We start from the raw sequence: 57,671 nt of genomic DNA, 5'->3' as shown, positions 1-57,671 counted from the left end.
ATTACCCTGGAGAAGCCTGCTAGCTTACCAGGATATAGCCGGAGTACGTGGCAAATATTATGTACCTCACATTCCGCATACCCTATTAGTATATCCCGACGGCAATTTCGAACCATTCAATTTATGGGAAGAAAATGAGATAAACAAGCTATATGCATTAACAGGAAACTAAGCAAAACTTACGTCAGAATGAAAGTTGTACCAATATTACGGATATTGTTACCCTAATTACATGTCCCTGTTTTTAGATATAAATCTCTTTGTATCTTTGTTACTGTTCAAATACTTACGACTTTGGAAAGTAAAACGATAAAAATAGGAACGGTTCACCAATGTAACTGCTACATGGGCAGCAAGACATTGCATCCTCTGGTCAGCGTCATCGACTTATCCGACAGTAACCTGACGCAGCAAAACATCAAGTTAGGCTTTTATGCCGTCCTGTTAAGGGAATGCCGGTGCGGGGATTTCCTGTACGGACGTCAATATTATGACTATTCTGACGGTACGCTCCTGTTCCTCACACCGGGAGAGACCATTGCAATGGATAACTGCTTATTACCGCAGAAAGGCAGGATGCTGGCATTTCATCCGGACCTTATCGGTTGCACTTCGTTGGGGCAGAATATACAGGATTACTCGTTCTTTTCTTATCACAAAAATGAAGCCCTCCATATCTCGGCACGTGAGAAACAGAAAGTATCGGAATGTTTCGATAATATCCGTGAAGAGTTACAGCATGCCATAGATTGCCACAGCAAAACGCTGATAACAAAATATATCGAGTTGCTGCTGAATTATTGTACACGTTTCAACGAACGCCAGTTTATCACCCGTTGCGAAGCCAACAAGAAACTTCTCACCAAATTTGAGAAGATACTGAATGAATATTTCGAAGCAGACCGGGTGAAACGCAATGGTTTGCCTTCGGCTGAATATTGTGCGGATTTACTTCAGTTGTCACCCTCCTATTTCACGGATTTGCTGAAATATGAAACGGGGAAAAACATAAAGGAACACATACAGTTCAAACGTATCGAAATCGCCCGGCAACGGCTTCAGACAACCGACAAAACCGTCAACCAGATTGCTGACGAACTGGGCTATTCTTCAGTCCAGTATTTTACCCGGTTGTTTACCCAAATAGCCGGATGTTCACCCAACGAATACAGGCATCCCAACTGATACATTATATATACCTCCCTGACACGCCAATTATCAGTATGATTTAACTTGTTATCCGGATTCAGAGAAATTCAATCTTAGAAATAATTGAGCTATCCCGTTCCCGTGCTTGACACGGGATCGCAGAGGCACCGGTTTTCTTTTGTCCCGAAGGGACTAACTGTGAATAGCCGCCGGTGAAGCCGGGGGATCCCGATATATGCCGAATGGTGCGTCCCTGAAGGGGGGCGAATAATACGTTGTGATTGAACCCTTTCAGGGCTCACTGGCTGGATGCCATTCCACCCCCCCGGCTTCACCGGCGGCTATTCACAGTTAGTCCTTTCAGGACATAGACAAGGATGATGAAGTCAGTTCTCTTGCGGCCCCGTGTCAAGCACGGGGACAGGATAGTTCACTTCTGATAAATAGTGACTCATATCATAAAATAAAAACAGTTTCTTAGAGGAAAATTTAAATAGTTAATAGTATCTACAACATCTACAATCACATCTTAATACTTTATAAATAAACATCTTATATAATAGTTGTAGATGATTTTACATCTACAACTACCATCCTTTATCTACCACTTTATGCACTATCTTGCTTTTCGATGGAGAAAGGAGGAGGGATGAATAAAAGTTTCTTGTGGAGGAAATAAAAGTTTTGTGCGGTGGAAACTTTTGTTTTCTCAGCACAAAACAAAAGTTTAGACAGCAGAAAAACAAATAAACTATACCTGACAGCAATTATGGACATAGAGATAAATGTAATACCCCACAAGTGTAAGATGGTTACATGTTGTATTTGAAAAGTAACAATAATGGTAGATATATCCCTACTATTGTAGATACATTTATATCTACATTCATATTATAATCCGCTAATAAACAATAAATTACAACAGGAGTTGTAGATATTGTAGATAAGAACCTTTGAACTAAATCAATTCCGTCAATAGTTTATCGTTTATTGTTCCAACAAACCTTCCAGATAACGTTCGGGCGGTAATCCGATGCGCTGCATGAATCCGGCAAGAGCACTAAAATTCAATCCTTCTTTCTCACTGTTAAGCAAAGCAACCCGGCGAATCACACTTAACGGCAAAGAAATGGGAACGGAAGGCAGCAATTGTCCGTTATCATACCGGTAACCGGCTTCGGACGGACTGCGGAGGACTGCCAGCCGCCATTCTTTTTCCGGAGCAGATAATGGTTCCTCTACTTCCAGGCAGGCATTGCATAAAAGAGAAAAGAAACGCGAATCGGCAGTAAAGCCGCTGTGTTCTTCATCGAAAAAGAATTTATCGTACTCGCGGTCCATCTGAGTAATGAAATTATCGAGTATCTGTTTTTCGTCGTATTTACAACGTACCAGGAATATGTTTTCAAAAAGACAATGTTCGGCTAATTGCTCATAGTCAAAGGATAACCGCAGATAAGGCTGTCCGGCTGACCACACCTTCTCAGGCAGGACGGTTTCATTCTCATAGAAGGAAAACTTATAAAGTTCCATCTCCGGCCCGATCAGCATCCGGCGCCTTTCACGAAAAAAAGGAATAGCCTGTTTACTGCTTTCCAAAGGGATACCTTTTTGTACCTCATATTCTCCGATAGCCTTCCGGAGCAGCGATAATCCATATTGATATTCTTCTTCAGGAACCGTATATAATAAATTCTCAGCCTGTAAAATAAGTGCCGGTTCGCCGACCGGTCCGGTGCATCCTTCAACGAACGATTGCAATGATATATAGCCTGATAATTCCATTAATTTAATATTTTTTGTGGGCAAAGATACACTATAATTCAGAGAATTACTACCTTTGTTTCAACTATAAACAATTCTAATAACCAATTACAAGAAGATGAAACGTCGTGATTTCTTAAAGACCAGTGTAGTAGCTGGTGCCGCTCTCTCAATAGACTTTACCGGGTTGCAAGCTGCGTTATCCAGCAATACGATGGCAGTGGAACAGGCTCCCGAAATGGTCGCTGTAATGGGTGGCGAGCCCGAAGTCATGCTTGACAAAGCATTGGAGACCCTGGGGGGAATCGGTAAATACATCAAGAAAGGGCAAAAAGTCGTTATCAAACCGAACATCGGCTGGGACCGTACACCGGAACTGGCTGGAAACACTAATCCGGGACTAATCAAGGCATTGGTTAAGAAGTGCCTGGAAGCCGGGGCTGAAAAAGTGACTGTTTTCGACCATACCTGCGACAACTGGCAGAAATGTTACGAAAGCAGTGGCATCGCCGCCGCTGTCAAAGAAGCCGGGGGTATCATCATGCCTGCCAACGATGAGAAGTATTTCAAAGAAGTATCCATCCCCAACGGAGTAAAAGTAAAGTCCGCAAAGATACATGAAGCGTTGATTGAAGCGGATGCGTGGATTAACGTACCTATCCTGAAGAACCATGGCGGAGCGAAACTGTCGTGTGCCATGAAGAACTATATGGGTATCGTGTGGGACCGCCGTTTCTTCCATCAGAACGACCTGCAACAATGTATCGCCGACATCTGTACCTGGCAGAAGAAACCGGTATTGAACATTGTGGATGCTTACCGTATGATGCATCAGAACGGACCGCAGGGTAAAAGCGCTGCCGACGTAGCTACATTGAAATCCATGATTGTTTCCCCGAATATCATTGCCATCGACACAGCTGCCCTGGCTTTATTCAACCAGGTAAAGAAACTGGATATAGAGGCCGTAAGCCATATCAGCAAAGGCGAAGAATTGAAACTGGGAACAACGGATTTAAAGAAAGTCAATATCAAACGTATTAAGATTTAATGAAGCGATTAAATTATCAGAAAGGAGTGAGAGTACTTCTCGCACTCCTGTTTTTTGTACCCATACTCTTGTTTTTTCTTGATTTCACCAACAAGATGCCGGTGGATGTACATAAGTTTCTGCATATCCAATTATTACCCGCAGTATTAGGCGGTATGTTTGGTATTGTTGCAGTATTGCTTATTATGACATACCTTTTTGGACGTATATACTGTTCAGCCATTTGTCCGGCCGGGATTCTGCAAGATATCATCAACCGTTTGTTTTGTATTGGTAAAAAGAAGAAAAAAGGTGTTCGCCGTTTCAGTTATCATAAGCCAATGAACTGGCTACGGTATTCAATACTGGCCCTAACAGTGGTGACTACCGCATTGGGATTTTCCGGGTTATGCTTATTGCTCGACCCTTATAGCAATTTCGGTCGTATAGCGGCAAATCTGTTTCGTCCTGCTGTGATGTGGGGAAATAATGTATTAGCCGACTGGCTGATGAAGATGGATAACTATTCTTTATTCCATGTTACAATCAGTACGGTTAGTATTGCCGGATTAATATCTGCCATTGTTGCACTGGTCGTATTTATTGTAATGGTTATTTTCCGGGGGCGTTTGTTTTGCAATACATTATGTCCGGTTGGTGCTTTACTCAGCCTGGTATCACGTTATTCACAAATGCGTATCTCGTTTGACAAGGAAGCCTGCAACCATTGCGGCAACTGCGAACGAACCTGCAAGGCGGAAGCTATTAATGCAAAAGAGATGACGGTCGACTCTTCGCGTTGCGTGGATTGCTTCAATTGCGTTTCTTCCTGTTCCAAAGGCGGATTGCAATACCGTTTCAAACCGGCTTTCCGTAAAGAGAATGCCGATACGGACGGTTCCAATGCGATCCCGTGTCAAGCACGGGAACGGGTAAGTGCTTCTAACAGCCGCCGTACTTTTCTGGCAACCGGAGTAACGATTGCTGCAACATTGCCTGTTGTTTCGGCTATAGCAGACGGCGTCGGACAAGCCAAAGGACATGGTCAAGGTAACGGTCACGGAAAGAAAAAAGGCCGGAAGAAATGGCCGCCCATCACCCCTCCCGGTTCCCTGAACCTGGAACGGTTTAAAGACAAATGTACGGGATGCCATATCTGTGTCGTGAAATGTCCCAGTCAGGTATTACGTCCGGCAGGGCTTGAATATGGTTTCGACTATCTATTGAAACCACGCATGGCTTATATCAGCAGTTATTGTAACTATGAATGTACCATTTGCTCGGAAGTCTGTCCGGCCGAAGCTCTCAAACCGATTTCCGTAGAAGAAAAGAAATCGTTGCAAGTCGGCATTGCCACCTTCTTTATCAACCGTTGTATCGTGAAGACGAAAGGGACCGATTGCGGTGCTTGTTCCGAACACTGTCCGACACAAGCGGTACATATGGTTCCTTATGAAGGGACGCTGACTATTCCCGAAGTAAATCCGGACCTGTGTGTCGGTTGCGGCGGCTGCGAATCCATCTGTCCGGTACGTCCGATGCGTGCCATTATTGTAAAAGCAAATACGGTGCATCAGACCATTGTTTTACCGGAAGAGGAAGAAGTTAAAAACGTAGAAGTCGATGACTTCGGATTCTAACGGAAAAATGCTACCTTTGCAAGCAAATTTTGCAGAATGAAATTCGAATTACAACACAACGATACTAAAACAAATGCAAGGGCGGGCTTGATTACAACCGACCACGGGGTAATCGAGACGCCCATTTTTATGCCTGTCGGAACACAAGGCACAGTGAAAGGAGTCCACATGACCGAGTTGAAAGAAGATATCGACGCCCAGATTATCTTGGGTAACACCTATCATCTTTATCTTCGGCCGGGTCTTGAAATACTGGAAAAGGCAGGCGGACTTCACAAGTTCAATACATGGGACCGTCCTATCCTGACCGACAGCGGCGGCTTCCAGGTGTTCTCGCTTTCCGACAACCGTAAACTGCATGAGGAAGGTGCCGAATTCCGCTCGCATATCGACGGTTCGAAGCATCTCTTCACACCGGAGAAAGTTATGGATATCCAACGTATCATCGGAGCCGATATCATTATGGCTTTCGACGAATGCTGTCCGGGTGATGCCGATTACGACTATGCCAAGAAATCACTGGGACTGACCGAACGCTGGCTGGACCGTTGTTTCGACCGTTTCAACGCCACGGAACCGAAATACGGATATCAGCAATGTCTCTTCCCGATTGTACAGGGTTGCGTATATCCGGACCTGCGCCGTCACGCCGCTGAAAACGTTGCCAGGAAGGGAGCTGACGGGAATGCCATCGGCGGACTGGCTGTCGGCGAACCGACCGAGAAGATGTATGAAATGATCGAGGTTGTAAATGAAATATTGCCGAAAGACAAGCCCCGTTACCTGATGGGGGTCGGTACGCCGATAAACCTGCTGGAAGCTATCGAACGCGGCGTGGATATGTTCGACTGCATCATGCCGACCCGTAACGGACGCAACGGACAGCTTTTCACCCGTTTCGGCACCATCAATATCCGTAACAAGAAATGGGAAGACGACTTCTCTCCCATCGACTCCGACGGAAACTCTTATGTGGATACGCTTTACAGCAAAGCCTACCTGCATCATCTGGTCAAAGTAAACGAACTGTTGGGCTTACAAATCGCCTCCATCCATAACCTCGCCTTTTACCTATGGCTGGTGAAGGAAGCACGCAGGCACATCATTGCCGGCGATTTCTCTACCTGGAAAAACGGCATGGTGCAACAACTAAATAATCGGTTATAATGGGATTGTTGACAAAAGACTGTAGATGGCACGCAGTCTTTTACAACAGCCGTAATTAATTAACGATCTATATGAAATTCAAATTAAGACGGATAGACTGGTATATCATCAAGCAATTTCTCGGGACGTATGTTTTCGCGATTATACTGATTATCTCTATCTCGGTAGTTTTCGATATAAACGAGAAGATTGACAAGTTTCTGAAGCCGGACGTGCCCTTGCAGGCCATTATCCTGGATTATTACATGAACTTTATCCCGTACTTTGCCAACCTGTTCAGTCCGCTGTTCACGTTTATTGCGGTTATCTTCTTCACCTCCAAGCTGGCAGACAATTCGGAGATTATTGCGATGCTTGCCAGCGGCATGAGTTTCCGTCGGCTTATGTTGCCGTATGCTATTTCGGCGGGGATTATTGCGATAGCCAGTTTTATATTGAGCGCGTTCATTATTCCTCCGGCAAATATTACACGTATTGATTTCCAGAATAAGTATATCCGAAATAAAAAGGTAGAATATGCCCGCAATATCCAGATTGAAGTGGAACCGGGCGTGATTGCCTATTTTGACCGCTACGATGCGCGTCCGAATATGGGTTACCGTTTCTCTCTGGAGCATTTCGAAAACAAGAAGCTGGTATCCAAACTGACTGCCAACTCCATCAAATACGACTCTCTGTACAAATGGACTGTCATCGATTATATGATACGTGATTTCGACGGAATGCGCGAACATATCACCGAAGGTTCCCGCAAGGACACTACGCTGACGATTATTCCTTCCGACTTCCTGATATCCGTCACCGACTGCGAAACGATGACTTCACCGGAGCTGGCAACCTATATCGAACGTCAGAAAACGCGTGGTATCGGTAATATCCAGACATTCCAGATAGAATATCATAAGCGCTTCGCCTCCATCATGGCGGCATTTATCCTGACCTCCATCGGGGCGTCTCTTTCTTCGCGCAAAATCAAGGGGGGAATGGGATTGAATATCGGTATCGGAATCGGACTTAGTTTCTCCTATATCCTGTTTATGACGGTGACATCGACTTTTGCAATCAACGGATATGTGAGTCCGATGGTGGCAGCCTGGATTCCGAATATCCTTTATACGTTTATCGCCATTTATCTGTATCAGAAGGCGCCGAGGTGATTTCTTATTTGCTAATTTCAAAAATAAAGCATATATTTGCGCACAACTTAATAAATGACCCAAAATTGACCTATAGAATCATTTAAGGTTTTAGAAGTGGTTGGCTCGTGAGAGTCGACCATTTTTATTTTACCCCTGCCCTTTTATAAAACACTTTGCCGACCCGATCTATATGGTCGCCAATGGGAGTTCCTTTTTTTTCTTCATACGATAAAACATCCACCTCGTACAGAAGGTCCAAATCTTCAATCCGCAAATGTATATCAGTAAGTTGGCCGAAAGAAATTCCTTTCCCTTTTGCCGCTAAATCAATATCCGATCCTGTCCGGTAATTACCTTTGGCACGCGACCCGAATATCAGTACTTCAGTGATATTCGGATAATCCTTGAATACATTGCAAATGTCGTTTACGACAGTTTCACTCAATCCAAACATAATCAATCGTCCAATTGCGCATTCAAGACTTCCTGTGCCAACTTTTTATCCGTCACCTCCAAAACGCGCCCCACCGCCTTATGGAAACTATTATACCGTTGTATCCACCTGATATCCTTATTTTCTACCATAAAAACATTTATTTTTCAACAGACTGCCAAAGGTAAGCAAATTAGGTTGTTTTTTTATCTTTTCTTCATGTATTACTGATTTATTTGATTACTTTTAGCGCATTGTACGTGTACGAAAGATGGCAAACGCCCCACGGAGCCTTTGCGCACGAACAAAACAACAAAAAAGTTCTTTTTTAGTTTTTGCACACGGACAAAACGGCTAAAAGCTGTTTTTTGCTGTTTTGCACACGTGCAAAAAACTTCTGAGGCGTTTTTAGAACATTTGTACACGAATGAAGCTTCTGTGGCGTGTTTTTGATGCTTTCGTTCACGTGTAAAAATGTTAATATAATTTTTTCAAATCATTGTTCAACTAAATAATATTCGTATTATGAAATCTATTCCTGAAATTCTGTATCTCACCCGTGCCCGCAACGCCGAGCACTACCGCCTGCAGGAAGCGTTACTGAAAGCCGTTCCTGCCGATTTTGCAACAAAGTATAAAATCACCGCACTGCGTGACAAATATGTTTCGCTGTTTGAAAAAGAAGATTCGATCTACCTGCAAACCCGCGGATTTGCAGACACGAAAGAACTGGCAGACCAGGATGCCGTGCGCGACCGACTGTTCCGCCTGATTAGACTGACCATCCAGAGCAAGGAGTTAAGCCTGGTGGAAGCGGAAGCTAAGGCAGCCGCCAAACTGGCTTTTGCCATAAAACCATATAGTGCGGCGGCTTCAAAACCGGATGCCGAAAATACGGCAATGGTAAGCGACTGCGTGAAGAAACTGCAATCGGACGAATATAGTTCATCCGTGCAGGCCCTGGGACTGACCGAAGCACTGACAGCTCTAAAAACAGCCAACGAAGAATTTGACGCGATTTATTCGCGCCGTGCCGACGAGAAAAGGGTTAAAACCGTGAGCGAAAAATTGTCTGAAATCCGTCCTCAAGTAGATGCAGCTTTCCTTGAAATAGCAAATGCCATCAACGCCCTCTATACAGTGAACGCGCTGATCGACAAAGACCAGACGAAAGAGACGGAACTGGGTGGCGTAATCGATGCCGTGAATGCCGAAATCCTGCAATTTTCCGAAACGCTTTCTCGCCGCGGCGCAGGCAAGAAAACGAAAGTTGAACCAGACGACCGCCCCATCATCGATGGCGACGACGACAAACCCTCTGGCGGCGGAAACGATCGTCCGGAGATTGAATGACACCGGTCATTCTTCTCCCCCTAGATGATCCATAAAAAAATAAAGGCTGCGCTCCTTCCCGGATGGCAGCCTTCTAAGTTTTTTAGTATAAAGACTAAATACCTATTGTTTAAAAACTTTGTATATATAGTAATGGTATGAATGATTTATTCCTTTATAAAGTTAATGCCAGCCTCAAGTTTTGTAGTACCAGCAACAATACCTGGCAATTGCTTCAACATACTTTCCAACATCGGAGCGAAACTTTCCATATCCGGAGTAGATTTAACTGCATCAACGATCTCTTTGATAAATTCCTCGTTTTCCAACATAGGAGTTAAAAGATTCAATAGTTTCAACATCAATTCCGTGTCAGCATAAGTGTACAATTTTCCTTCATTCAAAGTATAAGCCACTGGAATCCCTTCAGAAAGCATCGGCAAGAGTTCTGTCAGCATTTCTGCAATGGGCAGATTTTCCATACCGGCTTTAGTAGCCTTGGATGTGATATTTTTAATAATCATGTCCGGATTGAGGTACAAGAATATTTTTCCATCTTTCACGCAATAGTGTGCAATGTTAAGCGGAGAAGTTTGCCACTGCGGAGCTGCTATGTTATCTCCATCTGAATAAGAAGCCACCACATTACCGTCTGCACGGAAATCCACACTTTCAAAAACTCTCTGCAATAATTTGTGGGCATTCAGTTCACCTTTGACAGGCATTACCAACGCGAGGTTAACAATCGTATTCATTGGCATAGACCAACCTGGAAACACTTCTAACTCGGGTTCAGCTTCCCACGTAACATTGATAGGTTGCGATTTGTAAGCTCCCCCCCAATCATCACTTTCAATAATCGGAGCCACATTCCAACTGCCAACCAAATCGTTTGTCGGCATCGTCACATCCAGCGCGAGGGTCATTTTGTCTTTCTTCACTTCACCGGTATATTTAACCGTGCGCCCATTGGCTTCGTCTGTTCCTTCGAACGTGTAGGTTTCGCCTACCTGTGTCAAAACCACGTTACTTAACGTAGTAGTCACTTCTCCCGGAATCACGCCCGGCGCGTAAGATATTGCAGGTAAATTTGCTTTCGAACCGCCACCGAACAAACCACTGATCGCACTCAAATCCAAAGTACCCTGCATGGTGATAGTAGCCGTCTGTCCGTCTTTCGTGTCGAAAGCGACTTCCTTGCCCAAAAGCGGACTGCCACTATATTTCAAATCCAAAGTTTCACCGTTGAAAGAAGCATTTACGCCTTCCAACACTTTTACATCATCATCATCGCTACAAGCGGTGAAAAAGCTTAACGTACAAAGCACGGTAAATAAATACAATAAATTTTTCTTCATAAATTTCTTTTTAATATTAATATTTTCAAAAACGCGACAAATATACGTTTTTATTTCCAAATAAAAAACCACCCGAGTGTAACTAAATACACTCCAGGTGGTTGAAAAAATGAAAAACGTAAACAACATGAAAAAAAATTACTCTTGACTATGATCTAGGTTTATTTTATCTTAACAAGACTTGCCAGTCATAATATCTAATACCAATTTATCTGTTTCTTCCATTCCGCGGGAACCTATTGCCGTCAGGTTCGAGATCGACTTGTCCACATCTTCGTCGATAATACCTTCTACCGGAGTCACCACCTTATTCTCCATGGCCATCAAGGCAGAGATCATGGCAGTAGAGACACCGCTCGACACCTTCAATGCGCAACTCGGTTTTGCCCCGTCGCAGATCATCCCGGTAATATTTCCGATCATATTCTTGATTGCATACGATATTTGCATCTTGCTTCCTCCCATCAGATAAGTGATGCCGCAACTGGAACCCGTGGCAGCCACAACGCAGCCACATAATGCAGAGAGACGTCCCAGGCTCTGCTTGATGTAAATAACCATCAGATGACTGAGCATCAGGGCACGTATCAACTGCTCTTCCGTACATTTAATATCTTCCGCAAACGAAAGGACCGGCAACGTCGCCGCAATTCCCTGGTTGCCGCTGCCGGAGTTACTCATAACCGGGATCATCGCCCCGTCCATACGAGCATCGCAGGCGGCAGCTGTCATCACCAACATGTGGGTATAAGCAGAATCGCCCATATATTTCTTGCCGTATTCGCCGGAAACAGTTTTGCTGACGGTATGCCCATAGTGTCCCTGTATGGAAGCCTGGGCGGCTTTCTTATTCAGATCTGCCGTTTCAAGGATAAAACGGATATCATCCAGCGGCATTTCCATCGCAAACTCATATACGATAGAGAAAGAGAGTTTCAATTCATCTCCGCCGCATGGCTTATCATCCGTTGCATCCGACTGACGCAGATCGGTCAATACTTCCCCGTTTTTCTCTACATATATAATATGTGTATGTTCATGGCAGATAATAACCCGGGAAGTCTGGTCGCCTGCCGTGCAGATCACTTCGATATATAACTTGTCGACATTTTCCTTCAGAGCAATATGGATGATCTTTTCGTCTATCATGGCTTTTCCGGCCTGTAATGCTTCCGGCGTGATGTCACGCAACACTTCCAGTTCGTACGAAGATTTACCGATCAGTGTTCCGAGAGCGATCGCGATAGGCAATCCCACCATTCCTGTTCCGGGTATCCCCACTCCCATTGCATTCTTCAGGATATTGGCACTAAGTAATACGTCTATCTTTTCCGGACGTTCGCCCAATACCTCGGCAGCTTTCGCGGCAGCCAAAGCCACAGCAACCGGTTCCGTACAGCCAATAGCGGGGATTACCTCCTGATGGATCAGTGATATGATTTGTGATTTTATTATATTATCCATGACAGCGATGTTTTATACGTAAGATTATTCATGTTTCCGGCAAAGGTAATGATTTCTAATATATGTTATATGTTTTGCTAAATTAAAAATGAAAATAATATCTTCGCACCGCCTAACTCACAGGGTGATAAAGGCTACTAAAGGCTTCTTCAGCATAGAATATCCGGAATTATGGATTCCATTGGTTCTTTGCTTCACCTGCCTGCTTTGTCTGTTCACCGGACGAGTCTTGTACGTGGTCACCGGCAAGCTCCGGCAGAAATGGACAGGCCGGGATACCGACAAGCCGCAACCGCTCCCGGTCCGGTGGGGAAACGGCAAATGGAAGCAGGCGACGGATACGGCAGTCGGCCTATGTATGAGTTCGTTTATCATAACCGGATTGCTCTCCATGTCGCCTATCCCGAAATGGCTGGGCGATACCCATACGGCAGCAGAACAGGATCGGCTGCATCCGCCTCTCCTACTGGATAATTTCAGTATGGAACCTTACCTGCTTTTGCAACCGGATGCTTACGGGACATCCGCTAGTGACGGGGAGAAAATCTGTATGCTAAAGCTGCGTTCCTATCTGAATAAGCCACTGGTAGAGATTATACGTCAAAAGGGGAATAATGCCGTGCAGTCTGAATATATTTATGCCGCAAATAACGTTCCGCTACGTTTTATTGTCACACGCCCCGACATCGTGCATTCGCTGCAAAAATTATACGGGCCGAAAATACCGTTGTTACGCATATCGAAGCTGAAAGAGTATGATGAATATTACCGACCGGAGTCCGAATCGAAAACATTACCCTTGCCGGTATACAAAGTGGAGGTCGACAACAAAACGCAGGATCTTTATTATTTCCCGTCCTCTGCCCCAACTTATTACCACTATAATTCGAACACGAAACTGAGGAAAAAGATATCAGATTTTGCCACGTATTGAATTATAAGTAATTTTGGCTTCGTTTTCTAATCATAACACAAAGAATGAATCAGATATACGAAGAACGGCTGGGAACAGACCGTATGCTACCTCTTATCTTCCGGATGGCACTGCCTGCGATAGTTGCCCAAATGGTAAACCTGCTCTACAATATTGTAGACCGTATTTATATCGGGCATATTCCGGGAATAGGCACACCGGCACTTGCCGGCATCGGGGTAGCCGATTCGATTATTATTCTGATTTCCGCATTTTCATCCATTGTTGCAGGCGGAGGTGCTCCGCTTGCAGCAATTGCCCTCGGACAGGGAAACCGGCAGCAGGCCGGAAAGATACTTGGGAACGGCTTTATACTATTGCTGATCTTTACCGTGCTGACTTCTACCCTCGCCTATATTTTCATGAAGCCGATCCTGCTGTTCACCGGTGCCTCGGAACAAACACTCGGATATGCCACTGATTATCTTTCTATCTATCTGATCGGTACGTTATTTGTCGAAATATCGGTAGGCTTGAATACCTTCATCAATACGCAAGGACGTCCGGGTATTGCCATGTGGTCGGTAATGATCGGCGCCTTCCTCAATATCATGCTCGACCCGCTTTTCATTTTTGGTTTCAACATGGGAGTAAAAGGAGCGGCATTAGCCACGATTATTTCACAGGCCGGCAGCGCCATCTGGGTGTTGTCTTTTCTGACTTCTTCCCGCGCCTCCCTTCGGCTCGAAAAGCAGTATATGAAACCGGACAGGAAAGTGATCGGGGCAACTCTGGCTTTAGGCATATCACCTTTTATCATGGCCAGTACGGAAAGCCTGGTAGGTTTTGTGCTGAACGGTATGCTAAAGACATTCGGCGATATTTACGTGAGCGCGTTGACCGTTATGCAAAGTTCGATGCTTTTTGTCAGTGTTCCGCTGACCGGTTTCGCCCTGGGGTTCGTGCCTATTGTCAGCTATAATTACGGGCATGGGAACAAAGAAAGGGTAAAAGAATGTTTCAGGATCGTAGTGACTTTCATGTTCCTGTTTAATTTTGTCCTGATGCTGCTGATGATTCTGTTTCCTTCCGTTATTGCTTCGGCTTTCACTTCAGATGAAGAACTAATACAGACTGTGAAGCAGGTTATGCCTGTATTCCTGGCTGGTATGACTATTTTCGGCTTGCAGCGTGCCTGCCAGAATATGTTCGTTGCCCTGGGTCAGGCTAAGATATCCATCTTTATCGCGTTACTCCGCAAGGTAATCCTGCTTGTTCCGCTAGCCTTGATCTTACCACATTTTATGGGAATGATAGGCGTCTATGCGGCAGAAGGTATTTCCGATGCAACGGCGGCTATCTGCTGTACGATCATTTTCTTTATACAATTTCCGAAGATACTGAACAGGATGACCGGTGTATGATAAATTTCAATCTTTACCCAACGTTTCAACCGTAAATGTTTCCGCCTCCGTGCCATTGCCGCGTCCCTCTTCCAGGCGTACACTGAAAACGACTGTGTCTGTTTGTAATTCGGGAGAAGCGTGTATTGTGACTTCGTAAGTGATGGGAGTATCATGGGTAACCCGGGCAATCCGGACAGGTTCGGATAGTTCCAGGTTTTCTCCTTCTTCCAGTTTGACTACCGGAAGTACATTCAATGCATCCTGAAAACTGTTATTCACGATTACAAAAGAGATACGACAGGTTTCTCCCGCATCGATTTTTTGATTATAGGTGATGCTATCTTCATCCAGAAGAATATCCTCTATCTGCAAGTCCGGAAGAAGGACGTGAGACGACGGTGTATATTTCGGACTTCTCCTTACAATATGCGTTTCCTCTTCCGTACTGGCTGCAATCGAAGCACCGGCAACACCACCCACAGCCGTTCCTATAAACGCACCTATTTCACCACCATTCTCATCATTGATCGCCTCTCCTATCAATCCTCCAAAAAGCCACCCGATAAAAGAGCCGACCTGTGCTCCAAAACCGACCCGGTCTTCACGACTCATATTCCTCATGGAGCCACAACCCGGCAGAAGCAATAAAGAGAGCATTATGGATAGAATCACATTTCTCATATAAAAATCCTTCAGTTTGACTTTATGACATCGGAAAGAGCAAAAACCCCCATTCAATTCCATTTTTTTATGTAAGTTTGCGGCCAGTTAAACAAAGAATAATGATCAATCAATTCCAGACACCATCCGCAGATCTGCAACGCCAATATGATCTTCTCCAAATGGAGTATGAATACGAGAAAGAGACGTACAGGCAACAAGCCGAACGGGTGGGTATTCACAAGAAAATACAACAGGGACTTTGCTGGTATCCTGTGATTCCGGGAAAAAGTTATTATAATTCGCTCAATCAGCTCGTCATTGAAATAGAACGCAGAGACGATAAGGAGATCGAACATAATTTTGAATACGGACGTCCGGTTTGTTTCTTTACGACAAACGGAACCGGCAGTCCGCGTTATCTGAATTTCTCCGGCATCATCAGCTATGTACAGGACGACCGGATGGTCGTCATCCTTCCGACACCTTCCGCTTTATTCGACCTGCAAAACGTTAACAGTGAACTGGGCGTTCAACTCTACTTCGACGAGACTAGCTATAAAACGATGTTCAATGCACTGTCAGGTGTAATGAAAGCAAAAAATAACCAGCTTGCCCATCTGCGTGATGTGTTGCTGGGGAAGACACCGGCCAGCCGGAGAAACCTGTTCCCGGTACGTTTCCCGTGGTTAAACACAACCCAGGAGGAGGCGGTCAACCATGTGCTGTCGGCTAAAGAAGTATCCATCGTGCATGGTCCTCCCGGAACCGGGAAAACAACGACACTGGTCGAAGCGATCTACGAAACGCTGCACAGGGAAAACCAGGTAATGGTCTGCGCCCAAAGCAATACGGCAGTCGACTGGATATCGGAGAAGCTGGTAGACCGGGGTATCAACGTGCTCCGTATCGGCAACCCGACGCGGGTGAACGACAAAATGCTTTCATTTACGTATGAACGGCGCTTCGAGTCGCATCCCGACTATTCCGAACTTTGGGGAATCCGCAAAGCAATCCGGGAGATACAATCCTCTTTCCGTAAGAAAAGTCACAGCGAAAAGGACACGGCCCGTAACCGTCTTTCCCGCCTGCGCTTCCGTGCCACCGAACTGGAGGTGCAGATAGACGCCGACCTGTTCAGCGAAGCCCGCGTCATAGCATGTACACTGGTGGGATCTGCCAACCGGGTGCTGACTAACCATAATTTTACCACCCTCTTTATCGATGAGGCGGCACAGGCACTGGAAGCTGCCTGTTGGATTGCCATCAGCAAAGCGGACAGGGTGATTCTGGCTGGTGACCATCACCAGCTTCCTCCCACTATTAAATGTATAGAAGCTGCCCGCGGCGGACTGGACCGTACTTTGATGCAGAAAGTGGCAGCCGGCAAACCTGAGACTGTCTCCCTGCTTAAAGTACAATACCGGATGCATGAAGATATCATGCGTTTCTCGTCCCGCTGGTTTTACCAGGACGAGTTGCAGGCTGCGCCGGAAGTAAAGTACCGCGGCATCCTCGCCTACGACACACCTGTCGTGTGGTTCGATACGGCAGATTGTGATTTTGAGGAAGATCAATTATCCGAAAGCCAGAGCCGGATCAATAAAAAAGAGGCGGAACTGCTGGTGGAGCAACTGCAAGCCTATATCGAGAAGATCAGTAAAGAACGCGTACTGGACGAAAGCATCGACTTCGGACTGATCTCTCCCTACAAATCACAGGTGCAATATATCCGTGGCTTGATTAAACGGAACTCTTTTTTCAAACCCTTCCGCAAACTGATTACCGTTCATACCGTAGACGGTTTCCAGGGCCAGGAGCGCGATGTGATCATGATCAGCCTGGTACGAGCCAATGACCAGGGAAATATAGGTTTCCTGAACGACCTGCGCCGCATGAACGTTGCCATCACCCGTGCCCGAATGAAACTGATCATACTGGGCGATGCCTCCACATTGACAAAACATACTTTTTATCGGGAATTATACAAATACATCACAGCCAACGGCCATGTGATCCCATTAAAACCCGCAACAGAAACAGACAATTCTATTCACCGGAAATAAAATAAAGATGAACTATAAACTACTGGTCCTCGACCTGGACGGAACACTGACAAACAGCAAAAAAGATTTCCTTCACAACCTACGGCTCCCGGCCGACAAATGCCTGATAGTCGGTGAACCGGAAGATCTGGTTCCGCTGGAAGAAAAACTGCGTCAGGAACTGGGCCTCCGCCTCAATGTCTATCGTTCGGAACCGTTTTACCTAGAAGTCGTACCCAAAGGGATCGACAAAGCCGCTTCGCTGGAACGCCTATTGGAACGTCCTCTCCATGATTAAATTTGCCGGCCTCGGCGTTGCTATGGCAAATGCACAGCCTCCCGTAAAATCAAATGCGGATCAGATCACTGCATTTACAAACGATGAGGACGGCGTTGCACATTTCATTCATGATTTACTCAATAGTAATACCCACCAAAATATACATGAAATAGGTTAAAAAGATACTAACGAGATGGTCTTTATTTTTATTGGATGCGTTTATAAACCAGGATTTTTATGTAGATTTGTAGAAGTTAAACAATAAAACAGCAAGCCATGAAGTTCAAATTATTGGTTTTAGACGTAGACGGGACATTGCTCAATAGTGAAAAAGAGATTACTGCCCGCACCCAGGCTGCTTTACTGAAAGTTCAGCAAATGGGAATACACATTGTATTGGCATCCGGTAGACCCACCAACGGGGTTATGCCGCTCGCAAAGGCTCTGGAACTGGATCATTACGGTGGTTTCATTCTCTCATATAACGGTGGCCAAATCATCAATGTACAAACGGGTGAACTGCTCTTCGAGAAACGTATCAACCCGGAGATGCTGCCTTACTTGGATAAGAAAGCGAAGAAGAACGATTTTGCCATTTTTACGTATCATAAAGACTATATCCTGACAGATAAACCCGACAACAAACATGTGCAGGAAGAAGCTGCGCTAAACAATATGCGTGTGATTGGTGTTGACAATTTTCCGGAGGCTGTCGACTTCAGTCCTTGCAAGTGTGTGCTGGCAAGCGACAATGAAGAAGAACTGGTCGGACTGGAAAATCACTGGAAGAAACGGCTGGACGGTGTATTGGACGTATTCCGTTCGGAAGATTTTTACCTGGAAGTGGTTCCCCAATTCATCAACAAAGGAAACACATTAGGCGTATTGATGGAAAAGCTGAAAATTACGACCGAAGAAGTCGTAGCGATTGGCGATGGAATTGCTGATGTCCCCATGTTACAGCTTGCCGGGACCAGCGTAGCGATGGGCAACGCCCGTGATTCGGTTAAGGTCTGTACGGATTTCACCACACTGACCAACGATCAGGATGGTGTGGCAATAGCCGTAGAAACCGCTATCCTTGCTGCCATCAAACCAACGGAGGTACCTTTGGACCAGCTAAATATACGAGCTAAACATGCACTGATGGGTAACCTGGGTATTCAATATACTTATGCATCCGAAGACCGTGTGGAAGCGACAATGCCAGTCGACGAACGTACACGCCAGCCTTTCGGCATACTGCATGGCGGAGCGACTTTGGCGTTAGCTGAGACAGTAGCGGGATTAGGCTCCATGATACTGGCTAAGCCGGACGAGATTGTAGTCGGAATGCAGGTGAGCGGCAGTCACATGTCGTCGGCTCACGAAGGCGATACGGTACGCGCCGTCGGGACGATTATTCATAAGGGACGTTCTTCACATGTATGGAATGTAGATGTGTTTACCTCCACCGATAAGTTGGTTTCATCCATACGTGTCGTGAATAGTATATTAAAAAAGAAATGATTTCAGAAGAAACAAGTAAATACAAGACAATTGACTTATTGATCAGGCAGGGCCGGAGTTTTGCTATCTATCGTATACCGGGGGAAGAGACTCCCCGGTTCGTGATGCAAGCCTCCGGTTCTGCCCGTCTTTTATATAATATCGAGGACCTGAATGAACAACAGGGCTTCGTCATCGTTCCGTTCCGGGTCAGCCGGGAATGTCCGATCGTGCTGATTCGGCGCGATTATAGCGAATTACCGGATAGCAGTCAACTGGATTACATCCGAATGGATTTGGAGTTTCATCCGAATGAAACAGAATCTCCATCCGAACGGAAGACAAAAGACAACTATACACATTGTTTCGATTCCTTTATCAAGCCTTTGCAGGAGAGACAGCTGGACAAACTGGTCCTTTCGCGCAGTCTGACACTCGACAGGGAATCCGGCTTTTCGCCTGCAAAGGCTTTTTATAAGGCCTGCAAACAGTATATCCGTTCTTATGTTTACCTCTGCCATACACCGGAAACGGGCATCTGGCTGGGAGGAACCCCTGAAATTATCCTTTCGGGAGAAAAGGGCGAATGGCATACGGTTGCGCTGGCAGGAACACAGCCTTTACAGAACGGGGAACTGCCGACTTATTGGGATGAGAAAAACAAAAGGGAACAGCAACTAGTCTCCAATTATATCCACGACCAGCTAAGTTCACTGGGTATCGAATTGACGATGGAAGGTCCCTATTCGGCACGTGCCGGGGCTTTATGTCATCTGAAAAGTGATTTCAGGTTCCGGCTGGACAGTAACGATAAGCTAGGCAGCCTGTTGAACCTGCTGCACCCTACTCCTGCCGTTTGCGGACTGCCCAAAGATGACGCCTACCGTTTTATTCTGGAAAATGAAGGTTACGACCGCCGTTACTATTCCGGTTTTATAGGCTGGCTAAACCCAAAAGGCAGAACCGACCTGTATGTAAATCTGCGCTGCATGAATATCAATAAGAAGACACAGATACTCTATGCCGGAGGAGGATTGCTCTCCTCTTCGGAGTTAAGCGACGAATGGCAGGAAACGGAAGACAAACTACAAACGATGCGGGCCTTATTATGATAGACAGGCGTTTTGCGTTAGATATTATATGTACTTTTGTAAGCAGAATAAGATAAATATAATATATGTATACCGATAAGAAAAACATTCTTCAGTTAGTGGCCTTGCTCAAGGAGCATAGTATAAGTAAAATCGTATTATGTCCGGGAAGCCGTAATTCGCCTATCGTACATACGTTGGCGAATCATCCGTTCTTCACCTGCTATTCCGTCACCGACGAACGAAGTGCCGGATTCTTTGCCATGGGCCTGGCATTGCACGGAGGAAAACCGGCCGCCGTTTGCTGTACTTCGGGTACGGCTTTGCTGAATATCCATCCGGCTGTGGCGGAAGCTTACTACCAGCATGTTCCTCTTATCGTCATATCGGCAGACCGTCCGGGAGCCTGGATAGGCCAAATGGACGGACAGACTTTACCACAACCGGGCGTATTCGGTTCCCTGGTTAAGAAATCGGTCAATCTGCCGGAAATTCATACGGATGAAGATGAATGGTATTGCAACCGTCTTGTCAACGAAGCATTGTTGGAATTGAATCATCATGGAAAAGGGCCGGTTCATATCAATGTGCCGATCTCCGAGCCTTTGTTCCAGTTCACTACTCCCGAATTGCCGGAAGTGCGTGTTATCACTCGTTATCAGGGATTGAATGTGTACGACAGGGAATACAATACCCTGATCGAACGGTTGAACAGCTATAATAAACGAATGATCATCGTCGGCCAGATGAGCCTGATTTATCTTTTTGAAAAGAAAATATCCAAGCTACTTTATAAACATTTCGCCTGGCTGACCGAACATACAAGCAACAAGACCATTCCGGGCATCCCGGTCAAAAACTTCGATGCAGCCATCTACGCCCTGCCTGAAGAAACGCAGGAAAAGATGGTTCCCGAACTGGTTATTACCTACGGCGGACACATCGTATCCAAACGTTTAAAGAAATTCCTACGTAATAACCCGCCGAAAGAACATTGGCACGTATCGGCCGATGGTGAAGTGGCTGACTTATACGGTACAATGACTACCGTAATAGAAATGGACCCGTTCGAGTTTCTTGAAAAGATCGCTTACCTATTGGAAAATAAGCCGACAGAATTTCCACGTGTCTGGGAAAACAATACAAAGAGTCTGCCGGAACCGGAATTTGCTTATTCGGAAATGGCAGCAATCGGTTGTTTAATCAAATCGTTACCAACCCCGTCAGCCTTGCATTTAGGCAATAGTTCGACGGTGCGATACGCTCAATTGTTTACGTTACCCGAAGAAGTTGAAGTTTGCTGCAACCGGGGAACAAGCGGTATAGAAGGTTCATTGTCCACCGCTATCGGCTATGCGGTAGCATCCGACAAATTGAATTTTGTGGTGATCGGCGATCTGAGTTTCTTCTATGATATGAACGCGCTTTGGAACAGCAACTTCGGCTGTAACCTGCGCATCCTGTTACTGAATAACGGTGGTGGCGAAATCTTCCAGGCACTGCCCGGTTTGTCGATGTCAGGAAAGACACACCGCTTTGTAACGGCTACACATAAAACTTCGGCACAGGGCTGGGCTACCGAACGGGGATTCCTATACCAGGGTGTACACGACACGGCTGAATTGGAAGAAGCCATGAAAGTGTTCACCGATCCGAATCCGATCAATCAACCCGTATTGATGGAGGTATTCACCGACAAAGATGAAGACGTCCGCCTGCTGAAAGAATACTACCATAGTTTAAAGACGTTATAATAAACAATACTCTAAATAAAGATTTTATGTCAACACAAAGAGAATGGAAACAGATAAAAGAATATGAAGAAATCTTGTTTGATTTCTACAATGGGATTGCCCGTATCACTATTAACCGCGAACGTTACCGTAATGCCTTCACTCCCACCACGACAACCGAAATGAGCGATGCGCTTTACATTTGCCGGGAGCGTCCGGATATTTGTGTCATCGTCTTGACCGGAGCCGGCGACACCGCTTTCTGTGCCGGTGGAGATATGAATGTGAAAGGTCATGGCGGGTATATCGGTAAGGACGGCGTTGCCCGTTTGAATGTACTCGACGTACAGAAACAGATTCGCTCTATGCCAAAGCCTGTCATTGCAGCCGTCAACGGTTTTGCTATCGGCGGAGGTCACGTTTTGCATGTCGTTTGTGACCTTACCATCGCTTCTGAAAATGCCATCTTCGGACAGACGGGTCCTCGTGTGGGTAGTTTCGATGCTGGTTTCGGTTCGTCGTATCTCGCCCGAATTGTCGGTCAAAAGAAAGCACGTGAAATATGGTTCCTTTGCAGGAAATATAATGCACAGGAAGCACTCGACATGGGGTTGGTAAACAAAGTCGTTCCCCTGGATAAGCTGGAAGATGAATATGTGGAATGGTCTGAAACCATGATGATGCACAGTCCGCTTGCCCTGCGTATGATCAAAGCGGGACTGAATGCTGAACTGGACGGCCAGGCCGGTATCCAGGAGCTGGCAGGCGACGCCACCATGCTTTACTACATGACCGACGAAGCCCAGGAAGGCGGCAAAGCATTCCTCGAAAAACGCCGCCCGCGTTTTGAAGATTATCCCAAATTTCCGTAATCAGAATAATGAGAACAACACATTATAGAATCCGGATAATTCCTAAAGTTTTACACTTCAAGCAACCGGCAGGGACTTCACGGGGGACTTATACGATTCGTAAGAGCTGGTATTTGGTTCTTACCGCCGATGAAATGCCCGGACGATTCGGGATAGGTGAATGTGCTCCACTCCCTAAACTGAGTTGTGACGATCTGCCGGACTACGAAAAAAAACTGGCAACCATTTGTCACCAAACGGAACAGAACGGAATGCCCGATACCGAAGCTCTTCGTGCCTATCCCTCCATCTTATTCGGACTGGAAACGGCTTTCCGCCATTTCCAAACAGGTAATTTTGCACTTTGGGATACAGACTTTTCACGAGGTAAAGCAGGCATCCCAATCAATGGCCTGATCTGGATGGGCGACTATAAAAAGATGCTGGAACAAATCGAGGTCAAAATGCAATCAGGCTTTCGCTGTATTAAGTTGAAGATTGGGGCAATTAATTTTGAAGAGGAACTGGCCCTATTAAAACATATACGTGCTCATTTCTCTGCTAAAGAAATAGAATTACGGGTAGATGCAAACGGAGCCTTCTCCCCTGACGATGCCCTGAACAAGTTACAACGGCTTGCCGTACTGGACCTGCATTCCATCGAACAGCCTATCCGCGCCGGGCAATGGGAGGAAATGGCACGACTCACTTCCGAAACACCTTTGCCTATTGCTTTGGATGAAGAACTAATCGGCATCAATACAATAGAAAGGAAAAAGGAACTCTTATCAGTTATCCGTCCGCAGTATATCATACTGAAACCGTCTTTACACGGCGGAATAAGTGGCGGACAGGAATGGATCGACGAAGCTGAACAACAAAAGATAGGCTGGTGGATTACTTCTACATTGGAATCGAATATCGGATTGAATGCCATTGCACAATGGTGTGCAACATTCAATAATCCTTTACCGCAAGGGCTGGGAACAGGGGCTTTATTTACGGACAATGTGGAGATGCCGCTCTCCATTCGCCAAGATTGTCTCTGGTATGATCCGAAGAGTAACTCATTCCCCTCTCGAGAGGGGGCAGGGGGTGTGTTAATGCCTGTTCCAGAACGAAATGATAACACACCCCTTATCCCCTCTCGAGAGGGGAAACAGTTACTTACAGATTGTAATAAACAACAGTTACAGTTAGAGGACAGAACGGTTTGTACAGCAGAAAATATACAGCAATTAATAACGGAATTATCCCCCGATGCACCGGAGATACGTCGGGATTTATACAAATTCCTGGCCGACTGGTTCAAAGACTCCCCCTCTATCACCGTCCATACTTCCGGCTCTACCGGAACTCCTAAAGAGTTCACTGTCCGCAAAGAACAGATGATGCAAAGTGCTATCCTTACCTGCTCTTTCCTTCATCTGCAAAAAGGAGATAATGCACTGTTGTGTATGCCATTGCAATATATTGCCGGCAAGATGGTGGTCGTACGGGCCTTAGTTGCCGGATTGACTCTCATTCTGCGCACGCCTTCCAGTCATCCGTTGGCAGATGTAGAGACTCCGCTTCGCTTTGCAGCTATGATACCGTTACAGGTATATAACACGCTTCAAGTACCGGAGGAAAAAGAACGCCTATGCCGGACAGATATACTAATCATAGGGGGAGGCGCTATAAATAAAGAACTGGAAGCAGAGGTCAGGACATTACCCAATATCGTCTATTCGACCTATGGCATGACGGAAACACTTTCTCATATCGCATTGCGCAGACTGAACGGCCCCGAGGCTTCTTCTGCCTACACCCCTTTCCCTTCCGTACTATTGTCTTTATCGTCTGAGGATACACTCATTATCAACGCACCGCTGGTTTGCGACGAAACATTAATGACAAACGACATCGCACAGTTGCATCCGGACGGTACTTTCTCCATTCTGGGAAGGAAAGACAACATCATTAATACCGGAGGTATAAAAGTACAAATCGAATCAGTGGAAGAGGCACTACGTTCAATAATTTCTGCTACCTTTGCGATAACGGCTATTCCACATCCCGGATTAGGAGAAGCCATTGTGCTACTGGTGGAAAAGACGGCAGACATTGAAGGCCTTTCTGGTAGAATAGCCTCTCTTCTGCCTAAATACCAACAGCCTAAATATATCCGGCAGGTCGATGCCATCCCACTCACCGGCAGTGGTAAAACAGACCGGAAAGCCTGTCGTTTATTGGCGGCAAAGCTAATCTGATTATCATTTAAAAACACTATACTTATGAGGTATTTTGCACTTACCGTATTATCATTCCTAACCCTTTCGTCCGCCTACGGACAGAGTGGGGAAAGTTGCCGGTTCGCACCGGACCCGACGCTTCAGAAGCCGGAAGTCTATGCCGGATATGATTGCGTCAATCTGCTGGACAGCACGTCCGTAACCGTACAACCGACCGGTTCCGGTTCATTTTCTGTCTGCAAGACGATCAAGATTCAGACTCCCCGGGGAGCAGTGAGTAACCGTATCATCAAATATGATTACGACCCGCTGACGGCTTTCGCACAATTCAAAAGAGCGACCGTCTATCGTGCCAACGGTGATGTAATCAACCTGGACGTTACACAAGCCTGCGACTATGCGGCTCCGGCTCGCGCCATCTATTGGGGCGCCCGCCAGATTATGCTTGAAGTAGGCCAGCTGAATCCGGGAGATATCATCGAATACGAAATCGACAAGAAAGGTTTCACCTATGCCCTGCTGGCCGACGGCGGCGATGACGAATCCCGCTTCATCCCTCCCATGCGCGGACAATTCTATGACATCGTTCCTTTCTGGGTGACGGAACCAACCGTGCGTAAAGTATATAAAGTATCCATTCCGATGGAGAAAGAAATGCAGTTCCAGTTCTATCAGGGCAACTGCACCTCTTCCATGCGCTATGAAGATGGCAGGAAAGCCTATACCTTCTCCACTAACAACGTGATGCCGGCCAAACGTGAACCTAACATGGTCGACCTGTTCGATGCCGCTCCGAAACTGATGATGTCATCCACTCCAAAATGGCAGGATAAATCATTATGGTTCAATAAGGTTAACGAAGATTACGGAAGTTTTGCTCCACTGCCGGAAGCACAGAAAAAGGTAGACGAGCTTATCAAAGGGAAGAAAACAGAAATGGAAAAGATAGCCGTCCTCACCCACTGGGTTGCCGACAATATCCGTTACTCCGGCATCTCGATGGGCAAAGGCGAAGGTTATACCCTTCACAATACCAAGATGAATTATACCGATCGTTGCGGCGTCTGTAAAGATATTGCCGGAACGCTGATATCCTTCCTCCGTATGGCAGGTTTCGAAGCCTATCCCGCTATGACAATGGCAGGCAGTCGTGTGGAAAGTATTCCGGCCGACCATTTCAACCACTGTGTAGCTGTCGTTAAGTTATCCAGCGGTACATATATGCCGCTCGATCCTACCTGGGTTCCTTTCTGCCGCGAGCTATGGAGCAGCGCCGAACAACAACAGAACTACCTGCCGGGAGTTCCCGAAGGTTCCGACCTTTGCCTGACTCCCGTTTCCGCTCCGGAAAACCATTATGTACGTATCAAAGCAAACAATAAACTGGATGCCAAAGGCACACTGACCGGACAATTCACCATCACGGCCGAAGGACAATCGGACAGTAATATCCGCGGCATGTTTACCCGTGGCTGGCAGTCACAATGGAAGAACATGCTTGAAAGCCAGTTGCTGAACGTATCCCCGAAAGCCCGTCTGATTAGCGTGGATTATGGAAAAGACCCGAAAGACTATCAGGCAGCTCCCATCAAAATCACTTTCCGCTATGAAATACCGGAATATGCTATCCCGGGTAAAGAGGAACTGGTCTTTAAACCGATGGTAATGAACAACCTGTACAACCAGGTAAAAAGTTACCTGCGCATCAATACCGACCTGCCCGAACGCCAGTATGGTTTCAAGGATGGCTGTTCACGTCTGGTGGAACTGGACGAAACCATCCAGCTTCCGAAAGGATACACCTTGTTGAATGAGGCCAAAAACGAAAGCAAGCAAAGCGATGCCGCCGACTTCGAAGGCTCATTGAGACAGGACGGCGATAAAATAACGCTTCACCAGAAGCTGACTCTAAAGAAACGTGTATATGAAGCAGCCGACTGGGACGGTTTCCGTTCTGCCGTTAATGCACACAAAGGTTTCGGTGATTATTTAATTATTAAAAAATAAAAGACAATGACTAATATACTACATAAACTGGCACTGCTTCTCTGCCTGCTGGCTATTACAGCATCCGCATTTGCCGGCCCGGAAGCTGAATATAAGAAGCTGTCGAAAGCATATACATTGAATGCAGACGGAAGCCAGGAGTTCCGTTACAGCATGGAACTTACACTTTTCACACATACGGCCATGAACGGTACTTACGGGGAAAGTTTCATCGTTTACAATCCGCAATACCAGGAACTGAAAATCAATTCCTCTTATACCAGACAGAAAGACGGCAACATTGTCAAAACGCCCGACAATGCCTTTGTGGAAGTACTTCCCCGGACAGCAGCCGATGCTCCGGCTTACAACCATCTGAAAGAAATGGTCGTTGTCCATACCGGTCTGGAACTGGGAGCAACCATCTATCTGGATTATACGCTGACTTCCAAACCGGGGTATCTGCCGGAGCTGGATATTTATAACGAGCTATTACAGACCTCTCCGGTAAAAGAATATACCATCAGCCTGTCTGCGCCGGAAAGCAAACCGTTATCCTACACTTTGCAGTATAACAATGCCAAGCCGGCCGTCACAACAGCCAACGGCATGAAAACCGTTACCTGGAAATTGCAGAACCTGCCGGCATCTTCCCGCGACCCGTTCGTTTCGGCTGCCAATGGCGACGTTCCTTTCCTGACTGCAACCACTTATGCATCGAACGGAGACGCATTGAAAGCATTGTATGCGCAGTTCACTCCCGCCAACGACGTCCAGTTGACTGCCATTGCCGAAAACCTGACAGAAGGTAAAAAGAACGATACGGAAAAGCTACAGGCCATCCTGAAACACGTAACGGAAAACCTGGGTTACAGTCGACTTTCTCTGCCGGATGCAGGATATAAAATCCGTTCGGCAAGCGATGTAATCTATTCCGCCTACGGAACCGAAGCAGAAAAGACAAACCTGCTGAACGGCCTGTTAAATGCAGCAGGCATCAAAGCCGAAACGGCAGCATCCTACAGTGTGAATGCCGAACCGGCCAGTTGCGGGCTGAGTGCAATAAAAGAACTGGTCGTTATTGCCAATGCAGACGGTAAACAGTATATCATGTCTCCATCATCCAATAAAATGGCAGCTGCGGGTTCGAATAATCTGACACCGGTCATCAGCCTGACCAAAGCAGGTACGCCTGTAACAATCAGCACCCCGTCTACCGACCTCACTTATAAGGTTACCCTCTCCGTCTCTCCGGAAAAAGCAGATGCAAAAGTAGATGCAACTATCGGCAACGCTTACCTGCCCTATTACGGAGCTTATCTGTCGACCTATGCCGGTGCCGACAAGGAAGCTAAAGAATCGAAGACCGGCAACGGAACGACAATCTCCTACACTGCATCCCAACCTTTAAAAGCGAACAACGGATATGTTATGGTTTCACTGCCCGATGCCCCGGTCAGCCTGGCACATAGTTACTACTGCAATATGAACAGTAGCCGTAAGGAAAACCTGCTGTTGCCCTGCAAAGCAAACGAACAGTATTCCTATACCGTTCAAGTACCGGAAGGGATGAAACTAGCTACTCCGGAAGCAATTAAAACAATTGAAAACGCTGCCGGCAAGGTAGTCATCTCCGTTAAACAAAACGGAAACAACGCAGAGGTAGAACGCTCTTTGCAACTGAACAAACAGCTCTATACTCCCGCTGAATTCGGTAACTTGCGCGCCCTGTTGACCGAATGGGGAAATCAGTCCGGCAAAACATTGTTATTGTCAATTAACTAAGCGAATACAATCAGTAATTTAAACAAGGATGGAACGAGATAATTCTACTGTTCCATCCTTGTTTTTTTGTTGAATAATAATAACTTTACAGTCAAATATTAATATCTTAAACCATTGATCTATGCAAATACTATCAAATCTACTCCTGACACTATTATTATGTTGTATTCCGGGATTTACTTACGCGCAAAGCTTATCTCTCGAGTTATATCCCCAACCACAACAAATTGTTATATCCAACCAGCAATCTGTGCCGTCTCATGGATATACATTACAGGGTATCAGCAATCCGGACGCTGACGCAGTAAAAATACTGAAAGAAGCATTGCCTTTCGTCCAATCGGGCAAGTCATTGCCGCTGGAAGTCAAAAAACTGAAAGTCAGAACCCCCGAAATGGAACGCTCCGGTGCTTACATCCTGGATATTTCAAAGAAGAAAATCACTATCGAGATTGTGGACGACCGTTCATTATTCTATGCCGCCCAAACACTCAAACAACTGGTCGGCTACAATGAAGCAGGCAAACGCACACTTCCGTTATGTACGATTACCGACTATCCTGACGTACTCCATCGGGGAACTGTCGAAGGCTTCTACGGTACTCCCTGGAGCCATGACGACCGTATCAGCCAGCTTCGTTTCTACGGCCAGTTTAAGATGAATACTTACATCTATGGTCCGAAAGACGATCCTTTCCACAGTGCCAGCTGGCGTGAACCCTATCCTGCCGACCAGGCAAAGCAGATTAAAGAACTGACAACCGAAGCTGCCCGCAACAAGGTAGACTTCGTCTGGGCAATCCATCCGGGACAGGATATCAAATGGAATGCAACCGACAGTAATAACGTGATCACCAAGTTCGAACAAATGTACGACCTCGGTGTACGTGCTTTCGCTGTCTTCTTTGACGACATTTCCGGTGAAGGAACAAACGCAGCCAAACAAGCTGGCCTGATGAACTTCATCCAGAAAGAATTTATTGAAAAGAAAAGCGACATACAGCCATTAATCATGTGTCCGACCGAATACAACCGTTCATGGGCACGGACCGATTATCTCGATATCCTGGGCGAACAACTTCACCCGGCTGTCCATATCATGTGGACCGGGAATCGTGTTGTAGACGATATTACCCTGGAAGGTCTTGAATGGGTCAACAAGCGTATCCGCCGTCCCGCCTATATCTGGTGGAACTTCCCGGTAAGTGACTACTGCCGTGACCACCTTTTGATGGGACCCGCTTATGGTCTGGATACTCAGGCATCCAATGCGATGTCCGGTTTCGTTGCCAACCCGATGGAACGCGCAGAAGCCTCCAAAGTCGCCTTGTTCGGTGTTGCCATGTATAGCTGGAATATACACAGTTACAACCCGCAACTGGCTTGGGAAAAGGCTTGCGAATATTTAGTTCCCAAAGCAGCCATTGCCTTCAAGACATTCTGTGAGAATAATAGCGACCCAGGACCTAACGGTCATTTATATCGCCGGGAGGAATCTACCCGCTACCAGGCACAGGCCGACAAATTCCTTACCGGTTACCGCAACGGACAGTTCAGAGAAAGAGATGCAAACCAACTGGGTGCCTTATTCGCACAGATACAGGCTGCTCCCGAATTGATATACAATCAGGGAGACAATAAAGCACTGATTAAAGAAATCAATCCCTGGCTTATGCAGTTCGAGTTACTCGGAAGATGCGGTTCCAATGCTCTGCGTATGGCTCACGCCTGGTATGAAAAAGACCGCCAGAACACCTGGCAACGTTTCCTTGAAGTATCTGCCGTTATGGACAGTATGAAACTGGTTAATCGTACTTTCAACCAGAATCCGTATCAGAAAGGTGTAAAAGTAGGTTCAAGAGTCCTGATGCCGCTTATTGAAGGTTTATACAGACAGACCAGCCGTAACCTGCTTTCGACAGCCGATACACCTTCCAACGAAATCAGAGTTAGCACAGCTTCTACCATTACTAATATAGATCAGCTGAAGAATCAACCCTGGTCGGAAGATGAGAATCTGATAGCCTATGTCCCCATGCTTGAAGTGGTAAAAGTCGAACCTAACCAGTATCTCGGCCTCGGATGGGAAATACAAAAGGACGCCGAATCTTTCACGTTCAACTTACCTCAAAGTAATGTGGACGGACGTGTATTCGAATGGTCGGAAGACGGTAAGACATGGACTATCCTTTCTGATATTCCTGCCGACCGGACAAAGTTCACCATTAATACAATTCCTCTGAACGCTCATTTTGTCCGGATGCGCAACAATTCCGGCAAACAGATGGAAGTGAAGGTTGCCACTTTTTCCGTAAAGACAAAGGAAGTTCCAGAAATCAACGAAGAATTGATGATGTACGATCTCAATCTGAGTACTTATAAAACGCTGAAACCGGGTGAAAAGGTTGAAGTGAAATGTAACGGTGTAGACAAGTATATCGAATTCTTCTTGTCCGGCAATAACGATAGTATGGTTTCCATCTCCGGTGTCAACAGTGACGGCGAAGACAACATGCTGTATTGTGGCTATGTTGGCTATGTGAAGCTGAACAAAATTTCATTTGATGATATGCAAACGCTGATAATCACTCCGGCAGGTAAAACTCCGGTACAAATTCACCAGATTGTCAGAGAGTAAATCATAAATCTCTTCCGGGAATAGCGCCGCTTCGTTATTCCTTCATTTAACCGACAACATATTAACACATTACAGGTGACGCTGATATAGGAATCGGCGTCACCTGTTTTATTTGAGAACATTCTTTTTTATTTCATTATCACCACAATCGGGTTATCCTCTTCTCCTATCTGTTTCAGATCTTTTACCTGCTGCGGGAGTTCTTTGCTGTCCTTATGTTCGTCGAACCATTCAACCACGTCGGCAGCTGGGATTAAACCAGCATATTCTCCGACAGGAGAAACTGTCATAGGCTGTAATGGCAGAAAGTTCGTTAGGTCATCTTTCATCCCGTCAGCATATAAACCGACCTTAACTTCTCCGGTCGATTTGGCAACAACAGCATCATGCAAAACAACTCCATGAAACAGCTTCGTAATAAAACGAATGATCATCCGGTCTTTGCTATCCAGTATCTGTGTTATCAGTGCAGCATTGTCCTTATTCTTCATATAACGGTCGGAGTATTCCCAATGGTACTTTCCTAAATCAATGATGCTTGAAGGAACAATGGTAGTATCTTTCACCTGATAGATCGTATCATTGTAGGCTTCCTTGAAGTAAAGATTTTCATTCTGCCGCCATAGACTTGTATTATCAGGGAAGGAAATACTTCCGGTTTCCGGTTCTTTATAATTAACGATAACTACCCCAGAATACGCCGTCGGACCGAACAGTTTAACTCCTTCCTCATTTTTAACAACCGATATAGAAGCAATATTAGACGGATCAAACGGTTTATCATCGGCAGCAATTGTCTGAAACGATGTTATTGGTTCATTATTCTTAAAAAAGAGAAGTGCGCTTCCGTTCGCTCCCAGGATTCCTTCTTTATGACCAACAAATATTTCATTGGTCAAATAGTTGTAGGATGCAGCCGCATACCCCTCTGCCTCAAATGGAATTTTAATTTTCTCTTTAAATAATCCTTCCTGGTCATAACAGACTAATTCATTGTTCCACCCCCAAAAATAGATATCTCCCGTCTCATTATTTCCCCAACAATATACACTGCTGTACCCTTCAGGGTCATTCCCTATATGTCCGACTTGCTTTATAAACTTACCGGTCTTATCGAACATCAAGCATTGCTCCTGATTAGTAGAAATCAATATCTTATCCTTAATGAGTTGTACACGGGGAGCTGTTCCTACCAGACAACTGTCATTCGTCTCCAACGCCACATAAGATACTTGTTTGAAACAGTCGGAAGCCTTCAATCCGGAAGGAGCGTCAAGAGCGGCTCCTACAGGGATTACGGTTATTTCTCCATCCGTTGTCTTACTTTCATTGCAGGCGGCAAGAAAAAGACAGGCGGCAAAAGCCGCCTGATATAAATAGGTCTTCATCATTTCACATCTTCTTTGTGGATGCATTTTTCGTTGTTATCAGAATCACACCGTCTTTTCCTCTCTCTCCATATAATTTTACTGAAGATTCATCCTTCAACACAGATATAGATTCAATAATATTGGGATTCAACTTATCTATAGCATCATCCTTTGTCTGCTCCACTCCGTCAATAATAATGAGCGGCTTCTCTTTTCCAACGTGTCCGTTCCTGATATGAAGATTTATTCCTCCAGGCAGACGATCAGACAACCGACCATAACCGACCACCTTTACATCGTCCTCTTTTATTTTACCGGAAGCAATAGCACCCTTAGTAACGACTGAGATCACACCTTGCTTGTCCGAAGCATTATATTTAGCCAGGATTTCTTCACTCTTATCTTTTGGACTCATACTGAAACTATGAATGTTCTCCGGACTCACTTTATCCAGCTCCTCATAAGTAGCCACTTCATTATCAATCAGGATCAGGTTACGAGACATCTCTACTCTCTGTTTGATATTTCTCATCCTATCTTCAGCGTCTTTCGAGAAATTATCCAGTTGTTGTTGCATAGCCTCCAGCGGATTTTCCGTTTTCTCTTTTTCCTGTATAACAGAGTCCTTATTTACCCTCGTTTCCGTCTTTATTACTTTTACCACTTGAGGGGCAGATGCCACAACCTCTTTTACGGCAGGTTTTTCTACAGGGGCAGGGACAATCTCGACTACCGGTTCAGCTTTTTTAGGTTCGATAACTTCCTTAAGCGGAACAATTTCGCTAATTTTGGCACTTGAAATCTTTCCCAGTTCACGAGAGATTTCGGGACGGGCAAAAGCTACAACCGCTACAGCTGTCAGCGGAAGTACATAGAGATACTTTAATCTCGCCCACGGATTCGATTTTCGTTTTAACATCATAGTAATTCGTTTTTTTAGTTTACTGTGATTAAAGCTGTTGGCCATAGAAGTGAAGCGCTGTGAACCAACAGCTTTTTTTATTAATAATAATTGATATTGCTTCGCATCGACGCCGTGATTGATCACACTTTCATCAGCCTCGTATTCATGAATATTCTCCAATTCCTGTTTTAGTAACCAGACAGCAGGATTGAACCATTGAAGAATGACGCAAAAGCTACAGATCAGCATATCGACAGAGTGACGGGCACGGATATGCGCCATCTCATGCGTCAGTATCTCTTCGCCGCTTTCATCCATATCTTTTTGCGAAATGACGATGTATCCCATCCAGCTGAACGGACATACAGTATCATCCGTAACCACCAGTTTGCTACCGTCGGGAAGCACCTGCTTCTCTCCCATCCCGATCATCCGGCATATGCGGATTGTCGAATAAAGGACGCGGGCAAAGAAGAAAACACAGCCTACCAGATAAACTACAAACAGTAACGGAAGCCAGAATGACTGAGAGGTCTGTACCTGTATCTCTGTCTGCATTTGCGCCATCTGTAAGAGATATTCCAGATTCTGCAAGGGGCGCTGTATAGCAACCGGTTCATCGGTCATTATACGGATAAATGGAATGGCAACGGAAAGAATGATTACCCCTAACAAGGCAATCCTGTTAAAGCGGTGAAATGTTTCACGACTTAACAACAGTCTGTAGAACAGATAAAAAACTGCCAGACAGACAGACGATTTAAGGATATAAACAAAGAAGTCTCCCATAATTGTCAGTTTTTATTACCTTGTTCCACTTCGTCCAACAACTTCCGAAGTTCATCCACAGAGATATCTTCCTCCTTAATCAGGGAAGAAACAACGCCCAGATAAGAGTTATTGAAATATTTGGCAATAACATTCTTCAATGTACCTTTGCTGTACTCTGTCTCACTAACGGCGGCATAATACTGATAAGTATTGCCGAAAGTGTTATGTGAAAGGAATCCTTTATCCTCCAATCCCCGGACAATCGTCGATAATGTATTGAAATGAGGTTTAGGTTCCTCATAATATTCCAGCAGTTGTTTTACAAAAAGAGGGCCTTTCTCCCAGAAATAACCCATGATCTCTTCTTCTTTTGCAGTCAGTCGTTTCATAATTCCTGTTGTTTCGGGCAAAGTAACTAAATGTTTTAGTTTGAAAACTAAATTACTTAGTTAATAAACTAAAAGAGGTCGTTTTTCTTCCTCTTCTTCCTTTTTTATGGATTATTTTTCTCTATCTATGTTCCATTTTTATGGTCGGAGATCTTAACCCCTTCTGTTATTTCATCCGCGAGGAACCAAATAACAATGTCTATTTATGCAAAAAGAGGCTCCTGCATCGAATGCAGGAGCCTCTTGGCTTTTTATCGTTTCGGAATATCCACCGACTTATCCGAATCTCCCAGCAAATGCTCTGAGAAGTAATCGACCATACGCCAGTAAAAATATTCGTCCATATCGCCAAAACCGTGACGCTGTTGCGGTAGCAGCAGCAAGTCGAAACGTTTGTTGGCACGGATTAGTCCGTCTACCACACGCATCGTATTGCCAGGGTGGACGTTGTTGTCGATATCTCCGTGAACCAGCAGCAGATGTCCTTTTAACTGTTTGGCCAGTTCGGGATTGCTCTTGATACTATAGGTAAATGTCGTATCGCCTTTTTCAGATACCACTTCTTTTACGCCATGATGCGTTTCACTCCACCAACGGTTATAAATCTTATTATCATGGTTACCGGCACAAGATACGGCCACCTTGAAGAAATCAGGATATTGCAGGATAGCTGCGGTCGACATAAAACCACCACCCGAGTGTCCGTGAATACCGACACGGTGGATATCAATGTACTTATATTTATCCGCCAACTGGATAATAGCAGCTTTCTGATCAGCCAGTCCATAATCACGCAGATTTCCGTATCCGAAGTTATGATACCATTTCGAACGGCTCGGATGGCCGCCGCGGTTACCGACTGATACGACAATAAAGCCAGCCTGTGCCAGACGGTCGGTACGGACACTCATACGGGTAAACGGATAGCGTGTCGCTTCAACCTGCGGACCTGGATAAACGTAGTCGATAATAGGATATACTGCTGTCGAATCGAAATTGAAAGGCTTATACATGACACCGTAAAGATCCGTCACACCATCGGCAGCTTTTACTTTGAACGGTTCCGGGAACTGGTAACCGGCAGCAAACAATTGCGAGAAGTCGCTTTCTTCCAGTTCCATCACTTTACGACCGGTGTTATCCAACAGATCCGATTTCGGAACAGTGTTGATACGGGAATAATTATGGACGATGAATTGGGCGTTATCATCTACACGGACATCATGGAAATAATCGCCGGCAGAAACCATCTGCAAACCGCTTCCGTCAAGGTTAGCCCGATAGAGATGTTCGTAGTACGGATTCTCCCCTTTTTCTCTTCCGTTGGCAAGGAAATAGACAACGCGTTTGGCTTCATCGACCTTCACGATCTGGTCTACATGCCAGGGGCCTGATGTGATGCGGTTCTTCAGATTACCTTTGTCGTCATAAAGATACAGATGCGCCCAACCGTCGCGTTCGCTCCAATGGATCAGTTCTTTTCCGTTATTAACGGCGGCCAGCGGGCGGAGTTCGATATAAGTATTCATACGTTCTTCGATAATCGGACGGATAGAATCTTCACCGATCGTATAAGTACAGACGTCAATGCGATGCAGATCACGGCTGGAACGGGTAACGAAGAAGCGGTTATTGTCACCCAACCAAATACTGGGCAGTTCTTTCATATCACGCTGTTTATGCAGGCGGGGCTGGTAGGCCATACGTATTGTCTGGTCTTTGAATGCTTGCGTATTGATCTCTTTGTAAGAGTCGTTACTCATATCAAACAGATACAGATGACTGACAGGAGCTTCCTTTTCGCCCGGCATCTGGTATTTATAAGTCTCTAATGTCGGTCGCGGAGTGGCCATAGCATTGATCACCCACAGGTCTTTCACCTCGCGGCTATCTGAAATAGAAATTGCAAAATGACGGGAGTCGGGCGACCATAACAGATAACCCGGGTTCTTCCTTTTACCGTTACATAAGGTATCTGTATTCAGAAGACTGTATGGCTGACCAAAACCGAAGTCTTTTACACCGGTTGTCGTCAGTTGTATCTCTGTGACCGTACTGTCTTTATCATCTTTCTTCAGTTTCTCATAATCTTCACGCGACATACGATATAGATTCAGGTCTTTGGCATAGACCACCGTTTTACCGTCCGGTGAGATAGAGGCCCAGTTTGGATATTCCGTATCCTTCTTTTTGTCTGCCAGATAGGTCAGTTTACGTGTCGGATAGTCATAGGAGAAATAGAATACCTCCTTTTTCGTCTTTTTGTCTTTATCCGTGCTGTCCTTTTTGGCGTCTTGTGAAGAGGTGATTTGGAAAGTAAAAGTACGTCCGTCCTCTCCCGTCTCCAATTTCTGAATAGGCAATTGTTGAGCCGTATACGGATCCTTAACGATCTCCGTCAATTCGGCCGCGAGCTTATCCTGATCGAACAAAGGACGTTTCGTCTTTGCGGAAGGATCAACCACATACCAGACATTGCCATTTCCTGTTTTATATTCATACCAGAAGCAGTTCCCCGCCTTAAACCAATGCGGGTCCACCGAAGTGGAAAACAGCATAGTCGATAATTTATTACCCGCAAAACGTTCAGCCTGCGTATAACCCGGTAGCGGATCGTCTGCCGAAGAGACTTGTGCCTTCATGCCTTGAGCTAGAAGAAGTCCTGACATTAAAAAAAATAGATGTAAATGTTTTCTCATGTTTATATTTTTTATTCAGCATTATTTATTTCTCGTTTTAATTCATTCAGTAATTGCTTTTCAGAAGGCAAATATAGTTGGTATTTGCTAGCTAAAACAGTCGTATTATCTTTGGGTAAAGAATATTTCACCACAGTATCATTTTTATCAGCACATAATAATATACCAATTGTCGGATTCTCGTCCGGAAGCTTTTCTTCACGGTCATAATAATTAACATACATTTGCAACTGACCTAGATCTTCATGTGTAATCTTTCTTGTTTTCAGCTCTATTACTACAAAACATCGTAATAATCGATTGTAAAAAACAAGATCAAGAAAGAATTCATCATCCTCTAAAAGAATCCGTTTCTGTCGTGCGACAAACGAAAAACCATTCCCTAACTCAAGCAAAAAAAACTGCAAATTCGTGATTAATGCACTTTCCAAATCTTTTTCATAATAAGCCGCTTCCCGTTTTAATCCCCAAAACTCCAAAACCATTGGATCTTTTATTATTTCCATCGGAGATTCAGGCATTCGCTCTTTGCGTGCAACAGCTAATACAGCCTCTTTATCATTACTTAATAAAAGACGTTCATAAAGTCCGGAGTTTATCTGGCGCTCCAATTCACGTTTTGTCCATCCGTTATTGACCGACTCTAATTGATAATAAAGTCTTTTGTCAATATCGGATATAGATATAAGCAATTTATATTGAGACCAATTCAAATGCGAACACAATGTATTCGCATTTGGATACTCACGATAAAATTGGCGACAAAGTTCCAGTTGTCGGACCGAAAAACCGCTTCCATATTCCGGAATCAACTCTTTTGATAAATTCTTTAAAAGATATGTTCCATAATCAGCTCGTTCTTTACCTTGTTGTTCTTCTTCCAGGATCCGTTTACCTATAGACCAATACATTTGTACCCGGCAATAATCGACACTTCGTATCGCATTATTTCTGGATTGACTGATAATATCTTTTATTTCAGATAAAAACTCACTCCTTAATGTTATATTTATATTCTTCATGAATTCTTCCGATTATATTGTTTTGATTCAATCCACACAAATGTATGCAAATATACCGAACTCTTAACTTATAACAACAAAAATCCTCTGCAATTATCAGCAATACTGATAATCACAGAGGACTATTTATGATTAAATACTAAATGATTATACCGGAAGAGTTCCGCCGATCAGGATAACAACCAGCAAAGCAAGGATTGCATACAACTCAGGGAATACGGCCATAACCATTGTTGCACCGAATACGTTGTGACCAGCACCTACACCGGCGATACCGTTTGCACAAACTTCTGCCTGACGGATAGAAGAGAACAAACCTGCAAAACCTAATACCAGACCTGCACCGAAGATAGCTGTCGCATTCAACATTGTAATGCTGTCAACCAGGAATTTCTGCATCATGAAATAACCTACGAATCCGTACAAACCCTGTGAAGAAGGCAACGCACTTAATGCGATATAAGTACCCAGTGCATCCGGGTTCTTCTTCATTGCTCCTACTACTGCGTTACCGCAGATTGTTACACCATAACTACTGCCGATAAAGGTTAAACCTGTCATCAACGCAATACCCAGATAAGCTAATAAAATTGGTTCCATAATGAAATTTGTTTGTTTAATTATTCTTTTGTTATTATTTAAATCACGTTTTGTTTATGCTTTCTTAAAAGGTTCGTACGCCTTACCACCGCCTTCGAACTCTGCATTCTTATAATACTCCACGAAGATCAGACGAAGCGGGTGAACCAGCGAACTGATGGTACACAGACCGATGTTGATCGCATGGCCGACCAAAAGGATCAGCAGCATACAAATCACACGTAATACTATGTTCAGGCCTTCTGTCATATCCACAGCCAGCGAATTGAATACGCCACCCAGAATCGCACCGGTCAGACCGATCGCGAACAGACGGATATAAGACAAAGTATCACCCAACAGCCCGGAAGCCATATTGTAGGTATTCCAAAGACCTGTACCGAAATTCAGGAAGATATTCTTGCCCGGTGTATTGTAAAGGAAAGCGACCAGCAAGCCAAGCCCGGCTATTACCAGGAATACATTCTTCACCATTTCCGGCAACTGTACATTCAGCATCGGCAAGCCGAATACCAGACACAATGCCAGGATAATGAACACCCATGCCAGCGGTGCAATACCATATTTCTTCCCTTTCTGAGACATGATCTTCAGCGCAGCAATTGTCTTTCCGAACAGGATCTGCACCAATCCGATAATGATAGAGAACGTCATCAGATTATCGCTCGATACAAAGTAGTCTTTTACCGAAGTAAAAGCAGGTATGTCGACCAAAGCGATACCGAAGAACGAACCTGTACATGTACCGACGATCAGTGCCGCCAATCCGAGATACTGGAACAGGCTCAGGAACGGCTTGAAGTCAGGATTAACTTTCCGTTTCAGGATCGTACAGACAAGCATTACCAGTAACCCGTATCCGCCGTCACCGAAACAAAGTCCGAAGAACAGCATAAAGAACGGTGCAAAGAACGGTGTCGGGTCGAACTCGCCATAGTTAGGCAAAGAGAACATTCTCGTGATCGGCTCGTATAGTTTGGCAAACTTTCCGTTCTTCAACAGGATAGGCACCTTGTCACCTTCTTCTATCTCCTGTGCCTGATAGAAGTAATTATCCTTTTCCAGCGCTTCTTCCATTACCTGGGCTTTCTCGGTCGGAACCCAACCTTCCAGCAACATCAGCTTCTCTCCTGCCTGACGGTCTGTCTGCACCAATACATTCGACAGATTAAACTCGTTTTGCAGGTTCTTATCGAACAGGTCAAGCGTATTATAATCTGTTGCCGCCAGTTTTTTTATTTCGGCATCCAATGCTTTCATTTCCTGCTGCAACAGATCCAGACGCGCATTCAGTTTCTGCAAACCTCTGTCCGGCATCTTCGGGCGTTCCGCATCTATATCAATCGGAGTTCCGACTTTCGTTATAGTAAGGAAATAAGTAACCGACTGGAAATTGTTGATCAGCACAGCATTGTACTCATCTCCCCATTTCGGTTCATACTTAGCGGTCGGACAAGTCCAGAACGTAATATCATATCCGGCCTTCTTCAAACGATTGAAGTTAGCCCAACTGAAATCACCCCAGATCTCCATATAGGCAATATCTTTTTCAAGAGATGCCTTTACAGACTGAAGCTGCACTTTCTTGTCCTGCAATTCTTCTATCTTCTGCAACAATTTCAAGCCGGCTTTCTTATCCAGCTCACGAGCCGGTGCCAATTGAACATCTTTAGTTGCTGCATTCAATCCCTTGAAATAGCGCATCAACAGATTGATACGTTTACGCAAGGCAAGAATATCCTGAAGTTCCGCATTATCGAGAATAGATTTATTTTCCTTCACATGCACAACACCCAATTCGCGTAACTGTGCCAGGAACGTATCATATTCCTTATGATATACCATAAAGGCATATTTGCTCATCTTTACTATCATACGCCAGCCTCCTCTTTATGTTCTTCTTTCGCTTTACGCTTTTCCTGGTTAGCCCGCATGATCTTCTGTGACGACTTGGAGAGGCTCTCTTCGTCCTCCATAAACCGTTTCACTTTCCGGATCGCATCTTTATAGCCGGGGATCTGTACCTTCTCAAAAAGGTTCACCTTTTGAGTAGTCTTCTTCCTGGCATGCTCCAACAACTCCAGCTTCATTCCCGAAAACTCTGCTTCTATTCCGGTACGCGCCAACTGCTTCAGCAGTTCGACACCATCGGTAAACCAGGCGGGGGAATTAAAGAGACTGTAATGTCCGATCTCGAACTGTATCTCGTTGAGGACAGGAACAATCACCCCGGCGATTTTCTTCGTCGTGAGCGTCACATCCTTTACAGCGATCAGTTCGGGAGAGAACTCATTCCACAAAGCCACCATATTTTCATAGCTCTGTATCTCCTGTTCCAGCTGAAGTTCCAATTTCGTCACTTCATCCTTGGTCCGCTTCACTTCGATACGCAACGCACTTTCCTTGCTCTTGATTGTAGGCAAGGAACGCTCGCGCATCTTCAGTTGCTTTTCCAGTTGCTGAAGAGAGGTTTTATTATATTGAAACTTTATTGCCATAATTATTTCTTCCAGTATTTGTCTACCAACTCTTGCTTGATATTCACTTCAGCCGGCTTGAAGTATTCGCCGAACAAGCCCCATGCCACGTCGAGCATTTCGGTCGTGTCGAGGTTTACATCGATAGCCAGCAGCTTTTCTGAATAATCCTTTGCAAAAGAAAGCGTACGGTTGTCGTAGTCTGTCAAGTCGAAACCGTTCTCCATCTTTGTCTTTGCGTTGGCAGCATCGGCATACAGACGGACGGCGGCGTTCATCACCTGCGGGTGGTCTTCGCGTGTCTTCTTTCCTGTTACCAGCTGTTTTAGACGTGACAAGCTTCGGAACGGGTCGACGATCACTTTACCGACATCACTATCGCGGCGCAGGTATAACTGACCTTCGGTGATATAACCGGTATTATCAGGCACAGCGTGCGTGATATCGCCACCCGACAAGGTTGTTACCGCAATAATGGTGATAGAACCACCGGCAGGGAACTGTACTGCTTTTTCGTAGATCTTTGCCAAATCGGAATACAACGAACCCGGCATAGAGTCCTTCGAAGGAATCTGATCCATACGGTTCGATACGATTGCCAGAGCATCCGCATAATTGGTCATGTCGGTCAACAGTACCAATACCTTTTCGTTCTTCTGTACAGCGAAGTATTCAGCCGCACAAAGTGCCATATCCGGAATAAGGATACGTTCTACGGACGGGTCTTCGGTTGTATTGATAAAGCTCACGATACGGTCGAGTGCACCAGCGTTGCTAAATGTATTTTTAAAGAACAGGTAGTCATCGTTGGTCATACCCATACCGCCCAGGATAATCTTATCCGATTGGGCACGCAGGGCTACCATTGCCATTACCTGGTTGAAAGGCTGATCAGGGTCAGCGAAGAACGGGATCTTCTGACCGGTTACTAACGTGTTATTCAGGTCAATACCGGCGATACCCGTAGCGATCAGTTCAGACGGCTGCTTACGACGTACCGGGTTTACCGACGGACCGCCGATCTCCACTTCCGTTCCTTCGGGGATAGGGCCACCGTCGATCGGATCGCCATACGCGTTAAAGAAACGTCCGGCCAACTGGTCACCTACTTTCAGCGTAGGTGCCTTGCCCATGAATACTACTTCGGCATTCGTACGGATACCTTCCGTACCGGAGAACACCTGCAACGTAACCTCGTCGCCGATGATCTTCACCACCTGTGCCAGCTTGCCGTCTACGGAAGCCAGCTCGTCATACCCAACTCCCGTTGCTTTCAGCGAACAGGTAGCTTTCGTGATCTGGGTAATCTTCGTATATATTTTTTGAAATGCTTTTGTTGCCATACGTTCTGTTATTTTTCCATGCGCTCTGCGAGTAGGGCGTCAAGTTGATCGTTGAACTTCTTAAACTGGTCGCTTTCATATTCGGAATAGTTCATCTGCTTGAAGACGTTGATCATCTGTTTGAAATATTCCATTACTTCGAGGAAGGTGTCGAAACGGAATTCCGCATGACAGATCTTCACCACCTTATCCAGCATAAATTCCTGACGGGCCAGCGGTGTCACAGCATCGATCGCATCGAAAGCATCCTGTTGCAGGATCACGAAGTCGATCAATTCTGACTTCCAGAAAGTAACATGGTATTCCACCGGTACACCGTCATCACCCAGGATGTTGATCTGCTCAGCGATTTCCTTACCACGCAGCATACGGGTCTTGATCTCGTTTACCTTATCGATCCATTCCGGAGAGATATGTTTGGCGATATATTCCTGAAATTCGGGATATTCCAGATATTTCGAATAACTGTCGATCGGGTTCACAGCCGGATAACGTTTACGGTCGGCACGCTCCTGCTCCAAAGCGTAGAAGCAGCGGGCAACTTTCTTCGTATTTTCTGTTACCGGTTCCTTCAGGTTACCACCGGCCGGGGATACCGTACCGATAAAGGTTACCGAACCTGTCTTTCCATTGTTCAATTCAACGAAACCTGCACGGGCATAGAAGTTTGCCACGATAGCAGATAAGTCCATCGGGAACGCATCCGGTCCGGGAAGTTCTTCCAGACGGTTGGACATCTCACGCAACGCCTGTGCCCAACGGGAAGTGGAGTCGGCCATCAGCAACACTTTCAATCCCATGCTACGATAGTATTCTGCCAATGTCATCGCTGTATATACAGATGCTTCACGGGCAGCTACAGGCATGTTTGAAGTATTAGCGATAATGATGGTACGTTCCATCAACTTACGTCCTGTATGCGGGTCGATCAGTTCGGGGAACTCGGTGAAGATTTCCACAACCTCATTCGCACGTTCACCGCAGGCAGCGATAATAACGATATCGGCTTCGGCCTGTTTGGAGATAGCGTGCTGAAGCACGGTCTTACCCGTACCGAACGGACCGGGGATAAATCCCGTACCGCCTTCTACGATCGGGTTTACCGTATCGATCGTACGAACACCTGTTTCCAACAGTTTGTAAGGACGCGGTTTTTCTTTGTAACAGGTAACAGCCCTTTTCACAGGCCAACGCTGTATCATATTCACATCGATATCCTTACCATCTTCGTCAGTCAGAACAGCAATCGTCTGATTAATGGTATATTGTCCGGCTTCCACCAGGCTCTTTACGGTATAAGTTCCTTTAAACGTGAAAGGCACCATGATCTTGTGCGGCTGGAAGTTTTCATCCACTTCGCCCAACCAGTCACCTGCGGCCACCTGATCACCCACTTTCGCCAGCGGTTTGAAGTCCCACAATTTATCGTTATCCAGTGCAAATGTATATTCACCACGTTTCAGGAACACGCCGTCCATTTTATCCAGGTCATTCTGCAAACCGTCGTAGTTACGCGACAGCATACCCGGCCCCAATGTTACTTCAAGCATGTGCCCTTCAAACTCGGCTTCGTCACCTACACGCATCCCACGTGTACTTTCAAATACCTGAACAAAGGCATCCTTCCCTATTACTTTAATAACCTCCGCCATCAGCTTCACGCCTCCTACGGAAATGTAACAGATTTCATTTTGAGAAACCGGCCCATCCACCTCTACGGTTACCAGGTTGGATACGATTCCTTTTACAATTCCTTTCGTAGCCATAATTATTTATTATTGTTTCTTTTAAATTCTTCCAACGCATTCTCACTACCATGCTTCATTGCTCCTACTATTTCGCGGAAGGTCTTCTCGCCCGTCACCTTATCCAAGGTAACCCAGCGTTCGATCATTTCCAGCTTCAGCAAGTAGGCGAACACACTTTCTATGTCGAAAGTTTTGAAGAACGTATTATCGTCCAGCCATTTCCATTTCAGCAAATCCACTTTCTTTTCGCGGGCCATCAGGTCCGGTTCTTCGGCAATGCGTTGCAGGTCGGGCAGGTAGTCCACCGTATCTCCCAGTCCGAAGTCACGGGCATTGGAAGTACGGATAGCTTCGGCCACCTCGTTGTGTCCCACTATATAGTCTGCTTTATCAAATCCATACTTACGGCAGGTAATAGCAGTCAGCATGTTATTAATATTGAGGTTCAGTTCAAACCAGTTACGGATAAAGCCGTTGCTACATTTCATTGCATAGTCGTAATAAAGGGCTGCCAGGCGGTCCTCCCAGGAGATCGTCTGTTTTTCCTCTTTTTTCAGGCTATCCAGATACAGTTTGAAGAACTCGATGAAATAAGGAGGGATCCGTTTGTTCTTCGGCGGTTTCTCACCATCTTTCAGAGCATCAAACAGACTTTTGTACTCGTCGTATGTAATACTTCCCTTCTCGTCCGGGTCAAAGTCCGGATATTTAGAGAAAGCCAGCAGGTTCTTATTATCGAATTTGAGGAAAAACAAGTCTACCAGCTTCTTATCACGGGACGTAAGAATGCCGTCCAGTTCCTTTCTGAAGTCAGAAACGGAATAGGTCAGTTTACTATCATCCAATGATATATTAGGGAGTCCGGCAATCAGACAGTAGTATTTACTCATATCAGAACAACATTTCTACCAGCCCGGGACGCAGGAATTCTTTGAAGAATGCAACAAATTCGTCTTCCCCGAAACTTACTTTATAAGAACCGTCGGCAGGAACAATAGTAAAGCTAGCATTCTTTCCGCTTACTTTCTCGATCTTTACGCCGCCGTCCAGCAATGATTTGGCATTTGCCTCGAAATATTTGGTCAATGCGTCCGCATCGGCAGTCTGGATCGTGATCGCTTCTTTCTTAGCCCATTCTTTAGCCATTTCCAGAATAACTTTCTGCATGAAAGCGGTATCAGAAACGATCGCTTTTACATTCGAGGAAGTAATCTTTCCGGTTATAAGGTTCACAACTTCGCTCTTCAGCGCTTCTACGGCCTGGGTAGCGAACAGCTTCAATTCGGCTTCTGTATTTTTCTTCAGCTCGGCAGCCTGTTTTTGTGCCGCTGCAACAATACGTTTTGCTTCCGCTTCCGCTTCGCTGACAATCGCTTGTTTCTGAGCATTTGCATCGGCAATGATCCGTCCGGCTTCTTCGTTCCCCTTCTCTACTCCTTCTTTGTAGATCTTGTCGGTCAGTTCCTGAATCTTTGTATCCATTTTATAATATATTTATTAAGTTGTATTTCTCTCGGAAATTAAACGCCCACAAAGTTATTCTTTTTCGTGAATAATCATTGAAATAAATGTAAAATCAATCTAAAAAATGAAACACTATAAATTAATTTTTAATTTTGTTGGTCTAAAAATCGCATTATATGTTCTCAATTAGAAAAGCTACTACAGACGACTGTCTGCTAATCAGAAACTTGGCATCCCAAATATGGGAGCCGACTTACGGTTCTATCCTCTCCCGTGAGCAACTCGACTATATGTTTGAGATGATGTATGCCCCGGAAAGTATCCTCAATCAGATGGACGAACTTCATCATGAGTTCTTTATCATTTACAAGGACGGAGAACCTTCCGGATACCTGTCTATCGAAACAGTTGAGAAAGACTTGTACGAGTTCCAAAAAATCTATTCGCTTCCTTCTTTACATGGTTCTGGCATCGGACGTTTTATCATCGAACAGGGAGTTGCTTACCTGAAGACAATCCATCCCGGACCGTTTACCGTCGAACTGAATGTGAACCGCGAGAACCCGGCTATCGGTTTCTATAAACATATGGGATTCCATAAACATGCAACACGCGATTTTCATATCGGGAACGGTTATTATATGAATGATTATATTATGCGGATGGAAGTGACAAACTAGAGAAAAACTTACTTAGTAAGTAAACTTTATTTCCTTTAACTCCATTACGGCTTCCACACCTTTCCGGCAAGCCAATATAAATACTTGAATTCCATGAAACACTTCATCACAATCGCATGCCTTTTGATTTGCATAACAACTAACGGCATTTTCGCACAAACAAGTGTAAACAGGTTAGACAGTATCCTTCCTGTCAGAGGATTGGCAATAGCAGCCCCATCTGTGCAGAAAATGGATGTTTTCCTGAAATTTATCGAAGAAGAACTTGCTCCCGGACATTTCAACCTGCTCATTCTCCGGGTTGACTGGAATTATGCCTACGAGTCTCATCCGGAACTGCGTGATCCCAATCCGCTTACACGTCAAGATGTAAAACGAATTGTCGCAACCTGCCGGAAACATAACATACGGATAGCACCGCAGATAAACCTGCTCGGGCATCAGTCATGGGCAGAAACAACTTATGCCCTGCTCCGCGAATATCCGGAATTTGACGAGACACCGCATGTAGATACGAAAAACTATACCGGATGGCCTAACCCGGACGGTTTATACTGCAAAAGTTACTGCCCTCTTCACCCCGATGTGCATAAAGTTGTATTCGCTTTGGTCGACGAACTGACGGACGCATTTGAAACCGATCTGTTTCATGCCGGCATGGATGAAGTTTTCTATATCGGAGATGATAAATGTCCTCGTTGCAGCGGGCACGATAAAGCAGAATTATATGCCGGAGAGGTGACCAAAATACAAAATCATCTGGCTCAACAGGGAAAACGGTTAATGATATGGGGCGATCGCCTGATAGATGGCAAAACAACCGGTATCGGTGCCTGGGAAGCAAGTATGAACAATACGTATCGTGCCATCGACCTTATCCCGAAAGAAGTTTTCATTTGCGACTGGCATTACGAACGTCCGGAACAAACGGCTGTCTATTTTGCCATGAAAGGATTTGACGTCGCCACTTGTCCCTGGCGAAAACCGGAAGTTGCCCTCAAACAGTTGGATGATATGAAACGTTTCCGCCAGCAATCCGGTTCTCAAATGAGCAACCGTTTCCAGGGTATTATTGAGACTGTATGGTCAGGAGCCGACAGTTTTCTGGAAAACTATTACAAACCGGAAAGTGAGCAGCAGGATGTATCGGATGTGGTCACTATCAAAAAACTGATTGGCGCCTATAAGTCGATGAGCAAATAAAAGAAATCCTCTCAGAAAATAAATATCCGTGTACTGAGCATTCTCACATACACGGATATTTTTTATTTTATAATACTTTTATAACAGATCCGAAGCCAACTCAGACAACTGGCTACGTTCACCCTTGATCAGGTTGATATGGGCAAACAACTCCTGCCCTTTCATCTTGTCGACCATATAGGCCAGACCATTACTCTGGGCATCCAGATACGGCGAGTCGATCTGCTGGATATCACCGGTAAATACCATCTTTGTTCCTTCTCCGGCACGGGTAATGATCGTCTTGATCTCATGCGGAGTCAGATTCTGGGCTTCATCAATAATACAGAATGTTTCCGACAAACTACGTCCGCGAATAAAGGCCAACGCCTCGATGACCAACTGATTATTCTTTTGTAAATCATCTATTTTACGGACATCCTGGCTTCCGGGAGCAAACTGGTTCTTTATCACATTCAGATTATCGAACAGAGGCTGCATATAAGGAGCTACTTTCTGTTTTTCGTCTCCCGGCAGGAATCCGATATCCTTATTTGCCAACGCCACAATCGGACGAGCCAGCAAGATTTGCTTATAAAGTCCGGCTTGTTTAAGTGCGGCAGCCAGTGCCAGCAAGGTCTTACCTGTTCCGGCTTTACCCGTCAGTCCAACCAGTTTCACGTCCGGATCATTCAAAATTTCAAAAGCAAAACTTTGTTCCGCATTACGGGGTTGAATGCCATAATTAGAACTCTTTTCCACCTTCTTTATCTTTCCTGTAAACGGATTATAACGAGCTAAAACAGAAGCCCGTATACTCTTCAATATAAAGCATTCGTTCGGTTCGAGTTTAGATTTGAATTCGAACAAATCCGCATCCAGTCCGTCAGGGGTTGAATAGATCTTATCGATCAGATCAGGATCTATATTTTCATAGGTATCCTGAGCACGTTCAAAGATATCGACATTGATTACCTTATCCGTGATGTAGTCTTCCACCTGAATACCCAATGCACGGGCTTTCATACGCAGGTTGACATCTTTCGTAACCAGGATAGTCTGCATCTTAGGCGTCTTTTCTGCAACGGAAAGCGTGCAGGATAAGATACGGTGGTCAGGCGTCCTGTCCGGGAAAGACAAAGCTATCTTTTCCTGGTATTTGTCACCTGTTACGACATGTAATGTTCCCAAACCCGGTCCCAACGAGGCACCTTTCAAAAAGAGATCGTTACTGGTCATCAGATCCAGCTCGCGCACAAATTCACGGGCATTATAATTAATCTGGTCGCTCCCCTTTTTAAATTTATCCAACTCTTCCAACACGACGATAGGAAGATAGATATCATTCTCCTGAAAATTTTCGATACACTTGTAGTCATGCAAGATAACGTTGGTATCCAATACAAAATTCTTCTTTGCTCCCATGATCTTTCGATTTAAAGATTATCGCTTCTAAGTTAAAAACATTTTTGGAACTTGTTTGGTTTAAAACGGAAAATAAATGCGTCGGACCAATTTATTCTAGTTTTGTACGAATTTCATAATCGGTTAAAAATCAGGAGTTAAACAAAATGCCTGAAGGTTGTCACGTCTTACGCGCTCATATTCAATACTTTACACCACATCCTGCCTGAAGGCTGTCAATTCCCTACATTATATATAAGAATAAATAAAAAGGATTTTATTTTTTTGTAACCTTCCGGCTCTGAAAAAACAATTGTATTCAAACACAAAAACAATTGTATTTGCATTCAAAAACAGTTGTATTTGTAACCGAAAACAATTGTTTTTTTGAATAAAAGAAAAAAGTCCCTTTATGTGCCCGTTGAGTCCCGTTGGGAGCCATTGGGTTCTTTTATAAAATAGGCTTGCCTATCTTTACATCGTATTCATTGGCAACGAAAGGTTCATAAGATGCCGGGATAATTAATCTCGTTATGTATCTTTGTACCGAAGATCTGATTTTTAATAACAAAATAACCTAAGATGTATGATTTTTAATACTAAGAAACTCAAAATTACGTCATTACTGCTATTAGCGGCGACACTTTCTTTCGGACAGAGCAATATTTCGGCTTTATTGCCTCTGCCTAATCAAATCGAACAGATGACAGGTAAAAAGAATTTCGTCCTTACTCCCCGGACAACCGTTAAAACCAATCTGCCCAAACAAGCATTTTGTTTATTTGAACTACAGCGTATTCTGGGCGAACGAACCGGGCAGGTTGCCGACATCGGTACTCCTTCCACATCCGGTAATTCTGTTATCGAGATAGAGCTCGACCCTTCAATAAAAGGAAAAGAACACTACACGCTGGATATTTCAGAAAAGAAACTATCGATCAAAGGAAGCAGCCATGTTGCCCTCTTTTACGGACTGAAAACACTGGATCAGATATTACTGGGAGATGTATGCAACACAGCGAACAATCAAATCGCTCCTATCCGTATTGACGACGAACCCCGCTATAATTACCGGGCATTGATGCTTGACCCTGCCCGGCACTTTCTTCCTGTAGAAGATGTAAAATTCTATATTGACCAGATGGCAAAATACAAATACAATGTTTTGCAGTTACATCTGACTGATGATCAGGGATGGCGTGTTGAAATCAAAAAACACCCCGGACTGACAGAGATCGGGGCATTCCGCAATCCGAAGACCGGCTCCAACGGGCCCGACAATGGTTTCTATAAACAAGAACAACTGAAAGACCTCATCAAATACGCAGCCGACAGAAATGTAGAAATCATTCCCGAACTGGATATCCCCGGTCACACGGTGGCAGTTTTGGCTACTTATCCGGAACTGGGATGTACACACACCGATACGATTCAGAAAATAATGGGGCAAACAGTCGATCTGATGCTTTGTGCCAATAATGACAAAGTATATACCGTTTATGACGATATCATCAAAGAAATAGCCGATATATTCCCTTCCTCCAAAATCCATTTAGGAGGAGACGAAGCTGTTATCGAAAAGAACTGGACCAAATGCACTCACTGTCAGGATTTAATGAAACAACTGGGTTACACCAAAGAATCGCAGTTAATGAATTATTTCTTCGATAAAATACTGGCATCTGTCCGTAAATACGGAAAAGAACCGATGTTATGGTGCGAGCTGGATAATATCCGTATGCCGGCCAATGAATACCTGTTCGATTATCCCAAAGACGCCACACTGATCACCTGGCGTGCCGGATTAACTCCCAAATGTATCGAACTAACTGCAAAACATGGTAATCCGTTAATCATGGCTCCGGGTGAATATACTTATCTGGATTATCCGCAACTAAAAGGCGACCTTCCGGAGTTCAACAACTGGGGAATGCCTGTCACCACGCTGGAAACCTCTTACCAATTCGATCCTGGATATGGACTGCCTGCCACTCAACAGACACACATTATAGGAGTTACCGGGACATTATGGGGAGAAGCGATAAAAGACATTAACCGCGCAACCTATATGACCTACCCGCGTGGTCTGGCCTTGGCCGAAGCCGGATGGACACAGATGGAACACCGGAGCTGGGATTCCTTTAAGGAACGAATGTATCCGAATCTGATGAATCTGATGAAACATGGTGTATTTGTCAGGGTTCCGTTCGAGATAGTTCCGAGATAAAATAAAAAGCGTAGGCAAGTTATTCTTTATAAATCACTTCCAGAACAGTTTGACCGACAGCTTTCAAGGTCGTCTGGTCTATGTTATCCAGATTATCATCATGTGTATGCCAGTAAGTACCAAAGCGGTGTGAACTTTCCGGGTCATAGTTTATAATATCGATACAGGGTATATTACGTCCTCTGATGACAAAGGTATGGTCGTCAAGCACACCGCCTCCCGGTTCATTAAAGAAGAACTTGCCATAGCCGAGATTGCGCGCAGCCTCCCAAACCTTCTCCACAATCTGAGAAGCATATTCCATGGAAGTTGCTTCCTTGAAGAAGGTTGCATTACGACTCCCCACCATATCAAGTAATATCCCATAATCCGCCCGATAATTAGTCACATGGGGATTGGCAGACCAATACTGTGAACCAAGACACCAACTCTCTTCCGGACTGTTTTCAGTTATAAAACGGGGAGTACCATAATCTTCTGCATCGAAAAATATAACATCGATACCAATATTCGGATTCTGACCGCCTAACTGACGACATATTTCCAGCAGGACACCTACTCCACTGGCCCCATCATCCGCACCGTCAATGGGAACACGCCATTTGTCAGGATTTGGATCATGGTCGGCATAGGGACGCGTATCCCAATGCGCAAAAAGCAGAATACGCCGGGGATTATCCGGATTATATGACCCGATAATATTACGGGCATTCAAACGGTCACCGTTATAAGCAGTAAGCATTGCTTCCTGTACCTGCACCGCTGCCCCAAAACGTTTCAGACCTGCAATCAGATAATCACTGCAATGACGATGTGCCTCCGTATTCGGTACACGTGGTCCGAAAGCAACTTGTTCGACAATATAGGAATAAGCACTATCCGCATTGAAATCGGGAACAGAAACCGCCAATCCGGGCTTTTCCTCTCCCTCTGAAACATTTCCAGTATTCTTATTTTTACATGAGAACCCACCGATAATAATGAGCAGAAAGAGAGAGGCCGCTAAACTGTTTATTCGCATAATTTTAAAGGATTAAGCTTGTTTGACCACAAAGCTATAAATTATATCCCAAAATCAAAATCATAACTTACAAAACAACGATATCAATAGCGGAACGCTAATCTCCAGAATGATTCCATGAATAATAGCAATGGGGACAATCCCTTTTCCCGAATACCTGCTGATAACGGGCAGACAGACATCCATCGAGTTGATGCCGGCAACAGACACCGGAGCAAACTTCCCGAACAAAGAGGCATAAACCGGCGCACCGAATAAAGCCATCATCTCCCGGATAATATTAGCCAGTAAAGCAATAGTTCCCAACTGTGTGGCAATCTCTATTCCGGCAGAAGCCTCCTTGAACTGTACAATCAGCAACGACGATAAAGAATAGTAAGCAAACCCACTTCCAACCGCCATACAATCATATACATTCCAGGTCTTCAGCAGCACACTTGCTATCGCTGAGAAAAGCAATGTGCCTAATATCGTAAACAATGGCAGTAAAAGACTGGACAACCGTACGCTCCGCAGCATGGCTCCCATCTCTCCGTTAGAACCTATATTCAAGCCGACCTGGATAATAAGCGCATACAATAACCATGTCGGTAGTTTTGTACAATAGGCAGCCAATTCCTCCCCCCCGAACATTCCACAAAGTATCCCAGCAAAAAAGCAACATATAACAATCAGATTACTTTTCATCACCGTCTCCTTTCTCTGATAAAAATTTATATGCAATATAAGAGGCCAACAGGCTTCCCAGTACACCGCAACCAGCCAGCAACGCCGCCTGCAAACCAAAATCACCAATATTATCCACTAAGGTTTTGTTTGCCCCGATAGTAATGCCGAAAACAAATAACATGGCGAATATGGTATAAGAGATTGTATTTTCCAATTTCCTTAAACTGTGAGCACGACGGAACAGATAGCCCGCACCTGTCCCTATGCATAACAGGCATAAAACTATAAACATATGTATAATCAATTTAACACGGACGAATAAGGATTCTCCCGCGATACGTTATTAATAAAAATGAATGGTTATAAAAACTCCGGAAAACTGATGCCGGAGAAGAAAGGAAATATTATTTAGATAAAACCACTGAACCAATGGACATGCACAACAGGAATACCACACGTCACGAGGGCATTCTGTTTCTTTATATCATTTATTGTATAAATTTTATTCATATTCAAATGCTTTGTCCAATTCGGGCGCAAAGATAAAAACAAAATTTCAATATACCAAATTGATACCCACAGCAGGTCTATAAAGCAGATTCTCATGTGTCCGGCTATCAAAATGACAAGCCGGACACATGAGATTTTAGAATGAACAGGACTACCGATATTATTTTCCAAACCGGGAAGTATCCACCTTATCATGCTCTTTACTCTTATACCCTCCGAATTTCCAGATGAAGGAAACAGTCAGGCAACGGGTATCGTCAATCTTAGTCAGGCGGCTGTATTGGTTTGCCTGATTAATTTCGATTTTATTAGGAAGATTGCTCCGGAAGATATTGTCACATTTCAGAAGAACCGTTGCCTTGTCATTGGCAAACTGCCATTTCAAACCGGCTGAAACATTATAAACAGAACCCAAATCGTAGATTCCCTGCACGGCTCCGGTGATATAATAACCGTTCAAATCCAATTTCAGATTCGGACGTGACTTTGACAAAGTAAATGTATTATTCAGGAAGAACTGCCCCAGGTATTTACTATTATCAAAAGAAATATCATTAAAATGGTCCAGCTTCTGTTGCATCCGGATGCCCTGTGCCGTAAACTGGCTGTTCATGAATTCACCGATGCGGAACGGGATAACAGCTCCTACTCCTGCAACCAGGTTATAATCCATATTCTCGTAACGGAACACATTCTTCAGTTCCGTTGAACTCTGATAAGGCAACTGGGCAAAATAATCCGGTTCATACTGGGCAAAAACCATGAAAGTATATTTTTGCTTCAGGATATAAAGCAGCTGCCCCTGATAGGAACGGTAAGGCTTCAAAGCCGGATTACCCATTACTACGGAATAAGAGTTTATGGGGGTAGCCTGCGGTGTAATCTCCCAATAAGACGGATATGTTTTATTGCTGTTCACATTCAGCTGCAAAATATGCTGCGGTGTAAACAGATAACTCAACGAGGCATTCGGGAAGAAGGTCCAATCATTCCAAAGTGTCGATTTCTTGCCGTTGGAAGTATAGTCCGATTTAAAATATTCTCCTTTCAAAGAAGCTGTTGCCGAGAAATGTTCTCCGAAATTTTTGGATACTTCAGCAAAGACATTGGCTGTATATTCTTTCTGCAAATTGTTCTCCAGTAAATCCGGGTCCGGTTCGTAACCATTCCCTTTATTATACAGATAATCGATATAGGTCTTTGAGGAAGTGTAACCACCGTGGACACCATAATTCAGTGTCCACCCGGTGGCAAAAGTGTGTGTATGGTTGGCAAATAACGCCCATTGTGAAATATCCTGTTTGGAATTGTTCTGCATATCAGTCAGCGTTTCCTCACCACGATTCTCCAGAAAATTCTGGAAAGAAGGCGAATGGTAGTTGGTAAAATCCATTCCGGCTGTAACACCGCTATGACCGTCATATTGTAAGCGGATATTGTGCAGAGTAATCTTATCTTCTCCGGAAGTCCGACTGAAACGCTCTTCTTCCGGGACAGAGTTTTCAGGTGTAGAAAAGGAGGTATTGGCTGTCCGGTTCTTTTTCACCCTATTGCCTCCTAAGGAATAGGCTGCCGACAACTTATCTTCATTTTTGAATTTATAGTCCAGCCCCAATCGGATATCTCCACTGTTTATATGACCGTTTCCTCGTCCGAATTGATGGATTTCCGTCACTCCTGTTTCCAGGGTATGCCTTGCCATAATATCTTCCCCCTCGAAATAACGTCCTTTATTACCATTCACCAGAAAGTCTACGGTCAGGTCAGGAGTCGAATACAACAAATTGGCATGTGCCTTGCCCGAAGCATAATGTCTTTGGAGATAATCGACGCCAACTTCTCCCTGTAAGGCTGTGCTGTCAGTTGTCCCCTTGTCCAGAATCACATTGATTACCGCGCCTCTGATATTATGCGTTGTACATCACTTCTACATTTTTCACCCGTGAAGAAGGGATACTTTTCAGCATGGTTATCAGCTGGTCTACCGACATAGTTGTCAACTGCCCGTTCAGAATGATTTGCGGGGAACCGGCTCCCAGTAACTGTATCTCATCCGAGCCGCCGATAATACCCGGCAATTGTTTTACAACTTCAAAGGCATTACTGACCGATTTATCTTTCATCAATTGGGGAACATCATATTTCAAAGCCCCGTTCTCTACTTTCACCTGCGGACGCTCCGCCTTAACAACCACGCCATCCAGTTCATAGTTTTTAGAAGTCAGCCGGACAGTTCCGGCATCTTCCCCGGATACCTCCAACTGGAATGGTTCATATAATAGATGTTGGAATAAAAGCCGGCATGTCTGTTCCGCCGCATGGTCCAGGTTAAAACTACCCAGACTGTCCGTTACCACCGCATCCACATAAATCGAATCCAATGTCTGGAGAACAACGGCTACGCCGTCAACCGGATTATTCTCCATATCCGTCACTCTCCCATGAATCAAACCATTCTGAGCCATCATCATCCCGTTACCACCAATCAGGATAAGTATCACATAGTAAAGTATTCTTTTCATATCCGTTTGCTTTATCAGTTCCTATACTGCAAAGAAAAGAGGTTATGTCAAGAAACTATGTTATCGTTGGCTTATGAAGTGTTATTTAGTCTTATCGGAATAGTAACGATTTCATAGTTTTGCACTGATTTTCATGGCTCTTTTTAGAGAGAAAAACAGTATTTTTATCACTTAAAAAAAGCAGTGTAATTATGGAAGAAAAAAAGTCGACATTCACCGTGCTATTCTATTTAAAAAAGAACGCACCTAAAAAAGATGGAACTGTACCTATCATGATACGTATCACAGTTGATGGTGCAGACAAAACAAGAAGTGCAAAACTTAGTGTTGATCCCGCACGATGGGATAAGGTTAAGATGAGAGTAAAGGGAAAAGACAGTTATGCGCAACAAATTAATAATGTCCTTGATCAATGGATGCGTAACATTGGAGCCAAATACGATAAGATATTCCATCGTGAAGGCTATGTTTCTGCTGAGAAAGTTGATAATGCAGTGATGGGAGTTGATATTGCTAAAAACACACTTCTAAAACTATTCAAAGAGCATAATGAAGAATTTGAAAAGAAAGTCGGCAAGTAAATCAAGACGAGATAGTAATCGGCTCAAGATGCCTAAATGGTTGGTTATGATGTCGAAAGGAAAATTCAACCAGGGAAGGTTGGGTACCGATTAGATGTTTAAAGCAATCTATTGAATCATTGTAGAATAAGCATTGCCGAAATGATAGAATAATACCGAATTTGTAGATTATTACTACAAGAAGACTATATATTACGTAATCATCAGAATTAAAAAAAGAACTAAAAGATAAAATTCAGGATTAACTATTAGAACAAATTGGATTAATGATTAGGCTATTAAATAGAATTAGCAGATTGATTCATTTTTACACTTATTGATATGACATATGAGATTACCTTTGCAAAAACAATAAGTACATTGAAATGATACGATTACAAAATCATTACTGTCCCGTAAAAGTGGATAAATAGTTCTTTGAAATAATTGAAATATAGTCTATTAGATACTACTTTTTAGGCGCGACGATTTGAAATCATACCTTTGAGGTCAATTAAGGTGA

The 57,671-nt window shown here is 44.7% G+C and carries 46 protein-coding genes and 2 pseudogenes (1 of these 48 running past the window's edge); 24 read left to right on the top strand and 24 right to left on the bottom strand.

Features of this window, described 5'->3' with window-relative positions; translation table 11 throughout:
• A protein-coding gene (locus NBH15_RS09520; protein WP_250822561.1) for a thioredoxin-like domain-containing protein crosses the window boundary here: on the top strand, nt 1-172 show its 3' end. Its footprint begins 989 nt before the window's first position; only the last 172 of its 1,161 coding nucleotides appear in the window; the start codon falls outside the window, past its left edge; the stop codon is at nt 170-172.
• Between the two features lie 122 nt (nt 173-294).
• The gene (locus NBH15_RS09515) at nt 295-1,185 is read left to right on the top strand and encodes a helix-turn-helix domain-containing protein (protein ID WP_250822560.1); all 891 of its coding nucleotides are present in this window, start codon (nt 295-297) and stop codon (nt 1,183-1,185) included.
• Between the two features lie 951 nt (nt 1,186-2,136).
• Here NBH15_RS09515 and NBH15_RS09510 read toward each other — a convergent pair.
• Nucleotides 2,137-2,934 carry a hypothetical protein gene (locus NBH15_RS09510; RefSeq protein WP_250822559.1) on the bottom strand — a complete coding sequence of 266 codons (798 nt, stop codon included), beginning with the start codon at nt 2,932-2,934 and terminating at the stop codon, nt 2,137-2,139.
• 97 nt (nt 2,935-3,031) lie between these two features.
• Here NBH15_RS09510 and NBH15_RS09505 point away from each other — a divergent pair, with 97 nt between their 5' ends.
• The 4 genes from NBH15_RS09505 to NBH15_RS09490 all read left to right on the top strand — a co-directional run bounded on the left by NBH15_RS09505 (nt 3,032) and on the right by NBH15_RS09490 (nt 7,907).
• On the top strand, nt 3,032-3,964 hold the full coding sequence (locus NBH15_RS09505) for a DUF362 domain-containing protein (RefSeq protein ID WP_250822558.1): 933 nt from the start codon (nt 3,032-3,034) through the stop codon (nt 3,962-3,964).
• Nucleotides 3,964-5,583: a 4Fe-4S binding protein gene (locus NBH15_RS09500; protein WP_250822557.1), complete on the top strand. Its 1,620-nt coding sequence runs from the start codon at nt 3,964-3,966 to the stop codon at nt 5,581-5,583. Before NBH15_RS09505 ends, NBH15_RS09500 begins: the two co-directional genes overlap by 1 nt.
• 36 nt (nt 5,584-5,619) lie before the next feature.
• Nucleotides 5,620-6,750 carry a tRNA guanosine(34) transglycosylase Tgt gene (tgt, locus tag NBH15_RS09495; RefSeq protein ID WP_250822556.1) on the top strand — a complete coding sequence of 377 codons (1,131 nt, stop codon included), beginning with the start codon at nt 5,620-5,622 and terminating at the stop codon, nt 6,748-6,750.
• A 71-nt stretch (nt 6,751-6,821) separates the two neighbouring features.
• Entirely contained in the window at nt 6,822-7,907 is a 1,086-nt protein-coding gene (locus NBH15_RS09490) for an LptF/LptG family permease (protein WP_250822555.1), read from the top strand.
• A gap of 124 nt (nt 7,908-8,031) precedes the next feature.
• Here NBH15_RS09490 and NBH15_RS09485 read toward each other — a convergent pair whose 3' ends face one another.
• Entirely contained in the window at nt 8,032-8,343 is a 312-nt protein-coding gene (locus NBH15_RS09485; RefSeq protein WP_250822554.1) for a nucleotidyltransferase domain-containing protein, read from the bottom strand.
• Between the two features lie 2 nt (nt 8,344-8,345).
• The gene (locus NBH15_RS29220; RefSeq protein ID WP_284706464.1) at nt 8,346-8,474 is read right to left on the bottom strand and encodes a hypothetical protein; all 129 of its coding nucleotides are present in this window, start codon (nt 8,472-8,474) and stop codon (nt 8,346-8,348) included.
• Between the two features lie 373 nt (nt 8,475-8,847).
• On the opposite strand from NBH15_RS29220, the gene NBH15_RS09480 reads away from it, so the two are divergent.
• The gene (locus NBH15_RS09480; RefSeq protein WP_250822553.1) at nt 8,848-9,675 is read left to right on the top strand and encodes a DUF6261 family protein; all 828 of its coding nucleotides are present in this window, start codon (nt 8,848-8,850) and stop codon (nt 9,673-9,675) included.
• Between the two features lie 146 nt (nt 9,676-9,821).
• Here NBH15_RS09480 and NBH15_RS09475 read toward each other — a convergent pair whose 3' ends face one another.
• Both NBH15_RS09475 and NBH15_RS09470 read right to left on the bottom strand, forming a co-directional pair.
• Entirely contained in the window at nt 9,822-11,012 is a 1,191-nt protein-coding gene (locus NBH15_RS09475; RefSeq protein WP_250822552.1) for a DUF4925 domain-containing protein, read from the bottom strand.
• Nucleotides 11,013-11,183: 171 nt separating this feature from the next.
• Complete coding sequence (locus tag NBH15_RS09470) at nt 11,184-12,476, bottom strand: L-cysteine desulfidase family protein (RefSeq protein ID WP_250822551.1); 1,293 nt, start codon at nt 12,474-12,476, stop codon at nt 11,184-11,186.
• 88 nt (nt 12,477-12,564) lie between these two features.
• Between NBH15_RS09470 and NBH15_RS09465 the strand changes: the two genes are divergently transcribed.
• Both NBH15_RS09465 and NBH15_RS09460 read left to right on the top strand, forming a co-directional pair.
• Complete coding sequence (locus NBH15_RS09465; RefSeq protein WP_250822550.1) at nt 12,565-13,410, top strand: hypothetical protein; 846 nt, start codon at nt 12,565-12,567, stop codon at nt 13,408-13,410.
• Nucleotides 13,411-13,454: 44 nt separating this feature from the next.
• Nucleotides 13,455-14,813 (top strand): MATE family efflux transporter, encoded by a 1,359-nt coding sequence (locus tag NBH15_RS09460; RefSeq protein WP_250822549.1) that lies wholly within the window; start codon nt 13,455-13,457, stop codon nt 14,811-14,813.
• 6 nt (nt 14,814-14,819) lie between these two features.
• Here NBH15_RS09460 and NBH15_RS09455 read toward each other — a convergent pair whose 3' ends face one another.
• The gene (locus NBH15_RS09455) at nt 14,820-15,476 is read right to left on the bottom strand and encodes a YMGG-like glycine zipper-containing protein (protein WP_250822548.1); all 657 of its coding nucleotides are present in this window, start codon (nt 15,474-15,476) and stop codon (nt 14,820-14,822) included.
• 101 nt (nt 15,477-15,577) lie between these two features.
• Here NBH15_RS09455 and NBH15_RS09450 point away from each other — a divergent pair, with 101 nt between their 5' ends.
• The 11 genes and pseudogenes from NBH15_RS09450 (at nt 15,578) to NBH15_RS09400 (ending at nt 31,586) form a co-directional block, all read left to right on the top strand.
• Entirely contained in the window at nt 15,578-17,521 is a 1,944-nt protein-coding gene (locus tag NBH15_RS09450; protein WP_250822547.1) for an AAA domain-containing protein, read from the top strand.
• A 64-nt stretch (nt 17,522-17,585) separates the two neighbouring features.
• Nucleotides 17,586-17,958 (top strand): annotated as a pseudogene (locus NBH15_RS09445) (HAD hydrolase family protein); the annotation flags it as partial.
• A gap of 98 nt (nt 17,959-18,056) precedes the next feature.
• Nucleotides 18,057-19,289: a Cof-type HAD-IIB family hydrolase gene (locus NBH15_RS09440; RefSeq protein WP_128135067.1), complete on the top strand. Its 1,233-nt coding sequence runs from the start codon at nt 18,057-18,059 to the stop codon at nt 19,287-19,289.
• Nucleotides 19,286-20,380, top strand: coding sequence for an isochorismate synthase (locus NBH15_RS09435; protein ID WP_250822546.1), 1,095 nt, complete (start codon nt 19,286-19,288; stop codon nt 20,378-20,380). The genes NBH15_RS09440 and NBH15_RS09435 overlap by 4 nt, the downstream gene beginning before the upstream one ends.
• A gap of 65 nt (nt 20,381-20,445) precedes the next feature.
• Nucleotides 20,446-22,113 (top strand): 2-succinyl-5-enolpyruvyl-6-hydroxy-3-cyclohexene-1-carboxylic-acid synthase, encoded by a 1,668-nt coding sequence (gene menD / locus NBH15_RS09430; RefSeq protein ID WP_250822545.1) that lies wholly within the window; start codon nt 20,446-20,448, stop codon nt 22,111-22,113.
• Between the two features lie 26 nt (nt 22,114-22,139).
• On the top strand, nt 22,140-22,964 hold the full coding sequence (gene menB / locus NBH15_RS09425; RefSeq protein WP_007656343.1) for a 1,4-dihydroxy-2-naphthoyl-CoA synthase: 825 nt from the start codon (nt 22,140-22,142) through the stop codon (nt 22,962-22,964).
• Between the two features lie 8 nt (nt 22,965-22,972).
• Nucleotides 22,973-23,995 (top strand): annotated as a pseudogene (locus NBH15_RS09420) (o-succinylbenzoate synthase); the annotation flags it as partial.
• Between the two features lie 51 nt (nt 23,996-24,046).
• Nucleotides 24,047-25,195: an AMP-binding protein gene (locus tag NBH15_RS09415; RefSeq protein ID WP_250822574.1), complete on the top strand. Its 1,149-nt coding sequence runs from the start codon at nt 24,047-24,049 to the stop codon at nt 25,193-25,195.
• Nucleotides 25,196-25,219: 24 nt separating this feature from the next.
• Nucleotides 25,220-27,184, top strand: a complete 1,965-nt coding sequence (locus NBH15_RS09410) for a DUF3857 domain-containing protein (RefSeq protein ID WP_250822544.1) — start codon at nt 25,220-25,222, stop codon at nt 27,182-27,184.
• Nucleotides 27,185-27,190: 6 nt separating this feature from the next.
• Nucleotides 27,191-28,948, top strand: a complete 1,758-nt coding sequence (locus tag NBH15_RS09405) for a DUF3857 domain-containing protein (RefSeq protein WP_128135063.1) — start codon at nt 27,191-27,193, stop codon at nt 28,946-28,948.
• 121 nt (nt 28,949-29,069) lie between these two features.
• A complete protein-coding gene (locus NBH15_RS09400) occupies nt 29,070-31,586 on the top strand; it encodes a beta-N-acetylglucosaminidase domain-containing protein (RefSeq protein ID WP_250822543.1) in 2,517 nt (838 codons plus the stop codon).
• Between the two features lie 128 nt (nt 31,587-31,714).
• Here NBH15_RS09400 and NBH15_RS09395 read toward each other — a convergent pair whose 3' ends face one another.
• The 12 genes from NBH15_RS09395 to NBH15_RS09340 form a co-directional block, all read right to left on the bottom strand.
• Nucleotides 31,715-32,977, bottom strand: coding sequence for a DUF4934 domain-containing protein (locus NBH15_RS09395; protein WP_250822542.1), 1,263 nt, complete (start codon nt 32,975-32,977; stop codon nt 31,715-31,717).
• A gap of 1 nt (nt 32,978) precedes the next feature.
• Complete coding sequence (locus NBH15_RS09390) at nt 32,979-34,649, bottom strand: M56 family metallopeptidase (RefSeq protein WP_250822541.1); 1,671 nt, start codon at nt 34,647-34,649, stop codon at nt 32,979-32,981.
• Between the two features lie 5 nt (nt 34,650-34,654).
• Complete coding sequence (locus NBH15_RS09385; RefSeq protein WP_044246236.1) at nt 34,655-35,020, bottom strand: BlaI/MecI/CopY family transcriptional regulator; 366 nt, start codon at nt 35,018-35,020, stop codon at nt 34,655-34,657.
• A 251-nt stretch (nt 35,021-35,271) separates the two neighbouring features.
• Complete coding sequence (locus tag NBH15_RS09380; protein WP_250822540.1) at nt 35,272-37,719, bottom strand: S9 family peptidase; 2,448 nt, start codon at nt 37,717-37,719, stop codon at nt 35,272-35,274.
• Between the two features lie 11 nt (nt 37,720-37,730).
• A complete protein-coding gene (locus tag NBH15_RS09375; RefSeq protein ID WP_250822539.1) occupies nt 37,731-38,741 on the bottom strand; it encodes a PDDEXK nuclease domain-containing protein in 1,011 nt (336 codons plus the stop codon).
• A gap of 147 nt (nt 38,742-38,888) precedes the next feature.
• A complete protein-coding gene (locus NBH15_RS09370; RefSeq protein ID WP_005644070.1) occupies nt 38,889-39,341 on the bottom strand; it encodes an ATP synthase subunit C-like protein in 453 nt (150 codons plus the stop codon).
• Between the two features lie 54 nt (nt 39,342-39,395).
• A complete protein-coding gene (locus NBH15_RS09365; RefSeq protein WP_250822538.1) occupies nt 39,396-41,216 on the bottom strand; it encodes a V-type ATP synthase subunit I in 1,821 nt (606 codons plus the stop codon).
• Nucleotides 41,213-41,839, bottom strand: a complete 627-nt coding sequence (locus tag NBH15_RS09360) for a V-type ATP synthase subunit D (RefSeq protein WP_007656319.1) — start codon at nt 41,837-41,839, stop codon at nt 41,213-41,215. Before NBH15_RS09360 ends, NBH15_RS09365 begins: the two co-directional genes overlap by 4 nt.
• 2 nt (nt 41,840-41,841) lie before the next feature.
• Nucleotides 41,842-43,161 carry a V-type ATP synthase subunit B gene (locus tag NBH15_RS09355; protein ID WP_007656318.1) on the bottom strand — a complete coding sequence of 440 codons (1,320 nt, stop codon included), beginning with the start codon at nt 43,159-43,161 and terminating at the stop codon, nt 41,842-41,844.
• Between the two features lie 8 nt (nt 43,162-43,169).
• Complete coding sequence (locus NBH15_RS09350) at nt 43,170-44,927, bottom strand: V-type ATP synthase subunit A (protein ID WP_224265109.1); 1,758 nt, start codon at nt 44,925-44,927, stop codon at nt 43,170-43,172.
• 2 nt (nt 44,928-44,929) lie between these two features.
• Complete coding sequence (locus tag NBH15_RS09345; RefSeq protein WP_250822537.1) at nt 44,930-45,799, bottom strand: DUF2764 domain-containing protein; 870 nt, start codon at nt 45,797-45,799, stop codon at nt 44,930-44,932.
• A 1-nt stretch (nt 45,800) separates the two neighbouring features.
• Complete coding sequence (locus tag NBH15_RS09340) at nt 45,801-46,391, bottom strand: hypothetical protein (protein ID WP_250822536.1); 591 nt, start codon at nt 46,389-46,391, stop codon at nt 45,801-45,803.
• 158 nt (nt 46,392-46,549) lie between these two features.
• Between NBH15_RS09340 and NBH15_RS09335 the strand changes: the two genes are divergently transcribed.
• Nucleotides 46,550-47,053, top strand: coding sequence for a GNAT family N-acetyltransferase (locus tag NBH15_RS09335; RefSeq protein ID WP_250822535.1), 504 nt, complete (start codon nt 46,550-46,552; stop codon nt 47,051-47,053).
• Between the two features lie 93 nt (nt 47,054-47,146).
• The gene (locus tag NBH15_RS09330) at nt 47,147-48,256 is read left to right on the top strand and encodes a family 20 glycosylhydrolase (protein WP_250822534.1); all 1,110 of its coding nucleotides are present in this window, start codon (nt 47,147-47,149) and stop codon (nt 48,254-48,256) included.
• Nucleotides 48,257-48,334: 78 nt separating this feature from the next.
• Here NBH15_RS09330 and NBH15_RS09325 read toward each other — a convergent pair whose 3' ends face one another.
• Complete coding sequence (locus tag NBH15_RS09325; RefSeq protein WP_007656311.1) at nt 48,335-49,660, bottom strand: PhoH family protein; 1,326 nt, start codon at nt 49,658-49,660, stop codon at nt 48,335-48,337.
• 565 nt (nt 49,661-50,225) lie between these two features.
• Here NBH15_RS09325 and NBH15_RS09320 point away from each other — a divergent pair.
• Nucleotides 50,226-51,866 carry a beta-N-acetylhexosaminidase gene (locus NBH15_RS09320; RefSeq protein WP_250822533.1) on the top strand — a complete coding sequence of 547 codons (1,641 nt, stop codon included), beginning with the start codon at nt 50,226-50,228 and terminating at the stop codon, nt 51,864-51,866.
• Between the two features lie 19 nt (nt 51,867-51,885).
• Here the strand turns inward: NBH15_RS09320 and NBH15_RS09315 are convergent, their stop codons facing one another.
• From NBH15_RS09315 to NBH15_RS09295, 5 genes are all read right to left on the bottom strand, one after another.
• Nucleotides 51,886-52,887: a M28 family peptidase gene (locus NBH15_RS09315; RefSeq protein WP_250822532.1), complete on the bottom strand. Its 1,002-nt coding sequence runs from the start codon at nt 52,885-52,887 to the stop codon at nt 51,886-51,888.
• Nucleotides 52,888-52,947: 60 nt separating this feature from the next.
• Nucleotides 52,948-53,574: a LysO family transporter gene (locus tag NBH15_RS09310; protein WP_046147028.1), complete on the bottom strand. Its 627-nt coding sequence runs from the start codon at nt 53,572-53,574 to the stop codon at nt 52,948-52,950.
• Nucleotides 53,564-53,848 (bottom strand): LysO family transporter, encoded by a 285-nt coding sequence (locus NBH15_RS09305; protein ID WP_046147027.1) that lies wholly within the window; start codon nt 53,846-53,848, stop codon nt 53,564-53,566. The genes NBH15_RS09310 and NBH15_RS09305 overlap by 11 nt, the downstream gene beginning before the upstream one ends.
• A gap of 378 nt (nt 53,849-54,226) precedes the next feature.
• On the bottom strand, nt 54,227-55,951 hold the full coding sequence (locus NBH15_RS09300) for an outer membrane beta-barrel family protein (RefSeq protein ID WP_250822531.1): 1,725 nt from the start codon (nt 55,949-55,951) through the stop codon (nt 54,227-54,229).
• 22 nt (nt 55,952-55,973) lie between these two features.
• Nucleotides 55,974-56,588 (bottom strand): carboxypeptidase regulatory-like domain-containing protein, encoded by a 615-nt coding sequence (locus NBH15_RS09295; protein WP_250822530.1) that lies wholly within the window; start codon nt 56,586-56,588, stop codon nt 55,974-55,976.
• Nucleotides 56,589-56,779: 191 nt separating this feature from the next.
• Here NBH15_RS09295 and NBH15_RS09290 point away from each other — a divergent pair, with 191 nt between their 5' ends.
• Nucleotides 56,780-57,169: an Arm DNA-binding domain-containing protein gene (locus tag NBH15_RS09290; RefSeq protein ID WP_128135344.1), complete on the top strand. Its 390-nt coding sequence runs from the start codon at nt 56,780-56,782 to the stop codon at nt 57,167-57,169.
• Nucleotides 57,170-57,671: the final 502 nt, after the last annotated feature.

Source organism: Parabacteroides caeci, from assembly GCF_023656795.1.
Classification (GTDB): domain Bacteria; phylum Bacteroidota; class Bacteroidia; order Bacteroidales; family Tannerellaceae; genus Parabacteroides; species Parabacteroides segnis.
The sequence above is the reverse complement of the archived record's forward strand: the minus strand, read 5'-3'. Positions and strand labels throughout refer to the sequence as shown.

Coding starts and splice junctions, on each gene's coding strand:
- NBH15_RS09450 (WP_250822547.1), top strand. CDS start 15,578: ATGATCAATCAATTCCAGACACCATCCGCAGATCTGCAACGCCAATAT.
- NBH15_RS09485 (WP_250822554.1), bottom strand. CDS start 8,343: ATGTTTGGATTGAGTGAAACTGTCGTAAACGACATTTGCAATGTATTC.
- NBH15_RS09465 (WP_250822550.1), top strand. CDS start 12,565: ATGAAAATAATATCTTCGCACCGCCTAACTCACAGGGTGATAAAGGCT.
- NBH15_RS09455 (WP_250822548.1), bottom strand. CDS start 15,476: ATGAGAAATGTGATTCTATCCATAATGCTCTCTTTATTGCTTCTGCCG.
- NBH15_RS09500 (WP_250822557.1), top strand. CDS start 3,964: ATGAAGCGATTAAATTATCAGAAAGGAGTGAGAGTACTTCTCGCACTC.
- menB (WP_007656343.1), top strand. CDS start 22,140: ATGTCAACACAAAGAGAATGGAAACAGATAAAAGAATATGAAGAAATC.
- NBH15_RS09295 (WP_250822530.1), bottom strand. CDS start 56,588: ATGAAAAGAATACTTTACTATGTGATACTTATCCTGATTGGTGGTAAC.
- NBH15_RS09400 (WP_250822543.1), top strand. CDS start 29,070: ATGCAAATACTATCAAATCTACTCCTGACACTATTATTATGTTGTATT.
- NBH15_RS09365 (WP_250822538.1), bottom strand. CDS start 41,216: ATGATAGTAAAGATGAGCAAATATGCCTTTATGGTATATCATAAGGAA.
- NBH15_RS09345 (WP_250822537.1), bottom strand. CDS start 45,799: ATGAGTAAATACTACTGTCTGATTGCCGGACTCCCTAATATATCATTG.
- NBH15_RS09380 (WP_250822540.1), bottom strand. CDS start 37,719: ATGAGAAAACATTTACATCTATTTTTTTTAATGTCAGGACTTCTTCTA.
- NBH15_RS09475 (WP_250822552.1), bottom strand. CDS start 11,012: ATGAAGAAAAATTTATTGTATTTATTTACCGTGCTTTGTACGTTAAGC.
- NBH15_RS09410 (WP_250822544.1), top strand. CDS start 25,220: ATGAGGTATTTTGCACTTACCGTATTATCATTCCTAACCCTTTCGTCC.
- NBH15_RS09435 (WP_250822546.1), top strand. CDS start 19,286: ATGATTTCAGAAGAAACAAGTAAATACAAGACAATTGACTTATTGATC.
- NBH15_RS29220 (WP_284706464.1), bottom strand. CDS start 8,474: ATGGTAGAAAATAAGGATATCAGGTGGATACAACGGTATAATAGTTTC.
- NBH15_RS09320 (WP_250822533.1), top strand. CDS start 50,226: ATGATTTTTAATACTAAGAAACTCAAAATTACGTCATTACTGCTATTA.
- NBH15_RS09350 (WP_224265109.1), bottom strand. CDS start 44,927: ATGGCTACGAAAGGAATTGTAAAAGGAATCGTATCCAACCTGGTAACC.
- NBH15_RS09505 (WP_250822558.1), top strand. CDS start 3,032: ATGAAACGTCGTGATTTCTTAAAGACCAGTGTAGTAGCTGGTGCCGCT.
- NBH15_RS09415 (WP_250822574.1), top strand. CDS start 24,047: ATGCCTGTTCCAGAACGAAATGATAACACACCCCTTATCCCCTCTCGA.
- NBH15_RS09395 (WP_250822542.1), bottom strand. CDS start 32,977: ATGATGAAGACCTATTTATATCAGGCGGCTTTTGCCGCCTGTCTTTTT.
- NBH15_RS09470 (WP_250822551.1), bottom strand. CDS start 12,476: ATGGATAATATAATAAAATCACAAATCATATCACTGATCCATCAGGAG.
- NBH15_RS09440 (WP_128135067.1), top strand. CDS start 18,057: ATGAAGTTCAAATTATTGGTTTTAGACGTAGACGGGACATTGCTCAAT.
- NBH15_RS09310 (WP_046147028.1), bottom strand. CDS start 53,574: ATGAAAAGTAATCTGATTGTTATATGTTGCTTTTTTGCTGGGATACTT.
- NBH15_RS09460 (WP_250822549.1), top strand. CDS start 13,455: ATGAATCAGATATACGAAGAACGGCTGGGAACAGACCGTATGCTACCT.
- tgt (WP_250822556.1), top strand. CDS start 5,620: ATGAAATTCGAATTACAACACAACGATACTAAAACAAATGCAAGGGCG.
- menD (WP_250822545.1), top strand. CDS start 20,446: ATGTATACCGATAAGAAAAACATTCTTCAGTTAGTGGCCTTGCTCAAG.
- NBH15_RS09325 (WP_007656311.1), bottom strand. CDS start 49,660: ATGGGAGCAAAGAAGAATTTTGTATTGGATACCAACGTTATCTTGCAT.
- NBH15_RS09355 (WP_007656318.1), bottom strand. CDS start 43,161: ATGGCAACAAAAGCATTTCAAAAAATATATACGAAGATTACCCAGATC.
- NBH15_RS09315 (WP_250822532.1), bottom strand. CDS start 52,887: ATGCGAATAAACAGTTTAGCGGCCTCTCTCTTTCTGCTCATTATTATC.
- NBH15_RS09480 (WP_250822553.1), top strand. CDS start 8,848: ATGAAATCTATTCCTGAAATTCTGTATCTCACCCGTGCCCGCAACGCC.
- NBH15_RS09290 (WP_128135344.1), top strand. CDS start 56,780: ATGGAAGAAAAAAAGTCGACATTCACCGTGCTATTCTATTTAAAAAAG.
- NBH15_RS09360 (WP_007656319.1), bottom strand. CDS start 41,839: ATGGCAATAAAGTTTCAATATAATAAAACCTCTCTTCAGCAACTGGAA.
- NBH15_RS09390 (WP_250822541.1), bottom strand. CDS start 34,649: ATGGGAGACTTCTTTGTTTATATCCTTAAATCGTCTGTCTGTCTGGCA.
- NBH15_RS09370 (WP_005644070.1), bottom strand. CDS start 39,341: ATGGAACCAATTTTATTAGCTTATCTGGGTATTGCGTTGATGACAGGT.
- NBH15_RS09385 (WP_044246236.1), bottom strand. CDS start 35,020: ATGAAACGACTGACTGCAAAAGAAGAAGAGATCATGGGTTATTTCTGG.
- NBH15_RS09335 (WP_250822535.1), top strand. CDS start 46,550: ATGTTCTCAATTAGAAAAGCTACTACAGACGACTGTCTGCTAATCAGA.
- NBH15_RS09405 (WP_128135063.1), top strand. CDS start 27,191: ATGACTAATATACTACATAAACTGGCACTGCTTCTCTGCCTGCTGGCT.
- NBH15_RS09305 (WP_046147027.1), bottom strand. CDS start 53,848: ATGTTTATAGTTTTATGCCTGTTATGCATAGGGACAGGTGCGGGCTAT.
- NBH15_RS09510 (WP_250822559.1), bottom strand. CDS start 2,934: ATGGAATTATCAGGCTATATATCATTGCAATCGTTCGTTGAAGGATGC.
- NBH15_RS09490 (WP_250822555.1), top strand. CDS start 6,822: ATGAAATTCAAATTAAGACGGATAGACTGGTATATCATCAAGCAATTT.
- NBH15_RS09375 (WP_250822539.1), bottom strand. CDS start 38,741: ATGAAGAATATAAATATAACATTAAGGAGTGAGTTTTTATCTGAAATA.
- NBH15_RS09340 (WP_250822536.1), bottom strand. CDS start 46,391: ATGGATACAAAGATTCAGGAACTGACCGACAAGATCTACAAAGAAGGA.
- NBH15_RS09330 (WP_250822534.1), top strand. CDS start 47,147: ATGAAACACTTCATCACAATCGCATGCCTTTTGATTTGCATAACAACT.